Genomic DNA, 56,823 nt, shown 5'->3' with positions numbered 1-56,823 from the left:
CAGTCTGAAAATCACCCGTCACGCCCCTCTCCGCACCCACCCCCTCCACCGCCCCCTCCCGCAGCGCGTCCCTCTCGCCTGGGTGGGTGAGGGGGTGGGTGGGGGAGGTGGGGGGTGGGTTGCTGGGGGTGGGTGGGTGCGGGTTTTGGGGTGGGTCGGTGCGGGGTCAGGGGTGGTTCGCGGTGCGGCGGGTGAGGAGGAAGCCGCCGGTCAGGGCGATGGCGTAGAAGGCCAGGTCGAGCGGGCGCAGGTGGGTGTGCCAGGTGGTCAGGGTGGTGTGCAGGAGGCCGTGGGGGGCGGGGCCGGCGGCGTGGGTCAGGCGGAGGCGTTGGGTGAGCTGGCCGAGGAGGAGGGCGGCGGCGGCGAGGAGGGCGCCGAGTGGGGGGAGTAAGCGGTTGCGGCCGCCGAGGCGGCCGAGGGGGAGGGCGACCAGGCCGGCCTGGGCGATGGTGAGCCAGCCGAGGCTGTCGGCGGCGCGCAGGGGGGCGCAGCCGTAGGCGAGGCCGCCGAGCAGGGTGGCGAGCAGGGCGAGGGTGAGGGCGAGGGCGGTGCGGCTGCGGGGTGGGCGGCGGTGTACGGCGGGGGTGTGGGGCTCGTAGCCGGTGACGGGCACGCCGGGCATGCCGGGGGCGATGTAGCCCTCGGGGGCGTCCAGGACGGGTGCGACCGAGTAGTGCTGGGCGGTGCGGGTGCGGGGCGATGGGCCGTCAGCGCCCGGTGCGGGTGCGGTCATGGGCGTCGAGTCCCCCCGGAAAAGACGATGAGCTGCCGAACGGTAGCAGCGCATCGGGCAGATCTTGGCGAGTTTTCGATCACAGATCGGGCACAGAGCGTCGTACCCGTTCCGGTTCGTCCCGTCTTGGGGCGGGGGGCGGGTGGTCGCCGCCCCCGTGGACAGGGGATGATGGAGGCTTGGCCGTTCGGGCCCGGCCGGGCCGACGCGCCGTCACCACGACCGCCAGCAGCACATGGGGGAACGTTCCGAATGACCCAGGCGCAGGGTTCCACCGGCCGCCTCCTGGCCGGCCGCTACCGGCTGAACGGCGTGCTCGGACGCGGTGGCATGGGTACCGTCTGGCGCGCCGAGGACGAGATGCTGGGCCGGACCGTCGCGGTCAAGGAACTGCGGATGAACGCCAGCGTCGACGAGGAGGAGAAGCACCGGCTGATCGTCCGGACGCTGCGCGAGGCGAAGGCGACCGCGCGGATCCGGCACAGCTCGGCGGTGACCGTCTTCGACGTGGTCGACGAGGACGACCGGCCGTGGATCGTCATGGAGCTGGTGGAGTCCCGTTCGCTGGCCGACGTCGTCCGGGAGGACGGGCCGCTGGCGCCCGGCCGGGCGGCGGAGATCGCGCTCGACGTACTGGGCGTGCTGAGCGCGGCGCACGCGCTGGGCATCCTGCACCGGGACGTCAAGCCGTCCAACGTGCTGATCGGCGACGACGGCCGGGTGGTGCTCACCGACTTCGGCATCGCCAGCGTGGAGGGCGACGCCTCGGTCACCTCCACCGGGATGCTGGTCGGTGCGCCCTCGTACATATCCCCGGAGCGGGCCCGGGGGCAGAAGCCCGGCCCGCCGGCCGACCTGTGGTCGCTGGGCGGCACGCTGTACGCGATGGTCGAGGGGCGGCCGCCGTACGACCGGGGCTCGGCGCTGGCCACCCTGACCGCGGTGATGACCGAGGACCTGACCGCGCCGACGAACGCCGGGCCGCTGCTGCCGGTGATCGAGGGGCTGCTGGAGAAGGATCCGGCGAAGCGGCTGGACGCGACGCAGACCCGGTCGATGCTCAAGCGGGTGGTCGCGGAGGCGACCGTGAAGGCCGAGTCGACCACCGAGCACGCGATGCCGGTCGGGAAGGTCGAGGAGGAGGCGGAGAGCGGGGCGAAGGACGAGGCGGAGAGCGGGGCGAAGGACGGGGCGAAGGACGGGGTGGCGGGGGAGCGGGAGGCTCCCAAGCGGACCATCGGGGGGCTACTGGGGACGGTCCGGGTGGGGAGCCGGGCCCGGGACGAGGAGCCTGCGGTCGAGGGCGGGAAGCCCGACGAGCCGGCGCCGGCCACCGAGCCGATCCGGCCGGTGACCAGTGAGTGGACGATGGGCGCGACCCAGGCGGCCGGGGCCGACCCGCGCAAGGGGCGGCGGCGGCTGGCCATCGCGACCGTGGTGGTCGTGCTGCTGCTGATCGCCGGGATCGTCGCGCTGCTCCAGGCGGTGGGCAGCGGGGACGGCGCTGCGGGGGAGGGTGCCCACAGCGCGGGCGCCAGTGCGCCGGTCGCGGTGACCGAGCCGTCCGAGCCGTCCGAGCCGGCCCAGGGCGCGTCGACGCCGGCCGCCGAGGGGGTCCCGGCGGGGACGCCCACCGAGGCGCCGGCCACCACTGCCGCGGCCCAGCCGCCGGCGTCCACGCCGGCGGGCGAGCCGACCCCGTCGCAGGCCGCGCCCGGTGCCCCGGTGCCGGCCGGGTACCACGCCTACCAGGACCCGAGCGGGTTCTCCGTCGTCCTGCCGGACTGGCTGCAGCCGGCCGGCTCGGACGCCAACCGGCGGATCTTCAAGAACTCTGCCGACGGCAGCCAGCTGCGCATCGAGTGGACCACCACGCCGGGGGCGAGCGCGCTCGCCGACTGGCAGGAGTCGGAGCCCAACGTCCGTGGCCAGGTGACCAACTACCAGCGGCTGAACCTGGCGGCGCTCACCTACCGGCAGTGGAGCAACGCGGCGGACTGGGAGTGGACCAACGGCACGCCCAAGACCCACTCGCTCAACCGCGGCTTCGTGACCGGCAGTCCGGCCAAGTACGGCTACTCGATCTACTGGATCGTCCCGGACGCGCAGTGGGCCGCGCAGGCCCCGGCCCGGGACGTCGTGTTCAGCAGCTTCCAGCCGGCGCCGTAGGGCCGGCCCGGTGCGCGGTCAGCCGAGCAGGCGCTGCTTGGCCCGGGTGAACTCCTCGTCGGTGAGCGCGCCGGACGCCCGCAGGGCGGCCAACCGCTCCAGCTGGCCGAGGAGTTGTTCCCCGGCCGAGAGCTCGGCCGGGGCCGGGGCCGGCGGCGGGGTGGTGCGGGCGGCCCGGGCGGCGGCGCGGATCTGCTCGGCGAACACCTCGGCCTTGACCACCTCCTCGAAGCGGTGCGAGCCGGTCAGTGCGACGACCGTCAGCACCTCGCCGTTGAGCTTGGTGCGGGCCACCGTGGCGTCGGTGACGGCGGTGAGCGGAACCGGTACCGGAGGCTTTCCGTCCTTCAGGAAGAGCAGCCGGTGGGTGGTGAGCACGAGCACCCCCTTGCGGAAGTGGTCGGGGTGGCGTCCGGCCGTGGAGGCGACGGGCTCCTCGCCGTCGATGACGGCCGCTTCGACCGTGCGGACGGCCTCGGCCCGATTGGCTTGGTTACTGTTGCCCGCCACCTTGAAGGCGGTGTCGATCAGGTCGGTCCATTCCATGGGATCGAGCGTAAAGGAGCCGCTCAGTAGGCTGCTCGGCGAGCGAGAGGAACTGGCATGCGAGGCGGCCCGGGCCAGTTGTTGGCGGGGCGGTACCGGCTGACGGACCGTCCCGAACTGCTGCGCGCCATCGCGGTGGACGAGCGGACCGGTGAGACGGTGCTGCTGCGCGCCGTCGAGCTGCCCGCCCTGCTGACCGCGGGCCAGGATCCGGACGAGCCCAACCCCGGGCACGGGGACCGGCTGGTGCGCCGGGTGGCGACGGTCGGCTCGGCCGCGCCGGCCTGGCACCCCAGGCTGCTGCGCGGGGTCGGCGCCTTCGTGGAGGGCGAGTTGCTGTGGACGGTGGAGGAGCGGCCGGCCGGTCGGACGCTGGCCGAGCTGCTCTCCGCCGGACCGCTCCCGCCGTACCGGGCGGCCGAGTTGGCGGCCGACCTGGCCGGTGCGCTGCGGGCGCTGCACGAGGCCGGGCTCGCCCACGGCAATCTGACCGCCGAGTCGGTGCTGGTCTGCGAGGACGGTGCGGCGCTGCTCGGCGGGCTGCTCGACGGGGTGGCCCAGGAGGCGCTGGCCGAGGACCTCGGCGGGCCGGGCGGGCGGCGCCGGTACGAGGTCCGGGCCACCCTGGTCGGCCCGGTGGCCGAGCGCTGGCCGTTGGACGGCGGCCCGGCGGGGGACTGCTGGGCGCTCGGGGTGCTGGTGCAGCGGATGGTCACCGGCCGCGCGCCGTTCCCGGAGGGCGGCGTGCCGGAGTTGGTGACGGCGGTGCGGGACGGACGGCGCGAACCCGCGCTGGTCTGCGGGCCGCTGGCGCCGCTGGCCGAGCGGTTGCTGCAGCCCGATCCGACCCTGCGGCCCACCGCGCAGGTGGCGCGGGAGGAGCTGGCGGCGCTGCTGGCGGGTGCGCCGGAGCCGGCCGACGAGGAGCGGGCGGCGCGCGAGGTGGAGCTGAAGCCGGAGGCGCCGCTGGTGCGGCTGAGACCGCGGCGGCGCGGGCGGGGCCCCGCCCCGGAGCGGGTGGTGCCGGAGACCGCCCCGCCGGGGGCCGGGGGCGGTCGGACCCCGCGGATCCCCCCGGCCCTGCTCGGGCCGGTGCTGGTGGGCGGGGTGTTCGCGCTGCTGGTGCTGGGAATGGTCGCGGTGGTGATGTTCGCAGGCTGACGGCCCCGGCTCCCGCCGATCCGCCGGTCCGGAGGGTGGGCGAGATTACCGGGTGTGGCACGGTGCGCCTAGGGTGTCCGTGGGATGAGTTCGAACAGCGGTCCGCAGCGGGCTTTCGGTCGCGGTGACGGCAGGTGGAATCGAGAGGGGGAGCGGTCGCCGATGGGCGTGCAGGACCGGCCGGAGGCGGCCGAGGCGGAGCGGTTGCTGGCCGGGCGGTACGAGCTCGGTGAGCGGCTCGGCCGGGGCGGTATGGGGACGGTCTGGCGGGCCTGGGACCGGATGCTCGACCGCGAGGTCGCGGTCAAGGAGCTGACGGTCAACCACCTGCCGGAGGAGGACCTGCAGATCCTGCACACCCGGATGAAGCGCGAGGCCAGCGCCGCCGCGAGGATCAAGCACCCCGGTGTGATCACCGTGCACGACGTGCTGGAGCAGGACGGCCGGCCCTGGATCGTGATGGAGCTGGTCGACGGCCGTTCGCTGGCCGACGTGATCAGCCAGGACGGCACCCTGCCGCCGCGGGCCGCCGCGGAGGTCGGCAGCCAGGTGCTCGCCGCGCTGCACCGCGGCCACCAGCTCGGGGTGCTGCACCGGGACGTGAAGCCGGCCAACGTGCTGCTGGAGCGCGGCACCGGGCGGGTGGTGCTGCTGGACTTCGGCATCGCGAAGTACGAGGGGTCGACCGAGCTGACCCGGCCCGGTGACCTGGTCGGTTCGCCGGACTACCTGGCCCCCGAGCGCGCCCAGGGCGAGCGGCCCGGGCCGGCCTCCGACCTGTGGGGCCTCGGGGCGACGCTGTACGCGGCGGTCGAGGGCCAGTCGCCGTTTCGCCGGGACTCGCCGATCAGCACGCTGGCCGCGGTGGTCGACGAGCCGCTGCCGGAGTCGCGTCGGGCCGGGCCGCTCGGGCCGGTGCTGGCCGCGCTGATGGCCAAGGACCCGGCCGACCGGCCGAACGCGGACGAGGCGGCCCGGATGCTGGCCGAGGTGCAGTCCGGGCACACCATGGGGCTGAAGACGGTCGGGCTGCAGGCCGCGCCGGTGCGCACGCCCACCCAGTCGGTGCCGGTGGTGGACCGCAGCGCGGGGCAGGACGGGACCGTCGTGGTGACGCCGGAGGGTTCGGGTGGCCCGGAGGGGTCGGAGGACCTGACCGATCCGCGGCCGGTCGCGACCACGGTGGTGCCCGTGCCGTCCTCCCAGCCCGTTCCGGTCGTCCCGGTGGTCCCGGTCGGGGCCGCCGGGGACACCACCGGGGGCGTGGCCGCGTTCGGCCAGGCGCGCAGCTCCACGTTCGCGCCGGTCGCGCACTCCACCACGCCCGCGCGCGGTCCGGCCAAACGCCGCAGCCGGATGAAGCTGGTCGCCATCGCGGTGGCCGTCGGCGTGCTGGCCGCCGCGGCGACCTTCCTGGCCACCCGGCACATGACCGGCGACGACGGAGCCGACCCGGTGACCACCGGACAGCCGGACACGCCCGATCCCACCGAGACGGGCCCGACCGGCACCCCGACCCCGGGCGCGCCCGCACCGGCCGGCTACCGCTGGGTCGACGACCCGGCCGGCTTCCGCTTCCCGATGCCGGTCGCGACGCCGGTCTGGCAGCGCAGCACCGGGACGGACGCCAACCAGATCTTCTACAGCCCCGACAACCGGGTGCACTACCTGCAGTTCGCGGTCACCGTCGGCCAGTCGGTCAAGCCGCTGGAGCACATGCGGCAGATGGAGGGCAACGTCTCCAAGTCGCTCAAGGACTACAAGCAGCTCCGGATGGCCGGCGCCGTGGTGAACGGCCACGAGGCGGCCACCTGGGAGTTCAGCTACGCGGCCAAGGAGGGCGGCCGCCGGCGGGCGATCGAGACCGAGTTCATCGACGAGGACGGCACCGCCTACGCGATCTACGCGTCCAGCCCCGACAAGGGCGACGAGTGGCAGCAGGCCGAGCAGCGGTTCACCACGGTGCTCAACCACTTCACGCCCACCCGCTGAGCGGGAGCCGCGGCGGGGCGACGGTCCGTACGGGCGGAGCGCCCCGCTTTGGCCCGACTGCGGCAGATTCTTGTTACCGACGGGTATCGCGCCGGGCGCCGAAGGCCTAGGCTGCGCCGTATGTCGGACCTCACAGCAGATGCAGTGGCCACCGAACACCCCGGCGCCGCCCCCGCGGACGGCAACCCGGCCGCTCCCGGCGGCGGGCGGACCGTCGCGACCGCCGTTCCCCGAGCGCTGGTCGACCGGCTGGCCGCCGGGATCACCGCCACCGGTGTGCCCAGCGTGGTGGAGACCGTCGCCCCGCTGACCGGTGAGCGGCTGGCCGGCCTGCCGCAGTCCACCCCGGCCGACGTCGAGGTGGCCTTCCAGCTGGCCCGCCGCGCCCAGTCGGCCTGGGCCGCGCTGCCGGTGCGCCGCCGGGCGGCCGTGCTGCTGCGCTTCCACGACCTGCTGCTCAAGCGGCAGGACGAGGCGCTGGACCTGGTCCAGGCCGAGACCGGCAAGGCCCGGCTGCACGCCTTCGAGGAACTGCTGGCCGTCGCCATGGCCGCCCGGCACTACGGGCGGGCCGCCCAGGGCTACCTGAAGGACCGGCGCCGCGGCGGTGCGCTGCCGGTGCTCACCCACGCCGTGGAGGCCCGCCGTCCCAAGGGCGTGATCGGCCACATCTCGCCGTGGAACTACCCGCTGGAGCTGTGCGTCGGGGACCTGCTGCCCGCCTTCGTGGCCGGCAACGCGGTGGTCAACAAGCCCGACACCCAGACCGCGCTGACCGGGCTGTGGGCCCGCGAGCTGCTGATCGAGGCCGGGCTGCCGGCCGACCTGTGGCAGGTGGTGATCGGCGACGGACCGGTGATCGGCCCCGCCGTGGTCGAGCACGCCGACTACGTCTCCTTCACCGGCTCGACCCGCACCGGCCGCGAGGTCGCCCAGCGCGCCGCCGCCCGGCTGGTCGGCGCCTCGCTCGAACTCGGCGGCAAGAACGCCATGCTGGTGCTCTCCGACGCCGACCTGGAGGCCGCCGCCGCGGGCGCCGTCCGGGCCTGCTTCTCCTCCGCCGGGCAGCTGTGCATCTCGATCGAGCGGCTGCTGGTGCACCGCTCGGTGGCCGACCGCTTCCTGGAGCTCTTCGTCGCCCGCACCCGGGCGCTGCGGCTGGGCGGCGGTCTGGCGTACGGTGCCGACATGGGCTCTCTGGTCTCCGTCCGGCAGCTGGACACCACCACCCGGCACGTGGACGAGGCGGTCAAGGCCGGTGCCACCGTGCTGACCGGCGGCCGGGCCCGGCCCGACCTCGGGCCCTACTTCTACGAGCCGACCGTGCTGGACGGGGTCACCCCGGAGATGGCGGTCTGCGGCGAGGAGACCTTCGGCCCGGTCGTCTCGGTCTACCGCTTCGACACCGAGGACGAGGCGGTGGCCGCCGCCAACTCCACGCCGTACGGCCTGAACTCCAGCGTCTGGACCAGGGACCTGCGGCGCGGCCGGGCGGTCGCGGCCCGGCTGCGCACCGGCACGGTCAACGTCAACGAGGCCTACGCGGCCGCCTACGGCTCGGTCGCCGCGCCGATGGGCGGCATGGGCGACTCCGGACTGGGCCGGCGGCACGGCGCCGAGGGCATCCTGCGCTTCACCGAGGCGCAGACCATCGCGACCCAGCGGATGATGCCGATCGCCCCCTCGTTCGGGCTGGACGACCGGCAGTTCGCGGCCGTGATGACCGGCGGGCTGCGGGTGCTCAAGGCGCTGCGGTTCAAGTAGCGGGACCGAACGGCGTTCCCCCCCCAGGCAGGTTCGACCCCCGAGGAGCGGTGGCAGATGGTGGAGTCCGGTGGTGCGGCGGAGTTCGACTACGACGTGGTCGTGGTCGGCTCCGGCTTCGGCGGTTCGGTCGCGGCGCTGCGGCTGACCGAGAAGGGCTACCGGGTCGCCGTCCTGGAGGCCGGGCGGCGGTTCGAGCGGGACGAACTGCCCCGCACCTCCTGGGACCTGCCGAACTACCTGTGGGCGCCGCAGCTCGGGCTGTACGGCATCCAGCGGATCCACCTGCTGGCCAATGTGCTGATCCTGGCCGGCGCCGGGGTCGGCGGCGGCTCGCTGAACTACGCCAACACCCTCTACGTGCCGCCGAAGGCCTTCTTCGAGGACCGCCAGTGGAGCCACATCACCGACTGGCAGGAGGAGTTGGCGCCGTTCTACGACCAGGCGCAGCGGATGCTCGGGGTCCGGCTGAACCCGACCGTCACGCCGTCCGACGTCCACCTCAAGGCGGCGGCCGAGCGGATGGGCGTCGCGGACACCTTCCACCTGGCGCCGGTCGGGGTGTTCTTCGGGGACGGGGAGGACGCCGCGGGCACCTCCCGGACGGAGTCCGGGGGAGGCGGGGCGAAGGCCGCGCCCGGCGAGGAGGTCCCCGACCCGTACTTCGGCGGGGCCGGCCCGGCCCGCCGGGCCTGCGTGGAGTGCGGCGAGTGCATGACCGGCTGCCGGCACGGCGCCAAGAACATGCTCACCGAGAACTACCTGTACCTGGCCGAGCGGGGCGGCGCGGAGATCCACCCGCTCACCACGGTGGCCCGGATCCGGGAGATCGACGGGGGGTACGCCGTGGACGTGCGGCGCACCGACTCCCGTTCGCGGAGCGACCGGGTCAAGGCGGGGGCCCGGACCGTCACGGCCGCCCGGGTGGTGGTCGCGGCCGGCACCTACGGCACCCAGTCGCTGCTGCACCGGATGCGCGACGCCGGCCACCTGTCCCGGATCTCCGACCGGCTCGGCGAGCTGACCCGCACCAACTCCGAGGCGCTGGTGGGTGCCCAGACCACCGACCGGCGCTACGGCACCAAGGCGGACTTCACCAAGGGCGTGGCGATCACCTCCTCGATCCACCCGGACGCCAACACCCACATCGAGCCGGTCCGCTACGGCAAGGGCTCCAACGCGATGGGCGCGCTGTCGATCGCCCAGGTCAAGGGCGGCGGGGCGGTCCCGCGCTGGCTGCGCTACCTGGGCAACTCGGTGCTCCACCCGGTGACCTTCGGCCGGTCGATGAACCAGCGCGGCTGGTCCGAGAAGACGATCATCGGCCTGGTGATGCAGTCGCTGGACAACTCGATCACCGTCTCGCTGAAGAAGGGCGCGCTCGGCAAGGCCCGGCTCACCTCCCGCCAGGGCCACGGCGAACCCAACCCGACCTGGATACCGGCCGCCGAACGGGGCGCCCAGGCGCTGGCCGACGAGATCAACGGCTTCCCGGGGAGCAGCGTCGGCGAGATCTTCGACATCCCGATGACCGCGCACTTCCTGGGCGGCTGCCCGATCGGGGACGCCCCCGAGACCGGCGTGGTCGACCCGTACCACCGGCTGTACGGGTACCCGGGGATCAGCGTGGTGGACGGCGCGGCCGTCTCCGCCAACCTCGGGGTCAACCCCTCGCTCACCATCACCGCGCAGGCCGAGCGCGCGATGTCGATGTGGCCCAACAAGGGCGAGCCGGACCGGCGTCCGGACCAGGGCGGGGAGTACCGGCGGATCACCCCGGTCGTGCCGGTGCGGCCGGCCGTGCCGGAGGGCGCGTTCGGTGCGCTGCGCCTGCCGCTGCTGGCCGTCCCGGAGGTCCCGAAGAAGCGCGGCTGAACCCGGCCGGGAGGGTCAATTCGACTGGCCCGGGCGCTGGTTGACATCCGTTCGGATCCGATGGGATAAACGGGCTCCCTGGGGGACCAGGAACTCGTCGAGCGGGGGGAATGCGGCCCATGGCCAACTGCGCATCGTGCGGCGCGACTCGGGTGGAGGGGGTGCCCGTCTGCGGCTCGTGCGGGCGGCCGACGGCACCCCCGCCGGCGGTCCCCGGGTACCCGCCGCCGCCCGGTTACCCGCCGCCCGGCTATCCGCCCGCGGTGGGCAGTTGGGGCACCGGCCGACCGTACCGGCCCGCCCCGGCCGCCGGGCGTCTGCTGGCCCGCCAGGACTGGCGCCCGGCGCTGCGGGCGGCCGTCGGCCCGACGGCCGTGCTGCTGCTGGCCGCGCTGATCGCGGCGGTCCCCGGTGACTACAGCTACGACCGGACCTTCCAGGCACCCGACTTCGGCGACCGCTTCCTCTCCACCCTGGCGATGGCGCTGAACGCGCTCGGCGCGCCGTTCCGGCTCGGCTTCCGGAGCCCGGTCAGCCGGACCCGCTCGGAGGGCCTGGACATCACCCTCTGGCTGGTGCCGTTGACGGTGACCGTGCTGTGGGGCGTCGCGCTCTGGCTCGGCCTGCGGGCCGGGCTGCGCCGGCGCAAGGCCGACGGGTCCCAGCTGACCCGGGTGCAGGCGGCCGGCGAGGCGGTGCGCACGGCGGTGGTGCTCGGCCTGGTCACGGTGCTGCTCGGGCTGGTGGCCGGCGCCGACTGGCAGCCGAGGCGCGCCGGGAGCGGTACCGGCTACTACGGCCTGGCCCTCGGGAAGACCTCCTTCAGCACCGACTCCGACTGGTTGTGGGCGGTCGGCTGGACGGTCCTGCTGGCCGGACTGCTGGCCTTCGCCGTCCACGGCACCGACGCGCTGCGCTGGGCCGCCTGGCGCAACCGCTCGGTGCGCGGCTGGGCGGTGGCCGCGCTGACGGCCGGGCAGGCGCTCGCGGCGGTCCTGGGCCTGGCCTCGGTGACGGCCTTCGTGCTGGTCGCGGTCAACAGCGACGATGGCCGGCAGACCGCGCTCTCGCTGGCCTTCCTGCCCAACCTCGGCCTGCTGCTGCTCGGCCTGGGCTCGGGCGCGACGTTCCGGAGCGGCCAGGAGACGGGCGCCGTCGCGGGCTGGAGCGAGTACCGGGACAAGCACCTGGAGTTCTCCTTCTTCGACCTGCACGACCAGAGCGCGGACTGGCGCTGGGCCGGCCTGCTGGCGCTCGCCGCGGTGGGCCTGCTGGGCTGGACGGCCCACCGGCGGCGGCTGGACGGGGCCGACCGGCTGCGGCTGGCGGTCGTGTACGCCGCGCTGCTCACCGGGCTGACCGCGGCCTCCGGCGGGCTGGGGACCACCGCGATGTCCTTCCTGGCGCCGGACTCGGCGGCCTGGGGCGGCTCGGAGGGCACGGTCACCTCCCAGGACACCTCGGCGGGGCTGGTGTTCCCCACCGTGCTGGTGGCGAGTGCGGTCTGGGCGGTGGTCGGCGCGGTCCTGGTGCCCGCGCTGCCGGCGGCGCTCGGCGGCCGGGGCGCCGCGGCCGGGTACGGCGCGGTGCCGCCCGGTGCCGCTCCGTACGGCACCGACCCGTACGGCGGGTACGGCGCGGTGCCGCCACAGGCAACCGGCCCGGCCGGGCCGCCGGTGCCGGGGGTGCCCCCGTACGGCGTCCCGCCGCAGGCCGGGCCGCACGTCCCGCCGGACGGCACCCCGGACGTCACGCCGGAGGGGCCCGGGACCGGGGTGAGCGAGGAGATCGGCTCGCACGGTGCACCGCCGACCGCGGCCGCCGGGACGCCGCCGCGTCCACCGCGTCCGCCGGAGGAGCCGGTCGACCCGACCGTCTGGCGCGACCACCCGTAGGGCGCGGCCGGAGGCGGCCGGGCGTCCCCCGGAAGGGACGACGCGACGGTCAAGGGCGAGCGGAAGGGCGAGCGGAAAGGGCAAAGGGCCCCGCGGGGGAACGGGGCCCTTTGTCGCTCAGCACGCGGCGTCAGGGCTGCGCCGGTGCTGGGGTCGACGGCGCCGGGGGAGGAGCGCCGTCGGGTCGGTCGGTTCGTGGGCGCGTCCCCCGGGGGCCGGCGTGGGTGGCCGGCGGAGCGGGGCGCGCGTCTCCGTGCGGCGGCGGGTCGGCGGGCAGGTCTGCGCCGGACCCACGCTCACGGAGCGTGAAGTGAAAACCGGTGTCGCCGGGTCGTACGGCGGGCGCGGAGACATCGGTCCGGACCTCCGCGGTGCGCCTTCCGGCCGCCGGGAGAACCGTTCACACCGAGCATGGTGGTGGACAGAGGGGTTGCTCTGCAACCGGTTCGGCGCAGTTCAGTACAGTCCGTTTTCCGGCGGACCTGCGTCGAGTGATCACGGTGCGTAGTGGTCCGGGTGGTTGCGGCGCACGGGGACGCGCGTAGCGGTGCGGGACGGTGGGGGGAGTGCGCCCGGGGCGCGCCCGGATCGTAGGGCGGTGCGACGGCCGGTCCCGGGCGTCCCCGGGGAGCCGGCCGTCCCACCTCTCGACCCAGTCGCGGCCGGGGTCGCTGTCCCCTGCTGGCCGGCCGCGGCACCCGCGCACGGTCCCACGGCGCCGAGCTCCCGGCGAGCCGGGGCGGCGGCGCCACATGCGCCGGTGGACTGGGGTGAAGCTCCACGCGTGGTCCTGCAGCCCGTACGGCGGTGCCCCCGGTCGGGGGCGGCGGCGGCGCGTCTGGCGAACGCGGCGCGGCCGTCCGGTCGTCTGAAGCAACGAACCTCGGGCCCGCCCGGTCACGGTCCTTTGGACGTGCAGACGAGTGAAACCGGACAGCCCGGTAGAATCGGTGTCCAGACACCCCACACCCGTCCGCCGCCGCGACCCGCCCGGAACGCGGTTCGGCGCGACACCTCGATACCGCTGCCGGAAGGCCGTCTGTGTCCTCTGCAATTCCCGTCCAGTCCGTGCCGGACAACGACACCGTCCTGGTGGTCGACTTCGGCGCCCAGTACGCCCAGCTCATCGCCCGTCGGGTGCGTGAGGCGCGGGTCTACAGCGAGATCGTGCCGAGCAGCATGCCGGTCGCCGAGATGCTCGCCAAGAACCCGAAGGCGATCATCCTCTCCGGCGGTCCGTCGTCGGTCTACGAAGAGGGCGCGCCGCAGCTCGACCGCGCGATCTTCGAGGCCGGTGTCCCGGTCTTCGGCATGTGCTACGGCTTCCAGCTGATGGCCAAGACGCTGGGCGGCACCGTCGACAACAACGGCGCCCGCGAGTACGGCCGCACCCCGCTGACGGTCTCCCGCACCGGCTCGACCCTGTTCGAGGGCGTCCCGGCGGCGCACTCGGTGTGGATGTCGCACGGTGACGCCTGCTCCGCCGCCCCGGCGGGCTTCACCGTCACCGCCTCCACCGAGCTGGTCCCGGTCGCGGCCTTCGAGAACGACGAGGCCCGGCTGTACGGCGTCCAGTACCACCCCGAGGTGCTGCACTCCGACCACGGCCAGCAGATCCTGGAGCACTTCCTCTACCGCGGCGCGGGCATCGCCCCGACCTGGACCACCGGCAGCGTGGTCGAGGAGCAGATCGCCCTGATCCGCGAGCAGGTCGGCACCAAGCGCGCGATCTGCGGCCTGTCCGGCGGCGTGGACTCCGCGGTCGCCGCGGCCCTGGTCAACAAGGCCATCGGCGACCGGCTGACCTGCGTGTACGTGGACCACGGCCTGATGCGCAAGGGCGAGACCGAGCAGGTCGAGAAGGACTTCGTGGCCGCCACCGGCGTCCAGCTGAAGGTCGTCGACGCCTCCGAGCGCTTCCTGACCGCGCTGAAGGGGGTCACCGACCCCGAGGAGAAGCGCAAGATCATCGGCCGGGAGTTCATCCGGGTCTTCGAGCAGGCCCAGGCCGAGATCGTCGCCGAGGCCGGCGCGCACGGCGAGTCGGTCGACTTCCTGGTCCAGGGCACCCTGTACCCGGACGTGGTGGAGTCCGGCGGCGGCACCGGCACCGCCAACATCAAGTCCCACCACAACGTCGGCGGCCTGCCCGAGGACCTCCAGTTCCAGCTGGTCGAGCCGCTGCGCAAGCTGTTCAAGGACGAGGTCCGGATGGTCGGCCAGGAGCTCGGCCTGCCGGAGGAGATCGTCCAGCGCCAGCCGTTCCCGGGCCCGGGCCTGGGCATCCGGATCGTCGGCGAGGTCACCCAGGAGCGCCTGGACCTGCTCCGCGACGCCGACGCGATCGCCCGCGAGGAGCTGACCGCGGCCGGTCTGGACCGCGAGATCTGGCAGTGCCCGGTCGTGCTGCTCGCCGACGTGCGCAGCGTGGGCGTGCAGGGCGACGGCCGCACCTACGGTCACCCGATCGTGCTGCGCCCGGTCTCCTCCGAGGACGCCATGACCGCCGACTGGTCCCGCCTGCCGTACGACGTGCTGGCGAAGATCTCCACCCGGATCACCAACGAGGTCCGCGACGTCAACCGCGTCGTCGTCGACGTCACCAGCAAGCCGCCGGGCACCATCGAGTGGGAGTGAGCACTCCCCGCGAAGCCTGAACAGCCGCGCCGTCGTTCCCCTCACGGGGGAACGGCGGCGCGGCCGTTGGCGGCCGGCCGGGGGCGGGTCCCGCGGCGGCCTCCCGGACAGGCCCCGGGTGGGACCTCCCACCGAAAACGTTCACGAGCGGGCAGAATGCGGACCGGACCTGTCAGGCAGTGGCGGGCCGAGAGGGAAGGTGAGCGGGATGTCGGAGGCCAGCAACTCCGTACCGGACGACGGGGGAGCGGCCGGCCGGGCCGACCGGGCGGCGCAGCGGCGGGCGTTCGCGTCCCGGTACGCCCTGCTGCCGCTGCGGCTCTTCCTCGGCGTCACCTTCGTCTACGCCGCCCTGGACAAGCTCTCCGACGGGCACTTCCTGGCGGGCGCGGCCGACCCGGCCTCCTTCGTCTCGCAGACCCGGGCCGCCAAGGACGGCGGCAGCCCGATCGGCTTCCTGCTCGGCCCCGCCCTGGACGCGCCCACGCTGTTCGCACTGGCCGTCGCCTTCGGCGAACTGGCCGTCGGCCTGGGCACCCTGCTCGGCCTGTGGGGCCGGGTCGCGGCGCTCGGCGGCGCGCTGATCAACCTGAGCCTGTGGCTGACCGTCAGCTGGAACGTCTCGCCGTACTACCTCGGCAACGACCTCGGCTACCTGATGGCCTGGACCCCGCTGCTGCTGGCCGGCACCCCCTACCTGTCGGTGGACGGCTACCTGGCCCGCAGGGCCGGGCGGGACCGCGAGCGGGGGCTGACCGAGGAGCACGTCCGGCGCCGGTCGCTGATGGACGGCGGGATCGCGGCGGTCGCGATCGGCGGGGCCGGGCTGCTCACCGGCTCGCTCACCCGTACCTTCGGCCGGGACCGGTCGACGGCGCCCAAGCAGTCCGCGGCCCCGGCCCCCGGTGCCACCGCGTCGGCCCCCGCGGTGGCCGCGGCGAGCGTGCCGGTCGGCGGCTCGGCCCAGGTCAAGGACCCGGCCACCGGGGACGCGGTCTACATCGTGCAGCCCAAGGCCGGCCAGTACTGCGCCTTCTCCGCGGTGTGCACCCACTCCGGCTGCGCGGTGGACGCGCCGAAGAACGGCCAGCTGTACTGCCCCTGCCACGGCTCCCGGTTCGACGCCGCGACCGGTGCGGTGGTCAACGGGCCGGCGGTCAAGCCGCTGCCCCGGTACGGCGTCACCAAGGACGGCGACCAGCTCGCCCTGGGCCCGCTGCAGAGCTGACCCGCCGGACGCCCGCTGCCCGGCTACTCGTCGCGGTCGGTCCGGCCCCGGCGGGCCACCGCGGCGACCGCGCCGGCCAGGCCGCCGACGCCGAGCACGATGAAGGTGACCGGGACGACGATCCGGCCGTTCACCGACTGGTCGTTGAGCGCCGCCACCAGGTAGAGCACGGCGATCACGGTGAAGAGCGCGCCCGCGATCAGCGAGAACAGGTCGAGCCGGTGCTTCCTCACTGCTGGACCACCTTGATGTCGCCGATGCCGAGGCTGAGTTGGAGATCGATGGTGCCCTTGGACGGCTGACCGCCGGCCGGGCCGAACTGGTAGGTGTGCCGGCCGGTGCCGTCGTTGCGGCCGCCGGGGGCGGTGACGCTGCCCAGGCCGACCCGGGCCACCACGTTCGCCTCGACGTTCGGCGGCAGGGTGACCAGCAGTTCGCCGGCGCCGAGGTCGACCTTGGTGGAGACGGTGGTCCCGGCCGGGTCGAGCCCGGAGAGGTCCAGTCGGAGGTCGCCCGCGCCGAGGTTGTAGCGGTCCCTCAGCTCGGCGGGTGCGGCGACCGTCCAGGTGCGGTCGCCGATGGCGTCCTGCACGGTGTGCGGCGAGTGGCCGGCGAAGGCCAGTGCCAGGGTGGTCAGCAGTCCCAGCACCGCGAGCTTGCGGGCCTTGCCGAACTTCGCGGCCAGCAGCAGGGTCAGGCCGATCACCAGCAGCCCGGTGGCCAGGACGACGGTGCTCAGCCTGGTGACGTCGGAGTGGCCGGCCGAGGCGGACCAGACCGCGGTGGCCGCACCGACCGCCAGCAGGAAGCCGAAGAAGCCGAGCGGCGAGCGCTCCTTGGGGTGCCGGACGGCGGCCGGCTCGCGGCGGCGCTCCCGGGGCTCCTTGCGCAGCGGGTCGCCCTCCGGCAGGTCGGTGCGCTGCCACCAGGCCTGGGTGGGGCCGCCGGGCGGCGGCAGCTTGGTGCCGTAGGCGGGCGTGGCGGTGCCCGGGTCGGTGCCGCCGTACGGGTTGCGCTCGGGGTGGCGGGGGTCCCAGAGGTAGCCGCTCGGGCCGGGCGGGGGGGAGTCGGCGGGGACGGTGCCGGCGGCCCGGTCGGCGGCGTGCCGGGCCCGGAGGGCGGCCTCGTCCTGCGGCCAGCCGTAGCCGTCCGCCTCGGGGAAGCTGCGGTCGTAGGGGCCGCCGTGCCGACGGCCGCGGCCCCGGCCGCGTCGGCGCTCCGGGTCGTAGCGCACCGCCATGAAGACCAGGCCGCCGAGCAGCAGCAGCGGGAACAACTGGTCGCCGTCGCCCATCGAGGAGAAGAACGCCCCGGTGCCGATCACGGTCAGCAGCACCGCGCCGATCGACTGGCCGTCGACCCGGCCGGTCAGCACCCGCTGGAGCTCGGTGCGCCCGCCGGGGCCCCGGCCCCCGCCGTCGCCCTCGATCGGGACGATCAGCCAGGCCAGGCCGTACAGGAAGAGTCCGAGGCCGCCGGAGAGGCAGAGCACCACGGTGACCACCCGGAAGACCACCGGGTCGATGTCCAGGTGCCGTCCCAGTCCGCCGCAGACGCCGGCCACCACGCGGTGGTGCTCGGCCCTGGTCAGCGGGGGGCGTTCCGGTTCCGGCGGGGCGGTGGGCCCGGCCTCCTGGATGCGGTGGTCCTCGGTCATGGGCACCATCCTCCGGCAGGGGGCGGGCCGGCCCAACCGGGTAGGGCCCTGCCCGTACCCTGACTTGTCCCTGATAAGCCTGGGGGCCACACCCTGATGCGCCCGCGGGCGCCCGCGTGGAACCATCGGTGGCGTGGCAGCACCCGGTACCGATCCCCGCCCCCTCGCCCCCGACGCCGCGGCGCCGGCCGGCGCCGACCCGAACGCGCCCGCCGACGGCCGGCCGCCCTACCGGCGGCTGTACCGCAGCCCGCAGGGGCGGATGCTGGGCGGCGTCGCGCACGGTCTGGCGGTGCACCTCGGGCTGCCGGTCCGCTGGGTCCGGCTGGCCTTCGTGCTGCTGTTCTTCGCGCAGGGCATCGGCGCGCTGCTGTACGCGGCGTTCTGGTTCGTGGTGCCGATCGGCATCGGCGAGCCCTCCCAGCGCGGCGGCACGCACTGGGTGAACGTCAACGGCGTCTACGTCCCGACCTCGCCCTGGCTGCGGCCGGGCACGCCGCTGACCAAGTCCGGCGGCGGTGGCTGGGTCGGCCGGCTGCGCGAACTGCTCCAGCACATGCTCCAGGGCGAGCCGGTGACCGCGCCCGCCGCCGAGGGCGAGGCCGAGGCCGGCGCCCGGCCCGCCGGCAAGAACGGGCAGGGCGGCATCGGCCAGCTCGCCGCCCTGGTCATGGTCGTGATCGGGCTGATCGCCCTGCTGAACGTGCTCGGCTGGCAGACCGCCAAGCCGTACACCTGGCCGCTGCTGGCGATCGGCGTCGGCGTGGCGCTGGTCTGGCGGCAGGCCGACGACTCGCGCTGGCAGCGCTGGTTCGGCATCGAGGAGGGCGAGAAGCGGCGCGGCGCCTACACCCGGGTCGGCGCCGGCGTGCTGCTGGCGGTGGCCGGCACCATCGCGCTGCTCGCCATGCAGGGCAGCGGCTCCACCCTCGGCTCGGTGGTCGAGGCCTCGCTCGCGGTGCTGGCCGGGGTGCTGGTGCTGCTCGGCCCGTACGGCCTGCGGATGTGGCAGGACCTCGGCGCCGAGCGCACCGCGCGCATCCGGGCCCAGGAGCGTGCCGAGATCGCCGCGCACATCCACGACTCGGTGCTGCACACCCTGACCCTGATCCAGCGTCGGGCCGAGGACCCCAAGGAGGTGCTGCGGCTGGCCCGCTCCCAGGAGCGCGAGCTGCGGCTGTGGCTGTACCGCCCGGAGGCCGCCGCCGAGGCCGCGCCGGACACCATGGCGGAGACCCTGCGGGCCGCCGTCGCCGAGGTCGAGGACCGGCACGGGGTCCCGGTCGAGCTGGTCATCGTCGGCGACTGCCCGATGGACGAGAAGATCGCGGCACAGATGCAGGCCGCGAGGGAGGCGACCGTCAACGCGGCCAAGTACGGTGGCGGGGGACCGGTCCAGGTCTACGCCGAGGTGGAGGGGAGGGCGGTGTCGGTGTTCGTCCGCGACCACGGACCAGGCTTCGACCCCGACACGGTGCCCGAGGACCGGATGGGCGTACGGGAGTCGATCATCGGCCGGATGAAGCGCAACGGCGGCACCGCTCGGGTGCGGCCGGCTGCGGGCGGCGGCACCGAGGTCGAGCTGGAGATGGAGAGAACGCATGACTGAGGCAGCGCCGCAGCGCACGGCGAGGGTCGTCCTGGTGGACGACCACCGGATGTTCCGGACCGGGGTCCGGGCCGAGATCGGCCGCACCGACGTGACCGGCATCGACGTGGTGGGGGAGGCCGACGACGTGGACTCGGCGGTCCGGGTGGTCGCCGAGACCCGGCCCGACGTGGTGCTGCTCGACGTCCACCTGCCCGGCGGCGGCGGGGTCGAGGTGCTGCGCCGCTCGGCCGGCGTGATGGGCGAGGGAGGGGCGGCGCGCGGCGCCTCGGACAAGGCGGGCGGCGGGCGGCGGGAGGGCGTGAAGTTCCTGGCGCTGTCCGTCTCGGACGCGGCCGAGGACGTCATCGGCGTGATCCGCGGCGGCGCCCGCGGCTACGTCACCAAGACCATCACCGGCACCGACCTGGTCGACGCGATCTTCCGGATCGCCGACGGCGACGCGGTCTTCTCGCCGCGGCTGGCCGGCTTCGTACTGGACGCCTTCGCCGCCACCGACACCCCGCCGGTGGACGAGGACCTGGACCGCCTCACCCAGCGCGAGCGCGAGGTGCTGCGGCTGATCGCCCGCGGCTACGCCTACAAGGAGATCGCCAAGCAGCTCTTCATCTCGGTGAAGACCGTGGAGAGCCACGTCTCGGCCGTCCTGCGCAAGCTCCAGCTGAGCAACCGGCACGAGCTCACCCGCTGGGCCACCGCCCGCCGCCTGGTCTGAGCCCCCGGGGCCTCCGGCCCCGCGTCGTCGCACCGATGAGCCCGCCCGGCCGGATTCCACCGGCCGGGCGGGCTTGTCGGTGGGTGGCCATAGACTCGGAGTGCCATGAGTAGCCTCTTTGACGACCTCCCGCTCCCCGGTTTCGAGGCACCCGCCGCCGGGTCGAAGCAGCCCGCCGCGCCCGTCGACGCGATCGACGAGGAGCCCCCGCCGTACGAGGAGGAGGCCCCTTACGACGCGTACGAGGAGGCGATCCCGGACGGGCTGTTCCAGACCGACCACGCCGCCGAGAGCGCGCGGGACGCCTGGTACCGCAACGGCGCCGCCCGGACGGTGATCGACCCGGCGCAGCTGCTGGAGGGGATGAACGACCCGCAGCGCGAGGCGGTGCTGCACGCCGGCTCGCCGCTGCTGATCGTGGCCGGCGCCGGCTCCGGCAAGACCCGGGTGCTGACCCACCGGATCGCCTACCTGCTGGGCGCCCGCGGGGTGCAGCCGGGCGAGATCCTGGCGATCACCTTCACCAACAAGGCGGCCGGCGAGATGCGCGAGCGCGTCGAGGCGCTGGTCGGCCCGCGCGCCCGGGCGATGTGGGTGTCGACCTTCCACAGCGCCTGCGTGCGGATCCTGCGCCGCGAGTCCAAGCAGCTGGGCTTCACCTCCAGCTTCTCGATCTACGACTCGGCCGACTCCCAGCGGCTGATGTCGCTGGTCTGCCGCGACCTCGACCTGGACCCGAAGCAGTTCCCGCCGAAGTCCTTCACGGCGAAGGTCAGCAACCTGAAGAACGAGCTGATCGACGAGGAGACCTTCGCCGACCAGGCCGCCAACCCGATGGAGAAGAAGCTCGCCGAGGCGTACGCGCTCTACCAGCGGCGGCTGCGCGAGGCCAACGCCCTCGACTTCGACGACATCATCATGACGACGGTGAACCTGCTGCAGGCCTTCCCGGACGTCGCCGAGCACTACCGCCGCCGGTTCCGGCACATCCTGGTCGACGAGTACCAGGACACCAACCACGCCCAGTACACCCTGGTCCGCGAACTGACCGGCGGCTCCGCGGCCGACGCCCCGAAGCGCACCGTGGACGGGGACCCGGTGAACCCGGCCGCCGCGCGGCTGGCCGAGGTGCCGCCGGCCGAGCTGTGCGTGGTGGGTGACGCGGACCAGTCGATCTACGCCTTCCGCGGCGCGACCATCCGCAACATCCTCGCGTTCGAGGAGGACTACCCGAACGCGACCACGATCCTGCTGGAGCAGAACTACCGCTCCACCCAGACCATCCTGAGCGCCGCCAACGCCGTCATCGAGCGCAACGCCAACCGGCGCGAGAAGAAGCTCTGGACGGCCGGCGAGCACGGCGAGAAGGTCGTCGGCTACGTCGCGGACGACGAGCACGGCGAGGCCCAGTTCATCGCCGACGAGATCGACCGGCTCACCGACGCGGGCGACGCCAAGCCCGGCGACGTCGCGATCTTCTACCGCACCAACGCCCAGTCCCGGGTGTTCGAGGAGGTGTTCATCCGGGTCGGGCTGCCGTACAAGGTGGTCGGCGGGGTGCGCTTCTACGAGCGCAAGGAGGTTCGGGACGTCCTGGCGTACCTGCGGGTGCTCTCCAACCCCGAGGACACCGTGCCGCTGCGCCGGATCCTCAACGTGCCCAAGCGCGGCATCGGCGAGCGGGCCGAGGCGATGGTCGACGCGCTGGCCGCGCGGGAGCGGATCTCCTTCGCCCAGGCGCTGGTGCGGGTGGACGAGGCGTACGGGATGGCCGCGCGCTCGGCCAACGCGGTCAAGAAGTTCAACACCCTGATGGCCGGGCTGCGCCAGGTCGTCGAGTCGGGCGCCGGCCCGGCGGCGGTGCTGGAGGCCGTCCTGGAGGAGACCGGCTACCTGGCCGAACTCCAGGCCTCCACCGACCCGCAGGACGAGACCCGGGTGGAGAACCTCCAGGAACTCGCGTCGGTGGCACTGGAGTACGAGCAGGACCCGGGCGAGCGGCCGGACGCCGGCGAGGACGGCGCGCCGCCGGTCGGCTCGCTGGCCGACTTCCTGGAGCGGGTCGCGCTGGTCGCCGACTCCGACCAGATCCCGGACGACGACGAGGAGGGGCAGGGCGTCATCACGATGATGACCCTGCACACCGCCAAGGGCCTGGAGTTCCCGGTGGTCTTCCTGACCGGCATGGAGGACGGGATCTTCCCGCACATGCGGGCGCTCAACCAGGTCAAGGAGCTGGAGGAGGAGCGCCGGCTCGCGTACGTGGGGCTCACCCGGGCCCGGGAGCGGCTCTACCTGACCCGCTCGGTGCTGCGCAGCGCCTGGGGCCAGCCGGCCTACAACCCGGCCTCGCGGTTCCTGGAGGAGATCCCCGAGACGCTGGTCGAGTGGAAGCGGACGGGGGCGGCGCAGGCGCCGGTCCAGCGCGGCTTCTCCTCGGGTTCGTCCTGGGGCAGGTCCTCGTCCGGGGGCGGGAGTTCGCGCTCCTCGTCGTCCGCCGGGGCGGCCGCGCCGAAGGCGGGCTGGGGGCAGTCGGTGCGGCGCGGCGGCAAGGTGGTGGAGCGCGAGGTGGTCTCGCTCGCGGTCGGCGACCGGGTCACCCACGACACCTTCGGGCTGGGCACGGTGGTGGGTGTGACGGGCCTCGGCGACAACGCCCAGGCCGAGGTCGACTTCGGCTCCACCGGGCGCAAGCGGCTGGTGCTGCGGTACGCGCCGGTGGAGAAGCTGTAGTCAGCGGGGGTCCAGCCCGTTCGCGAGGAACCAGGGCAGCGGGTCGACCGGCCCGCTGTTCTGGGGCCTGATCTCGAAGTGCAGGTGCGGCCCGGTGCTGTTGCCGCTGCTGCCGACGAAGGCGATCACGTCGCCCTGCTTCACCGGGCCCTTGCGGACCTTGTACGCCCGCAGGTGGCACATCCAGGCCTCGGTGCCGTCGGACATCTTCAGTATCGACATGTAGCCGTAGAACGGGTTCCACTGGGTCCGGATCGTGCCGTCCTGGACGGCGTACACCTCCGAGCCGCCGTCCACCGGGAAGTCGATCCCGGTGTGCCGGTTGGCCCAGTGGGTGCCGTTCGCGCCGAACAGTTCGCCGAGACCGTGCCGGGCGACCGGCATGACCACCTTGGGTTTGACCGGCTCCGCGGTCGGCTCGGCGGTCGGAGTGGCGGTGGCGGTCGCGGTGGACTGGCCGTCACCGGACTGGGTGCCGGACAGCGGCCGGCGGGCGTCGCCGCGAGAGGACTGCGCCTGGTCGGTGCGCGCGGCCGCCTGCTGGGCGGTCTGCCGCGCGGCCGTGGTGGCCGGGGCGTCGGCCGCCGAGGCCTGCGCCGGCGCCCGGTCGGCCTGCTCCTGGACCACCGCGACGCCCGCCGCGCCGGCGACTCCGAGCGCGGCCACCGACGGCACCGCGACCCGGAACAGCGCCGCCCGGGTCGCCGCCTTGGCGGCGCCGCGACGCTGGGCGCGGGACTGCTCGCGGGCGGCGAGGCGCAGCTCCGCACGGGTCGGGCGGGCGGCTGCTTCGGGAGCCATCGGGGGCTGCCTCCTCGGTGGGCCTCGGGCGCGTCATCGGGCGAGGTAAACAGCCGAGACTGTAGCCCCACGGTCGACGCCCCGGAAAAACCGCCGGTTGTCAAGGGGGCGCACGGGGGGCTGTGCCCGGGGGCGCCGCGGTCCTGACGACCGGTATACCCACTGGTAGCAAGGCCTGGGGCTGTGACTTTGCCCTCCTCTTGGGAGGTGGCGCGGCCAACCGGGGCGGGTGGCGCTAATCTCCCCTCAGGTCGGTTGGTTATCGAGCGTTAACCGTGTCGACCACAGCCGTGGGCCCACAAGGTCCGGTCGGATGATGGACGACGAGGTCCAGGAGGCAGTGATGAGTGTGTCGGGGCCGATCCGTGTGGTGGTCGCCAAGCCGGGGCTCGACGGTCACGACCGGGGCGCCAAGGTCATCGCGCGCGCCCTGCGCGACGCCGGTATGGAGGTCATCTACACCGGGCTGCACCAGACCCCGGAGCAGGTGGTCGACACCGCGATCCAGGAGGACGCGGACGGCATCGGGCTGTCGATCCTCTCCGGCGCCCACATGACGCTGTGCGCACGGGTGTTGGAACTGCTGAAGGAGCGCGACGCGGAGGACATCAAGGTGTTCTGCGGCGGGATCATCCCGGACGAGGACATCGTCGAGCTCAAGGCGATGGGCGTCGCGGACATCTTCACCCCGGGGACGCCCACCCGTGACGTGGTGGCCTGGGTCGAGGCCAACCTGCGCACGGCCGGCTGAGTTCCGGACACCCGTCGAGCGGGCCGGTCCGGGGCGGACCGGCCCGCTCCGCCGTGTGCGGCCCGCGTCCGCTGCCGTGCGCGGACCCTGCTCAGCCCGCGTCCGCGGTCGGTCGCAGCTCGTCCAGCATCGCGGCCCGGAAGCGCAGCGTCCCGGCCAGCCGGGCGAAGGTCTCCGACCAGGCCGAATCGGGGGCGGCCCCGGCGGCCAGCTCCTCCACCGCGGCCGCCGCCCCGGGTGCCAGCGCGCGTTCCGTCATCCCGAGCACCCCGCTGTGGCTCCACGGGTACGCGCCGGAGGCGGCCGCCCGGGCCAGCGCCGCGACCACGGTGGTGGACAGCGGCGGTGTCCACGGAGTGGCGCAGGCGCCGAGCAGTTGGAAGGAGTCGCCCAGGCCGTGCACCTCGATGAAGGCGGCCGTCCAGGCGGCCCGCTCCGGCGGCGGGAGCACGGCCAGCAGCTTGGCCGGGGCCCCGGTGGCGCGGGCGCCGCGGGCGCGTCCGACGCCCCGGGCCGGCGGGACGGGGGCCGGGCCGAGCAGTGCCCGGGCCCAGTCGGCGTCGTGCTGGCGCACGGCGGCGCGCGCCCAGGCCTCGCGCAGGTCGTCGGCCCAGCTGCTGCTGGTCTCGTCCACGCTGTCGCCGACCCGCAGGGCGAGCAGCTGCTCGGGCGTCAGCCCGGTGCTCTCCGGCCAGAGCGCGAGCGGCGCGGCGGCCACCACCTCGCCGAACCACCAGGCCCGTTCGCCGCGCCCGGTCGGGGACTTGGGGGCGATGCCGTCGCGCTGCATCCGTTCGTCGCACGCGGTGGGCGGGGTGACCAGCAGGTGGGTGCCGCTCCCGGCGAGGGCCACCGCGGCCCGGGCCCGCTCGGCCATCCGCCCGGCGAGCGCCGAGCCGGGCAGGGTGGACAGCAGTTCGGCGGCGGTGGCGCGGACGTTCTTGCTGCGGTCGCCCAGCGCGGCCTCCAGGAACGGCTCGTCGGCGGGGGAGAGGCCGTCCTGGAGGGCGTCCAGGAAGAGCAGGCGGTCCTCGGCGCGCTCGGTCGACCAGGTGCCGCGCAGCAGTTGCAGCCCGGCGGCCGGGTCGCGGCGGCGCAGCAGGGTGAGGTGGGTGACCCGCTCGGCGAACAGGCCCTCGTGCCAGGGCCGGTGGTCGTCCGGGGCGTCCGGCCGCGGGGCCGGTTCGGCGGCGGTGGTGCGCAGCACGAACCGCCAGTCGGGGTTCCGGGCGGCCAGCCAGTGGCCCAGCGGGCCGGCCAACGCGACGGCGTCCGGCCGCAGTTCACTGCGCGCCCGGGCCGCGTCGAGCAGCCCGGGTATCAGCGCGGCGGGTGGCCGCAGGCCCTCGGCCCGGGCGGTGGCGAGCCACTGCGGCAGCAGTTCGGCGAGGTTGGCCAGGGTGCCGCCGGTGCCGCTGCCGCCGGAGCGCCCGGTGAGCAGGACGGCCAGTCGGCGGGCGGCGGCCTCGGGCAGTTCCGGGCGGTGGTCCTCGGGCGCGGGTGGGCCGGGCGGCTCGGTGGCGGGGACGGGCAGGGCGCCGGCCCTGCGGCGGACGGTGGCCAGCGCGGCCAGCTCCAGCAGGGCGGTGGCCGGGTCGGAGCGGTCCACGGCGTCGGCGAGCGGCAGCGCGGTGGCCGGGAGCGGGCGCCGGTCGGTGCCGAGCAGGGCGCTGGTCCGCAGGGTCTCCCACGGGTCCGGGGTGATCGTCATCGTCGCTTCTCCTCAGCGGTAGTGAGGCCGACCGGGCGGTGCCCGGCGGGCCAGGCGGTGACCGGGGCGAAGCCCAGGTGGCCGTACTCGCCGAAGACCGTCAGGGGGCGGCCGGTGGAGACCGCGGCCAGCCGCCACAGCGCCGCCTCCGGGACGGCCGAGGGGCGGACCGGGACGGTGTGGTGGCCGTCCGTCAGGTGCCAGCCGTCGGGGGTGCTCACCGGGACGACCCCGGTGAGCACCGTCGGCCAGGCGTCCAGCCACGGGTCGTCGGCGACCGCGGCGCCGTAGCCGGCCACCGCCTCGGCGACGGTGAGCCCGGCGGGCGGGGCGGCCGGGCCGGGCCCGGGGGCGCCGTAGCGGGTGCCGAGTGCGGCGCGCAGCGGGCGGGCGCCGGGGTGGAAGCCGAGTTCGGCCTCCAGCAGGTGACCGGTGGGCAGGGCGAGGTCCGGGGCCTGGCCCGGGCGGCCGAAGGCGAGCAGCAGGGCGGGGCGGCCGGTCTTGGCGCCGCGCAGCCAGACCCGCCGGGTGGTGAGCCGCTCGTCCGAGCTGTCCCGGCTGCCGAGGACCAGCCAGCGGTCCCGGACCGTCGGCCCGGCGAGCACCTCGGCGGCGTCCACGGTGTAGCCGACCCGGGCGCGGACGGTGGCGGCCAGCTCGGAGGGCAGTTCGTCGATCCGGGTGGCGGCGGTGGCGAGCAGGTGGAGCAGCGCGTACTCGGCGAGCAGCCGCTCCTCCGGCAGCGTGTCCAACTCCCGTACCCGGGTGGCGAGTCCGGGGGCTTGGGCGTCGACCATCCGGGCCGCGACCTCCTCCCAGGGGCCGGCCGTGGACTGGTCGGCGAGGCCGTGCCGGACCCGGTCGGCCAGCCGCAGCCGCAGCTCGGCGGCGCCGGCCGCGACCCGGGCGCCGCGCCGCTCGGACCGGCGGCGGGCGGCCTCCGGGTCGGCCGGGGGCGCCGCGCGCTTCTCGGTGCGCTCCTCCCGGGCCCGGAGCCAGTCGGCGGCCCAGTCGGCGGGCGCGCCGGCCGGCACCGCCGTCGGGGAGCCGCTCCACAGCAGGAGCAGCCCGAGCGCGTGCTTGCACGGGAACTTCCGGCTGGGGCAGCTGCACTGGTAGGCGGGCGTGGCGAGTTCGATCACGGTGCGGTACGGCGTGCGGCCGCTGCCCTGGCACTCGCCCCAGAGCGCGGCGCCGTCGGTGCCCGTCCCGGACCACGGCCCGGGCGCGGACAGCTTGCCCGCGGACTTTCGCGACGCGGCGTCAGGGGCCAGGGACAGGACGTGTTCGGTGCTCCAGCGTTCCTCCATGCGACCGACCGTAGGGGGCGGCACTGACAGTGGCTGACGGCCCGTCCGGCCGTTGTCAGTGCCGCGTTGCAAGGTGGTTCCCACAGGCCGGGACGCCGACCTGGCTCCCTTGGGGCCCTCGCTTCCGGAACGCGCCGGGCGCCCCGATCACCCCGCCGCCGGGCATCCGTGCGCCCGGCGGCCGACCCGAAGGAGCCCCCATGACCGACGTTCTGCGGCAGCACGCCGAGGACGCCTTCGCCGGCGAGCTGGCCGCCCTGGCCGCGCAGGACGACCGTCCGCGCCCGGAGCGCTGGAAGCTCTCGCCGTGGGCCGTGGCGACGTACCTGCTCGGCGGCGAACTGCCCGACGGCACCCGGATCACCCCCAAGTACATCGGCCCGCGCCGGATCGTCGAGGTCGCCGTCACCACCCTGGCGACGGACCGCGCGCTGCTGCTGCTCGGGGTGCCCGGCACCGCGAAGACCTGGGTGTCCGAACACCTGGCCGCCGCGATCAGCGGCGACTCCACACTGCTGGTGCAGGGCACCGCCGGCACCCCCGAGGAGGCCGTCCGGTACGGCTGGAACTACGCCCAACTGCTCGCCCACGGGCCCAGCCGGGACGCCCTGGTGCCCTCGCCGCTGATGCGCGCGATGGCGGACGGCAAGCTCGCCCGGATCGAGGAGCTCACCCGCATCCCGGCCGACGTGCAGGACAGCCTGATCACCATCCTGTCCGAGAAGACGCTGCCGGTACCGGAGTTGGGCGGTGAGACGCAGGCCGTGCGCGGCTTCAACGTGATCGCCACCGCCAACGACCGCGACCGCGGCGTCAACGAGCTGTCCAGCGCGCTGCGCCGCCGCTTCAACACCGTCGTGCTGCCGCTGCCGGGCTCGCTGGACGAGGAGGTCGACATCGTCACCCGCCGGGTCAACCAGCTCGGCCGCTCCCTCGACCTGCCCGAACTGCCCGGCGGCGCCGAGGAGATCAGGCGGGTGGTGACGGTCTTCCGCGAGCTGCGGGCCGGCCTCACCGTGGACGGCCGGACGAAGGTCAAGACCCCGAGCGGCACCCTCTCCACCGCCGAGGCGATCTCGGTGGTGGCCAACGGCCTGGCCCTGGCCGTCCACTTCGGCGACGGCGTGCTGCGCGCCGGGGACGTCACGGCCGGGATCCTCGGCGCGGTCGTCCGCGACCCGGTGGCGGACCGGGCGGTCTGGCGCGAGTACGTCGAAGGGGTGGTGCGCGAGCGCGACGGCTGGAAGGACTTCTACCGCGCGGCCCGCGAGGTGACGGCGTGACCTCGGAGGTCGCCCTGCTGGGCATCCGGCACCACGGGCCCGGTTCGGCCCGGGCGGTGGCCGCCGCGCTGGCGCAGTGGCAGCCGGACGCGGTGCTGATCGAGGGGCCGCCGGAGGCCGACGCGGTCGTCCACCTCGCCGCCGAGAAGGACCTGGTGCCGCCGGTCGCGCTGCTCGCGCACGCGGTGGACGACCCGGCGCGGGCCGCGTTCTGGCCGTACGCCGAGTTCTCCCCGGAGTGGGTGGCGATCCGGTACGCCGTGGACCACGACCTGCCGGTCCACTTCATCGACCTGCCCGCCGCCCACGGCTTCGCGCCCGCCCCCGGGGAGGAGGAGGCCGGGGAGCCCGGCGACGACCTGCCCGCCGACCCGCTGGCACTGCTCGCCGAGGCCGCCGGCCACGACGACCCGGAACGCTGGTGGGAGGACGTGGTCGAGCACCGGGCCCCCGGCGCGGACGCGCTGGCGCCCTTCGCCGCGGTCGCCGAGGCGATGGCCGCGCTGCGCGCCGAGGGCCTCGGCGAGTCCCGCCGGGACCAGCTGCGCGAGGCGCACATGCGCCAGCGGATCCGTGCCGCCCGACGCGCCGGGTACGGCCGGATCGCCGTGGTCTGCGGCGCCTTCCACGTGCCCGCGCTGGCCGCGACGCCGACCGTCGCCCACGACCGGGCGCTGCTCGCCGGGCTGCCGAAGAAGGTGCGGACGGACATCACCTGGATCCCGTGGACGCACCGGCGCCTCTCCCGGGCCGCCGGTTACGGCGCGGGCGTGCAGTCCCCCGGCTGGTACCACCACCTGTTCACCGCCGAGGGCGATCCGGTGCCGCGCTGGCTCACCCGGGCCGCCGAACTGCTGCGCGCCGAGGACCACCCGGTCTCCTCCGCCCACGTCATCGAGGCGGTCCGGCTCGCCGAGACCCTCGCCGTGCTGCGCGGCCGCCCGCTCGCCGGGCTGACGGAGACCCTGGACGCCGTCCGCGCGGTGCTCTGCGAGGGCTCGGACGTCGCCCTGGAACTGGTCCGGGACCGCCTGGTGGTCGGCGACGCGCTCGGCGAGGTGCCGGACGCCGCCCCGGCCGTGCCGCTGCAGCGCGACCTCGCCCGGCTCCAGCGCTCGCTGCGGCTCAAGCCCGAGGCCGCGCCCCGGGACGTGGACCTCGACCTGCGCAAGGACACCGACGCGGCCCGCTCCCGGCTGCTGCACCGGCTGCGGCTGCTGGGCGTCGAGTGGGGCGTGCCGGCCCGCTCCACGGTCCACTCCACCGGCACCTTCCGGGAGAGCTGGCGGGTGTGCTGGCAGCCCGAGTTCGCGGTCCGGATCGCCGAGGCGGCCCAGTGGGGTACCACGGTGGAGGAGGCCGCCGTCAACAAGGCGGTCGGCACCGCCCGGGCCGCCGCCGAACTCGCCGAGCTGACCGGCCTGGTGGAGAGCTGCCTGCTGGCCGGGCTGTCCGGGGCGCTGCCCGCCGTGATGCGGGTGCTGGCCGACTGCGCGGCCCTGGACACCGACGTCGCGCACCTGGCGGGTGCGCTGCCCGCGCTGGTCCGCGCGCTGCGCTACGGCGACGTGCGCGGTACCGACCACGGCGCGCTGGCCGGGGCCGCGGCCGGCCTGGCCGAGCGGGTCTGCGTCGGACTGCCGCCCGCCTGCGTCGGGTTGGACGCGCAGGGCGCCGCCGCGATGCGGGCCCGGATCGACGAGGTGCACGGCGCGATCGCGCTGCTCGCCCCGGACGGCACGGCCGACCCGCACGACGCGGCGGACCCGGAGGGCACGACAGCCCCGGAGGGCACGACAGCCCTGGACGACGCGGCGGACCCGGAGGGCCTGCCCGCCCGGTGGGCCGCCGCCCTCCACTCGCTGGCCCGCCGCGAGCCCGTCGGCGGACCGGCCACCGGAGCCCCCGGCCTGCTCCGCGGCCGCGCCGTCCGACTGCTGCTGGACGACGGCCGGTTGGACTCCGAGGAGGCCGGCCGACGGCTGGGCCTGGTGCTGTCCGCGGCCAGTGCCCCGGCGGACGCGGCCGGTTGGGTCGAGGGCTTCCTCACCGGCGGCGGCGCCCTGCTGCTGCACGACCCGCGGCTGCTCGCCCTGCTGGACGGATGGCTCTGCGGGGTCGGCGAGGAGGCGTTCACCGACGTGCTGCCGCTGTTGCGGCGCACCTTCGCCGGCCTGGAGGCCGGCGTGCGCACCACCATCGGCGGCCGGGTCGCGGCCGGGCCGCCGGGCGCGACCCCGACGGCCGCCGAGCCGGTCGGCGCCCTCGACCGGGAGCGTGCCGACGCCGCCGTCCCGGTGCTGGCCGTGCTGCTCGGCGTCCGCCCGACGATCCCCCGCCAGCCCGCCGGCCGCAACACCTGACCCCGCACCCGCCGCACCAGGAGGACCCGATGGCAGCGACCCCGACCGACGAACGGCTGCGCCGCTGGCGCCTGGTGCTCGGCGGCGAGGCCGACGGCACCGGCTGCACCCTGCGCGGTCGCGACGCCGCGATGGACGGCGCACTCGCCGCGCTGTACCGGGGCGGCCCCGAGGAGGGCGCCCGCCCGGCCCGCGGCGGCCGCCGCGGCGCCGGACTGGGCGGCTCGGCCCCGCAGGTGGCGCGCTGGCTGGGCGACATCCGCAGGTACTTCCCGTCCACCGTCGTCCAGCTGATGCAGCAGGACGCGATCACCCGGCTCGGCCTGGAGCGGCTGCTGCTGGAGCCGGAGATGCTGGAGGCCGTCGAGCCGGACGTGCACCTGGTCGGGACCCTGCTCTCGCTCAAGCACGCGCTGCCCGAGACCACCCGGGAGTCCGCCCGGGCCGTGGTCGGCAGGGTGGTCGCGGACCTGGAGCGCCGGCTCGCCGACCGGACCAGGGCCACCGTGGGCGGCGCCCTCGACCGCAGCGCCCGGGTGAACCGGCCGCGCCACCGGGACATCGACTGGGACCGGACGATCCGGGCCAACCTGAGGAACTACCTGCCCGAGCACGGCACGGTCGTGCCCGAGCGGCTGGTCGGCTACGCCCGCGCCCAGCGCGGGGTGAAGAAGGACGTCATCCTCTGCGTCGACCAGTCCGGCTCGATGGCGCCCTCGGTCGTCCACTCGGCGGTGTTCGGCGCGGTGCTCTCCTCGATGCGCACCCTGGACACCCGGATGGTCGTCTTCGACACCTCGGTGGTCGACCTCACCGAGCAGCTCACCGACCCGGTGGACGTCCTGTTCGCCACCCAGCTCGGCGGCGGCACCGACATCAACCGCGCGCTCGCCTACTGCCAGTCGAAGATCACCCGGCCCTCCGAGACCGTCGTGGTGCTGATCAGCGACCTGTACGAGGGCGGCGTCCGGGACGGCATGCTGCGCCGGGTCGCCGCGATGAAGGCGGCGGGCGTCCAGTTCATCGCGCTGCTCGCGCTCTCCGACGAGGGCGCCCCGGCGTACGACCACGCCCACGCCGCCGCCCTGGCCGCGCTCGGCGCCCCGGCCTTCGCCTGCACCCCGGACGCCTTCCCGGAGATCATGGCGGCGGCGATCGAGAAGCGCCCGATCCCGCGGCACCTGACGGCGGGCGGCACCGCGGAGGGGGCCGGCCCGGGGATGTGACGACCTCACCCGGGCGGGTGAACCCGCCCGATCCGCGGGTGACGTGTCCGGGCCGATCTGTGACGGTTCTCACCCAAGCCGGACAGGGCCCCGGGCGGAACAGGCCCGTCCCACGGGGATAACCTGCCAGACGGACGTGACGCGCGTGTTGATTGACGTGTGCGCCCGTGGCTGTGTGGGCCGCAAGGCCGTACCTCTGCGTACCCGCACCGCCCCGACGACCCGCAGCGAAGATCCTGCCGTGGCACGCTCGTAGAGACACAATCCGCGACCACGAACAAGGACGAACACACGTGGACCTGTTCGAGTACCAGGCGAGGGACCTCTTCGCCAAGCACGGTGTGCCCGTGCTTGACGGTGATGTCATCGAGACCCCCGAAGCCGCTCGCGCCATCGCCGAGCGCTTCGGCGGACGCGCCGTCGTCAAGGCTCAGGTGAAGGTCGGCGGCCGTGGCAAGGCCGGTGGCGTGAAGCTCGCCGCCGACCCGGCCGACGCCGTCGCCAAGGCCGAGGCGATCCTCGGTATGGACATCAAGGGCCACACCGTTCACAAGGTGATGCTGGCCCAGACCGCGGACATCAAGGACGAGTACTACGTCTCGTTCCTGCTGGACCGCACCAACCGCACCTTCCTGGCCATGGCCAGCGTCGAGGGCGGCGTGGAGATCGAGGTCGTCGCCGAGGAGAACCCCGACGCGCTCGCCAAGATCCCGGTCGACGCCAACGAGGGCTGCACCCCGGAGAAGGCCGCCGAGATCGTCGCCGCGGCGAAGTTCCCGGCCGAGGTCGCCGACCAGGTCGCCGAGGTCCTGCAGAAGCTGTGGACCGTCTTCATCAAGGAGGACGCCCTCCTCGTCGAGGTCAACCCGCTGATCAAGTCCGGTGACGGCAAGATCATCGCGCTCGACGGCAAGGTCTCCCTGGACGAGAACGCCGAGTTCCGTCAGCCCGAGCACGAGGCGCTCGAGGACAAGGCCGCGGCCAACCCGCTCGAGGCCGCCGCCAAGGCCAAGGGCCTGAACTACGTCAAGCTCGAGGGCCAGGTCGGCATCATCGGCAACGGCGCGGGCCTCGTCATGAGCACCCTCGACGTGGTCGCCTACGCCGGTGAGAAGCACGGCGGCGTCAAGCCCGCCAACTTCCTGGACATCGGCGGCGGCGCCTCCGCCGAGGTCATGGCGAACGGCCTGGAGATCATCCTCGGCGACCCCGACGTCAAGTCGGTGTTCGTCAACGTCTTCGGCGGCATCACCGCCTGTGACGCGGTCGCCAACGGCATCGTGCAGGCCCTGGAGCTCCTGAAGAGCAAGGGCGAGAACGTCTCCAAGCCGCTGGTCGTCCGCCTGGACGGCAACAACGCGGAGCTGGGTCGCAAGATCCTGGACGACGCCAACCACCCGCTGGTGCAGCGCGTGGACACCATGGACGGTGCGGCCGACCGCGCCGCCGAGCTGGCCAACAAGTAAGGAAGGGGACTTAACACCATGGCTATCTTCCTTACCAAGGACAGCAAGGTCATCGTCCAGGGCATGACCGGCGCCGAGGGCATGAAGCACACCCGCCGCATGCTCGCCTCCGGCACCCAGATCGTCGGTGGCGTCAACCCGCGCAAGGCCGGCACCACCGTCGACGTCGACGGCACCGAGATCCCGGTCTTCGGCTCCGTCGCCGAGGCGATGAAGGAGACCGGCGCCGACGTCTCCGTCCTCTTCGTGCCGCCGGCCTTCACCAAGGCCGCCGTCGTCGAGGCCATCGACGCCGAGATCCCGCTGGCCGTCGTCATCACCGAGGGCGTCCCGGTCCACGACAGCGCCGCGTTCTGGGCGTACGCCGGTTCCAAGGGCAACAAGACCCGGATCATCGGCCCGAACTGCCCCGGCCTGATCAGCCCCGGCCAGTCGAACGCCGGCATCATCCCGGCCGACATCACCACCTCCGGCAAGATCGGTCTGGTGTCGAAGTCGGGCACCCTGACCTACCAGCTCATGTACGAGCTGCGCGACATCGGCTTCTCCTCGGCCGTGGGCATCGGCGGTGACCCGGTCATCGGGACCACCCACATCGACGCCCTCAAGGCCTTCCAGGAGGACCCGGAGACCGAGATCATCGTCATGATCGGTGAGATCGGTGGCGACGCCGAGGAGCGTGCCGCGGCCTACATCGCCGAGCACGTCACCAAGCCGGTCGTCGGCTACGTCGCGGGCTTCACCGCCCCCGAGGGCAAGACCATGGGCCACGCCGGCGCCATCGTCTCCGGCTCCTCGGGCACCGCCCAGGCGAAGAAGGAGGCCCTCGAGGCCGCCGGTGTCAAGGTCGGCAAGACGCCGTCCGAGACCGCCCGCCTGGCTCGCGAGATCATCGCCGGCTGACCCCTGGTCACCCGCGCGTGAGCGCCCCCGCCCTTCGTGGGCGGGGGCGCTCGCCGTTCCGGCGCTCCGTTCCGGTGCCGCCGTCTCAGTGCGCCGGTCCCGTGCCGCAGGGCAGCGGGGACCAGGCCGGGCAGGCCGCCGGATCCTGCTGCGGCGGCGGGGCGGCCCCCCGGGCCGCCACCGGCAGCTCCCAGCGGGCCACCGCCTGCGCCTGGGGATCCGCCACCACCGCCTCCAGGCCCGGCGTCGGGCTGCACCACAGGCTGCTGATGCCGTTCGGCGCCCCGCCCGGCAGCAGCGGCACCCCCGGCTCCGCCACCTCCGCGGTCGGGGCCGGTACGCAGAGCGCGGGGACGGGCGGATCCGGTTCGTGGAACAGCGCTGCCGGGCGCAGCCCCGCCAGCGTCGCCACCGCGGCCCCGCCCACGGCCACCGTCAGCAGCGCCGCCGCGCCCGTCCGGCTCGCCGTCCACAACCGGTGCCGGGCCTGGAGCACCGGCACCGGCGCCCGGTGCGGCTCCGGACAGCCCCGCACCGCCGCCCGGTGCAGCAGCCCGCTCAGCCCGTCCGCGAAGCCCGGTGCCGCCGGATCCGGCCCCACCAGCTCCGGCACCCACTGCGCCAGCGCCTCCCGGGCCGCCCAGACCCGCCCCTCGGCCGCCCGGCGGGTCGACTCCACCTCCACCGCGATCGCGCTGGCCGGCAGACCCAGCCCGTCGTGCAGGACCAGTGCCCGCCGCTGCGGCCGGGACAGCCGCCGCAGCGCCTTCAGCAGCGCCCTGTCCCGGTCGGTCAGCCGGTCGTGGTCCGGCAGCACCGACTGGGCCTCGTCGGCCGGCCGCACCCGGATCCGCCGGTGCGGCAGCGCCCACGCGCCCGCCCGCCGGGGCCCGCCGCGCCGCCACGGCGACAGCGCCAGCTCGCACGCCCGCACCCGGACCCAGCCCTCCGGATCGCCCGACCCGACCACCCCGCCCCAGTCCTGCCGGGCCTCGCCGAACGCCCGCCGCACGCAGTGCACCGCGCGGTGCCGACAGGCCGTCAGCAGGAACACCTGCTGCACCAGCCGGGTGTGCGCGTCCTCGTACAGCTCCTCGAAGTTCTCCGACAGGTCCCGTCCGTGCCCCGCCTCGGTGAGCGCCAGGCTGATCCGCTCCCGGGCGCCGCCGGTGTCGCGCTCGACGGGTGCGGGTGCGGGGGCGGCGTCCCGGTGCTCCGGGCCCGCGGCGGGGGGCTCCGGCGCGGGCCGCCCGCCGCCGCTCCGGCCCCGCTCCGCCCGTCCGCCGGGGCCGAACGCGGCGCCGGGGCCGAACGCGGTGCCGGGCCCGGTGGGCGTCGCGGCCGGTCGGCCGTCGGGCCGGTTCCGCCCGGCGGACCCGTCGGCCGGGGGCCCGGCGGGTGTCGCCGGGCGGGTGCCGCTCCGGCCGTCCGCCGTGCGGTCCCGCGACCGTCCCCGGGCGGGGCCGCCCGGGCCGCCGGTGTCCCGGCTCCGCCGGCCGTCCGTGCTCTGCCGCCGGTCGGTCGGCTGCGGCCCGCGGCGTTCGGCGGCGGGCCGGGCCGGGCCGGTGCCGCGTCGGCCCTCGGCCGGGGCCTTCGCCGGACCGCCTGCGGCGGCGGGCGGCGCCGCGGGGCCGTCGCCCGGTCCCGGCCGGGGGCGCGTCGGGGCGCCGGACGCGCCGTCGGCCGTGGGCCGTCCGGGCGAGGGCAAGGGCGAGGGGGAGGGGGAGGGGGAGCGGTGGCGGTCGCCGCTGGTGCCGGGGTCTCCGGTGGTCGGGGTGGTCTGTGTCATGCCGCTGCGTTCTCCCGGGGCGGTGGGGGCCGTGCGCGTCCGGTGGGTGTCGGTGGGCGTGGCCGGGGAGCGCCTGCCCGGGCCGGTGGGGGGTGCGGTGGTGAGCAGGGCGATGGCGGCGGCTTCGGTGGGGCAGCCGAGTTTCCGCATGGCCCGGTGGAGATAACTGCGGGCGGTGGTGGCGGTGACGCCGAGTGCGGCGGCGGTGTGGTCGAGGTCGTGGCCGGCGGCCAGGTGGGCGAGGGCCTGGGCCTCACGGGGGGTCAGTTTCCGCAGCGGGTCGGGGGTGCGGGTGGGGGGCGTGGTCATCAGACGCTCCGGGCCGGGGCGGCGGCGGCTTGGGGGCAGGGTCTGAAAAGGCGCATAAGCCAATAATCTGGGACACGGCGGCGGTTTGCCGGTTCACGGAGCATGGCGAGTCGCCTTGGCACCATGAGGCGCATGACGCAGCTGATGGGCCGTCCGATCCTGGAAGTGCCGGGCGAACTGGGTGGACGGCCCGTGCTGGCCGACCTGTTGGCGGGGGTGCGCACGGCGTTGGTCGGCCTGGCAGCCGTCGGGGTGCCGGTGCTGGGGCTCTGGGTGGCGACGCCGTACGCGGACTCGGACGCCGCCGGAGCCACCCGGTTGGCGGGCGCTCTCTGGCTGCTCGGGCACGGCGCGCCGGTGCTGCGCGGGGCGGCGGAGGCCCCGCTGACGGTCACTCCGCTGCTGCTCGGCGTCCTGCTGGTGGTGCGGCTCTACCGGGCCGGGGCCGGCGTCGCGGCCCGGCGCGGGCTGCGGTCGCGCTGGGGCGGTCCGACGGCGCTGTGGGCGGGGTACTGCGCGGTCGCGGCCGCGGTGGCGCTGCACTGCGCGGGGGCCGGGCTGTTCCGCAGCCGGGTGCTGCCGGACCTGCTGGTGGTGGGACTGCTCGCGGGGCTGTCGACGGCCGCGGGGGTCCGTTCGGCCGAACCGGTGGGGGACGGCGTCGAACGGCTGGTGGAGCGGATCCCGGCCGGCTGGCGGCCGGCCGGCGGGGGCTCCGTGGTGGGCCGGGCGGCCGGGGCGGCGGGCGCGGGGCTGGTCGCGGCGGGCGGGCTGCTGGTGGCTGCGGCGGCGGTGCTGGACGCGCTGGCCGGCGGCGGGCGCGGGATGGCGCTGCTCGGCGGCGGTCCCGTCGCGCTGGTCGGGCTGCTGCTGCTCACCGTCGCGCTGCTGCCGAACGCCGTGCTGTGGGGTGCGGCGTACGCGCTGGGCCCGGGATTCGAGGTCGGTGCCGGGGCGGTGGTGTCGCCGGGCGGGGCGAGGCTCGGCCCGGTGCCGGAGTTCCCGCTGTTCGCCCTGCTGCCGCAGGACGGACCGGGCGGCTGGCGGCTGGCGGCGCTGCTGCTGCCGCTGCTGGCGGGGCTGGTGCCGGCGGTCCTGCTCGGCCGTGCGGCGGCGGGCCGGCGGGGGGACGCGGACGGCGCGCAGCCCTGGCCGCCCGCGGCGACGGCCGTGGCGGCGGTGGCGGCGGCGTTGTTGTTGGGGGCCGGGGCGGCGGTGCTGGGCTGGCTGTCGGGCGGTGCGCTGGCGGCCGAGCGGATGGCGCGGCTGGGGCCGGTGCCGTGGTGGACGGGGCCGGCGGCGGCGGGCTGGCTGGCCCTGGTGGCGGTGCCCGGGGCCCTGCTGGTCCGGTACCGGGTGCTCGGCCCGACGCCGGTCGGGAGCGCGGACGAGGTGGAGGGCCCGGAGGCCGGGCCGACGACCCCGGCGGTCGGCCCGGGCACCCCCGCCCGGCTCGCGCTCCGGGCGCGCCGGAGCGCGCTGGAGCTGCGCGCCCGGACGTACGCCCTGGTCCTGTGGTGGTCCGGTCAGCGCTCCGCCGGCTGAGCGGGCCGACTCACTCCGAGTTGCCGGTGAAGTCCACGTACCACTGCGGTGCGTACCGGTCGCAGTTCTCGGCGCCGACGTTGGTCAGCGAGTCCCGTACGCAGGTCATGTAGTCCTGGTAGTAGACGCTGAGCCCGATCACCGAGGTGGCGACCACGACGGTCATCGCACCGGTGAGGATCCCGGCGAGCGCGGCCGGGGTGAGCGGGTTGGGCGCCGGGGCGCCGGCCGGGCCGCCCGCGAGGGTGGTGCCGGTGCCGGTGCCGGTGCCGGTGGCGGCTGCGGCTGCGGCGGGCCGCTTGGCGCGCAGCGCGCCGATGCCCCAGACGATGCCGAGCGCCCCGACCAGCAGGGCGATCCACTGGAGGCCCACGAACAGGCAGACCAGGGCGAACGGCCCGGCCAGCGCGGCGTTGCGGGCCTTGCGGTGGGCCGGGTCGGTCGGGTCGAGCCGGGGCGGCGGCGGAGTCTGCGGCCGTCGGCCGGGACCGCCGTCGCCGGGGCCCGGGCCCCACGGCGGCGGGAACGGCGGGCGGTCGCCGCCCTGGCCGTCGCCCTGGCCACCGGGCCCGCGGTCGCCCTCGGAGCCCTGGCCGGGCCAGGGGCTGCGCGGCCGCCAGGGCTGGTCCGGGGCGTCCGCGGGCGGCGGCGCGAAGGGGTTGCGCTCGTCGGTGTCGTCGCCGCTGCTCATGGGTTCAGCCGTTCCTTCTCGGTCGGGGCTCGTGCCGGAGGTCGCGCGTCGGGGCACTCTCCTCCGCCCCCAATGATCCCGCAAGCGTTCGAGGGACCGGCGGGGGCCTGCCCGCAGCCGTGCCGCGCGCGGGCAACTCCGGTGCGGCGGGCCCGAGGAGATCCCCGTCTCAACTACGCGCGTAGCGGCACCGGCGGGGTGCGGGGGGCCTCCGACCAGCCGTTATCGTGGTGACGGTCAGCAGCTCAGATCGGTTCCCGGGGGCCCGCGTCGCGGCGGGTTCTCCTGGTGTCCCCCTTCGCTCGACCTGCCGTTCGTAGTGGCCCCACCGCCGGTGGACGTACCAGCGGGCGGCGCCCGACCTACGGAGAATCGCGCAGTGGCCGCCGCCCCCGCCCAGCTCTTCCCGCCCCGTACGCCCGGACCGGCCCGCCTGGTGGTGCTGGTCTCCGGCTCCGGTACCAACCTCCAGGCGCTGATCGACACCGTCGCCGACCCGGCGTACGGCGCCGAGATCGTCGCGGTGGGCGCGGACCGGGACGGGATCGCCGGCCTGGAGCGGGCGGAGCGGGCGGGCCTGCCGAGCTTCGTGCACCGGGTGAAGGACTTCCCGGACCGCGCCGACTGGGACCGCGCGCTGACCGCCTCCGTCGCCGCCCACCGGCCGGACCTGGTGGTCACGGCCGGCTTCATGAAGCTCCTCGGCCCCGCGTTCATCGAGGCCTTCGCCGGGCGGATCGTCAACACCCACCCCGCACTGCTGCCCGCCTTCCCCGGCGCCCACGGCGTCACCGACGCGCTCGCGTACGGCGTGAAGGTCACCGGCTGCACCGTCCACCTGGTCGACGCCGGCGTGGACACCGGGCCGATCATCGCGCAGGGCGTCGTCGAGGTCGTCGACGCCGACCACGCCGATGGCGGCGAAGCGCTGCACGAGCGCATCAAGACTGTCGAGCGCAAGCTGCTCGTCGACGTCGTGGGCCGGCTGGCCCGCGAAGGTCACCGCATCGAGGACCGAAAGGTATGGATCCCGGCATGAGTGCCAGCTCCACCACCCCCCCTGTCTCCGAGAACATCCGTCCGATCCGTCGTGCGCTGATCAGCGTGTACGACAAGACCGGTCTGGAGGAGCTGGCCCAGGGCCTGCACGCCGCCGGGGTCGCCATCGTCTCCACCGGCTCCACCGCCGGCCGGATCGCCGCCGCCGGGGTCCCGGTGACGGAGGTCTCCGAGCTGACCGGCTTCCCGGAGTGCCTGGACGGGCGCGTGAAGACGCTGCACCCGCGGGTGCACGCCGGTGTGCTCGCCGACCTGCGGCTGGAGTCGCACCGCGCCCAGCTGGCCGAGCTCGGCGTCGAGCCCTTCGACCTGGTCGTGGTGAACCTCTACCCGTTCAAGGCCACCGTCGCCTCGGGCGCCACCCCGGACGAGTGCGTCGAGCAGATCGACATCGGCGGCCCGAGCATGGTCCGCGCCGCCGCGAAGAACCACCCGTCGGTGGCCGTGGTGGTCGACCCGGCCCGCTACGACGACGTGCTGACGGCCGTCCGCGGGGGCGGCTTCGACCTGGCCACCCGCAAGCGCCTGGCCGGTGCCGCGTTCGCCCACACCGCCGCCTACGACGTGGCCGTCGCCTCCTGGTTCGAGGCCGGCTACGCCCCGAGCGACGAGCGGTTCCCCGCGTTCCTCGGCGCCACCTGGGAGCGGCAGGACGTGCTGCGCTACGGCGAGAACCCGCACCAGGGCGCCGCGCTGTACAGCGACGGCACCGGCGGTCTGGCCGGCGCCGAGCAGCTGCACGGCAAGGAGATGTCGTACAACAACTACGTCGACACCGACGCCGCCCGCCGCGCCGCGTACGACCACGCCGAGCCGGCCGTCGCGATCATCAAGCACGCCAACCCGTGCGGCATCGCGACCGGCGCCGACGTCGTCGAGGCGCACCGCAAGGCCCACGAGTGCGACCCGGTCTCCGCGTACGGCGGCGTGATCGCGGTCAACCGCCCGGTCACCGTCGAGCTGGCCGAGCAGATCGCCCCGATCTTCACCGAGGTCGTCGTGGCCCCCGGTTACGAGGACGGCGCGGTCGAGGTGCTGGCCCGGAAGAAGAACCTGCGGGTGCTGGTCGCCCCCGGGGCCCCGGCCAACCGCCAGGAGGTCCGCCCGATCTCCGGCGGTGTGCTGCTCCAGGACGCCGACCGGGTGCAGGCCGAGGGCGACGACCCGGCGAACTGGACGCTGGCCACCGGCGAGGCGCTCCCCGCGGCCGAGCTGGCCGAGCTGGCCTTCGCCTGGCGGGCCTGCCGGGCCGTCAAGTCCAACGCGATCCTGCTGGCCAAGGACGGCGCCTCGGTCGGCGTCGGCATGGGCCAGGTCAACCGGGTCGACTCCTGCAAGCTCGCGGTCGAGCGGGCCGGTGAGCGGGCCAAGGGCTCCTACGCCGCCTCGGACGCGTTCTTCCCGTTCCCGGACGGCCCGGAGATCCTGATCGCGGCCGGTGTCCGGGCGATCGTCCAGCCGGGCGGCTCGATCCGTGACGAGCAGGTCGTCGAGGCGGCGCAGAAGGCCGGCGTGACGATGTACTTCACCGGCGCGCGGCACTTCTTCCACTGAGCGCACGAAGCGGCCCGGCCCCTCGGCGGAGGGGGCCGGGCCGCTTCGTCGTGGGTCCGTGCCGTGCGGTCAGTAGCGCGGCCGGTTGAACCAGTTGACGCCGTCCTGGGTGCACATCGCGGTGATCCAGATGACGCATATCGCGACCCAGAGCAGGCCGAAGATGATGCTCACCGTGATGCCCTGGGAGACGCCGCTGGCCAGGTCGAGCAGGCCGAACAGCGCGGCGATCGAGCCGTAGACGATGGTGGTGATCCGGGTGGCGTTGCCGCCCTTGCCGTACTTCGCGCCCAGCGTGATGGACAGCGCGGCGGCCAGCGCGAACACGATGCCGACCACGACCAGGATGCCGGCGGCGGCGTCGCCGATCGAGGAGATGAAGTCGCTGCTGCTCGCCCCGCTCTTGTTGACGGCGTCCTTGGTGGCCGCCGCCCCGATCAGGCAGCCGAGCGCGATCAGCACCTGGGTGCCGCCCACGATGAACAGCAGCACCCGCGCGGTGGTCACCAGGCCCGGCATGGTCTGCGGCACGGCCGGCGGGTAGCCGTAGCCCGGCATCGGCGGCGGGGCCTGCTGCGGGTAGCCGTAGCCCGGCACGGGCGGCGGGGCCTGCTGGGGGTAGCCGTAGCCGGCGGCGGGCGGCTGCTGGCCGTACGGGTTGTTCGGGTCGGGCGGGTAACTCATCGGTGCCTCCGGGCAGTTGCGGGAACGTGGGGACGGGACGGCGGAGGGCCCGGTTGCGGTCGGCGAGTCGGCTCGTCGACGGAACGGGACGTTGTCGGGGTGCGGTGACGGCCCGGCGGCGGTGACGGGCGCGGCCGGCTCAGCGCCGTGACGAGCGGGTGATCGGACACCGGGACGGACACGGCGCGGTGAGGTCGGCGCCGGGCCGGTCGGGCGGCACGGTGTGCTGTGGTCGGATCACTGGCTCTTTCCCCCTGGTACGCCCCACCGCGGTGTCCGTCGGCCCGTCACCGGGCCCGGTCGCGGCAGGAGGTGCGGGCATATCGTCATCTGGACGGCAGCGCCCTGTCCAGCCGGTTCCCGCGCGGGGGCCAAGACTGTGGCGCAACCGCAACGTGGTGCGGACCTTCCGTACCCGTCCGGTCGCGGGGAAGACCCCGGTACGGAGGGCCGCCGGGATCCGGGAGAATGGGGTCATGACTGCCCAGATTCTCGATGGCAAGGCCACCGCCGCCGCGATCAAGTCCGAACTCGCCGCCCGCGTGGCGGTCCTCAAGGCGAAGGGCGTCACGCCCGGCCTCGGCACCGTCCTGGTCGGCGACGACCCGGGCAGCCGCTGGTACGTCAACGGGAAGCACAAGGACTGCGCCGAGGTCGGCATCGCCTCGATCCAGCGCGAGCTCCCCGCGACCGCCACCCAGGAGGACGTCGAGAACGTCGTCCGCGAGCTCAACGCCGACCCGACCTGCACCGGCTACATCGTCCAGCTGCCGCTGCCCAAGGGCCTGGACCAGAACCCGGTCCTGGAGCTGATGGACCCGGACAAGGACGCCGACGGCCTGCACCCGACCTCGCTCGGCCGCCTCGCCCTGGGCATCGAGGGCCCGCTGCCGTGCACCCCGCTGGGCATCGTCGAGCTGCTGCGCCGGCACGACGTCGAGATCGACGGCGCCGAGGTCGTCGTGGTCGGCCGCGGCATCACCGTCGGCCGCTCGATCGGCCTGCTGCTGACCCGCCGCAGCGAGAACGCCACCGTCACCCTGTGCCACACCGGCACCCGGGACCTCGGCGCCCACCTGCGCAAGGCCGACATCATCGTGGCCGCCGCGGGCGTGCCGCACCTGGTCAAGCCGGAGGACGTGAAGCCGGGCGCCGCGGTGCTGGACGTCGGCGTCAGCCGCAGCGAGGGCAAGATCGTCGGCGACGTCCACCCGGGTGTGGCCGAGGTGGCCGGCTGGATCTCCCCGAACCCCGGCGGCGTCGGCCCGATGACCCGCGCGATGCTGCTCAACAACATCGTCGAGGCGGCCGAGCGCCGCGCCGGCGTCTGACCCCCGAGGGACGGCGAGCATGACTGACCCGCGACCGGCGCGGTCCCGGCAAAGGCCGGTCAAGACCACCGGCACCCTGCCGCCCGAGGGGGCGGCCCCGGCCCTCGGGCGAGACCACGCCCTGCCGGTCCGGCAGTGGCCGATAACGCTGGTCCTGTCGGTGGTCGGCGCCGGCCTCGCGGTCACCTGGTTCGCCGACTTCAAGGACGGCTTCAAGTACGGCCTGCTGATCCTCGGCGCCGGGGTGCTGCTCGGCGCGGTGCTGCGGCTGGTGCTGCCCGAGGTCGGGATGCTGGCGGTGCGCAGCCGGTTCACCGACGTGATCGTGCTGGCGTTCCTGGGGGCCTCGATCGTGCTGCTGACCCTGGTCGCGCAGCCGCACCCGTGGCTGGAGTTCCCGTTGCTGGACAACATCGGCCAGCTGATCGGCCGGCCCAAGCACTGAGCCTGCCCGAGCGCTGGAGTCGGCCCGAGCACTGAGCCGGCGCACCCGTTCGACCGCGGCCCCGTCCGGATTCCCGGGCGGGGCCGCGGTGCGCCTGTGACGCATCAGCCATGCCCGCACACGCGGCGTACGCTTCCCTTTGCGATAACCTGACGCCGGTCTCTCGACGTCGAGAGATCATCCTGGCTCCAGTGCCGGTGTGCCTGGGGCGCCTGGCGATTTGCTGGAGAAGGTAGAAATGACCCGCACCCCCGTCAACGTCACCATCACCGGAGCGGCCGGCCAGATCGGCTACGCGCTGCTCTTCCGCATCGCCTCGGGCCACCTGCTCGGTGCCGACGTCCCGGTGAACCTGCGCCTCCTGGAGATCCCGCAGGGCCTCAAGGCCGCCGAGGGCACCGCGATGGAGCTCGTCGACTGCGCCTTCCCGCTGCTGCGGGACATCACCATCACCGATGACCCGAACAAGGCCTTCGACGGCGCCAACGTCGGCCTGCTGGTCGGCGCCCGTCCGCGCACCGCGGGCATGGAGCGCGGCGACCTGCTGCAGGCCAACGGCGGCATCTTCGGCCCGCAGGGCAAGGCCATCAACGACAACGCCGCGGACGACGTCAAGATCCTGGTCGTCGGCAACCCGGCCAACACCAACGCCCTGATCGCCCAGCGCAACGCCCCGGACGTCCCGGCCGAGCGCTTCACCGCGATGACCCGCCTGGACCACAACCGCGCCGTCGGCCAGCTGTCCGCCAAGACCGGCGCCCTGGTCTCGGACATCAAGCGCGTCACCATCTGGGGCAACCACTCCGCGACCCAGTACCCGGACATCTTCCAGGCCGAGGTCGCCGGCAAGCCGGCCTTCGAGGCCGTCGGCAGCGACCAGGCCTGGCTGGAGAACGACTTCATCCCGACCGTCGCCAAGCGCGGCGCGGCCATCATCGACGCCCGCGGCGCCTCCTCGGCCGCCTCGGCCGCCAACGCCGCCATCGACCACGTCTTCACCTGGGTCAACGGCACCGCCGAGGGCGACTGGACCTCCATGGGTGTCGTCTCCGACGGCTCCTACGGCGTCCCGGCCGGCCTGATCTCCTCCTTCCCGGTCACCACCAAGGACGGCAAGTTCGAGATCGTCCAGGGCCTGGAGATCTCCGACTTCTCCCGCGGCCGCATCGACGCCTCGGTCAAGGAGCTGACCGAGGAGCGCGACGCGGTGCAGGAGCTGGGCCTCATCTGAGCCCCGCCGCACGGCCTTCCGACGGCCCGTCCCCTCCCTCCCCGGGAGGCGGCGGGCCGCCGCCGTTCCCGGTCCGTACGCCTCCGGCCCGGCGCGGGCCCGGCCCCCGGGGGCGTCCGCCGCCGTCCGGGTCCGGTCCGCCGTGACGTCCGGCGCCTACACTGACCCGCTGTGAACGAAACCCTCGGGGACGCCGCGCTCGTCCTCGTCTTCATCCTGCTGGGCGGGCTGTTCAACGTCGCCGAGATCTCGCTGATCTCGCTGCGCGAGGGCCAGATCCGGACGCTGGAGGCGCGCGGCACCCGGCGCTCGGCCCGGGCGGCGCACCTGGCCGCCGACCCCAACCGCTTCCTGGCCGCCGTCCAGGTCGGCGTGACCTGCATGGGCTTCCTGTCCGCCGCGTTCGGCGCGGACACCCTGGCCGGCAAGGTCGCCCCGCTGTTCGTCGAGGCCGGGCTCTCCCAGGGGGTGGCGGACGCCGGCGCCCTGGTCGGCCTGACCCTGGTGATCAGCTACGTCTCGCTGGTGCTCGGCGAGCTCACCCCCAAGCGGATCGGCCTCCAGCGCGCCGAGTCCATCGCGGTGGTCGCCGCCCCCGTGGTGGACGTGATGTCGGTCGCGCTGCGCCCGGTGATCTGGCTGCTCGGCCACTCGACCAATCTGATGGTCCGGCTGTTCGGCGGCGATCCGGCCGCCGGGCGCGGCTCGATGAGCTCCGAGGAGCTGCGCGGCCTGGTCGCCTCCAACACCGAACTGGGAAGCGACGAACGGGCGTTGATCGCGGACGTGTTCGCCGCCGGGGAGCGCCAGCTGCGCGAGGTGATGGTCCCGCGCACCGAGGTGACCTTCCTGGACGCCGAGCGCCCGCTGGCCGCGGTCCGGCACCAGGCCGAGACCTCGCCGCACTCCCGCTACCCGGTGGTCGAGGGCAGCGCGGACGCCGTGGTCGGCTTCGTCCACGTCCGGGACCTCTACGGCGCCCGCGGCGAGCAGGCCGCCAAGGTCCGCGACCTGGCCCGCCCGGTCAAGCTGCTGCCCGGCACCAAGCGGGTGCTGGAGGCGATGGGCGAGATGCGGCGGGAGGGCCACCACCTGGCCATCGTGGTGGACGAGTACGGCGGCACCGCCGGCATCGTCACCCTGGAGGACCTGGTCGAGGAGGTGGTCGGCGAGATCCGGGACGAGTACGACCGCCCGGAGTCCGCCCCGACCCGCCGACTGGCCGGCGGCGGGGTGGAGCTGGACGGCCTGCTCAACCTCGGCGACTTCGAGGAGGAGACCGGCGTCGCCCTGCCCGAGGGCCCGTACGAGACGGTGGCCGGCTGTCTGGTCGCCGCGCTCGGCCGGCTGCCCCGGGACGGCGACCAGGCCAGGGTCCCGGTCGAGGGCGGCGCGGAGGTGCTGCTGACGGTGGCCAAGGTGGAGGGCCGGCGGATCGCCCGGGTGAGGGTGAGTGCGGTCACACCGGAGGAGCCCGCTGGGGCGGAGGTTTCCTGAGCGACCGGGGGAACTGGAAGAATGGCCCGCATGGTCAACGCAGCGGTCACCGGTCCGGTCAAGGACCGCCCCCGGGTTCTCTCCGGGATCCAGCCCACCTCCGGCTCGTTCCACCTCGGCAACTACCTGGGCGCGGTGCGCCAGTGGGTGGACCTGCAGAAGGAGAACGACGCCTTCTACATGGTCGTCGACCTGCACGCGATCACCGTGCCGCAGGACCCGGTGACCCTGCGCCAGAACACCCGGGTCTCCGCCGCCCAGCTGCTCGGGGCCGGCCTGGACCCGGAGCACTGCACCCTGTTCGTCCAGTCGCACGTGCCCGAGCACGCGCAGCTGGCCTGGGTGATGAACTGCCTCACCGGCTTCGGCGAGGCCTCCCGGATGACCCAGTTCAAGGACAAGTCCTCCCGGTACGGTGCCGACAGCACCACCGTCGGCCTGTTCACCTACCCGATCCTGCAGATCGCGGACATCCTGCTCTACCAGGCGGACGCCGTCCCGGTCGGCGAGGACCAGCGCCAGCACGTCGAGATCACCCGGGACATCGCCGAGCGCTTCAACTCGCGCTACGCGCCGACCTTCACGATCCCCAAGCCGTACATCCTCAAGGAGACGGCGAAGATCATGGACCTCCAGGATCCGGGCATCAAGATGAGCAAGTCGGCCTCCTCGCCCAAGGGCCTGGTCAGCCTGCTGGACGAGTCGAAGGTCAGCGCCAAGAAGTTCAAGAGCGCCGTCACCGACACCGGCACCGTGGTCTCCTACGACGAGGAGCAGAAGCCGGGCGTCTCCAACCTGCTGCGGATCCACTCCGCGCTCAGCGGTCAGTCGGTCGAGCAGCTGGTCGAGCACTTCGAGGGCAAGATGTACGGCGCCCTGAAGACCGAGCTGGCCGAGCTGTTCACCGAGTGGGTGACCCCCTTCCAGGAGCGCACCAGCAGCTTCCTGGACGACCCGGCCGAGCTGGACCGGGTGCTGGCGATCGGTGCCGAGAAGGCCCGCGCGGTCGCCTCCGAGACGCTGGCGACGGTGTACGACCGGATCGGCTTCCTCCCGGCCGCCAAGCGGTGACTCCGCTCACGCGCCTGCCCGATGGTGAGGACCTCCCGGAGGTCCTCACCATCGGCGTGTCCGTGAGCGTCCCGGACCCGTACGGCGCGCGGATCCAGGACGCCCGGGCCGGCCACGGCGACCCGCAGGCCCGTTCGATACCGACGCACGTGACCCTGCTGCCGCCGACCGAGGTGCCCGCCGAGGTGCTGCCGAAGATCGAGGAGCACCTGGCGGCGGTGGCCGCCGCGCACCGGCCGTTCCGGATGGTGCTGCGCGGCGGCGGCAGCTTCCGCCCGGTCTCCCCGGTGGTGTTCGTCCGGGTCGAGGAGGGCGCGCAGGAGTGCCGGCTGCTGGAGGCGGACGTCCGCTCCGGCCCGCTGGCCCGCGAACTGGCCTTCCCGTACCACCCGCACGTCACGGTCGCCCACGGCCTGCCGGAGGACGTGCTGGACCAGGCGTACGAGCAGGCGCGCGGGTTCCGGGCGGCCTTCCCGGTGCCGGGCTTCTCGCTCTCCCGGTTCGACGCGGACGAGGTCTGGCGGCCCTGGCGGGACTACCGCTTCTCCTGAGCCCGGGCGCGGCCGAGTTCGAGCATCCGGTCGACCACCCGGCGGGCCGCGCCGCCGTCGTCCAGCGCGCAGTGCCCGGCCCGGAAGCGCCGTCGGCGCTCGGCGTACCCGGGCGGCGACGGGGTGCCGCTGTCGGCGAGTTCGCGCAGCGCGGCCAGCAGCCCGGCGGAGTCCGGCACCAGCGGGCCGGGGGCGTCCCGCTCGAAGTCGAAGTAGAAGCCGCGCAGGGTGTCGCGGTAGTGCTCCAGGTCGTAGGTGAAGAAGTACATCGGGCGGCCGGTGATCGCGAAGTCGAACATGATCGAGGAGTAGTCGGTCACCAGTACGTCCGCGATCAGCAGCAGTTCCTGCGGGTCGGGGTAGTCCCCGCAGTCGAACAGGAAGCCGTCGCGGGCGCCCGGCAGCGGCTCGCGCACATGGGCGTGCGGGCGGACCAGCAGCACGTGGTCGGGGCCGAGCAGCCGGCGGGCGTGGTCGAGGTCCAGCCGCAGGTCGAGCCGGAAGCCCTCGCCGTCGCCGCGCTGCTGGTCCTCCCGCCAGGTCGGCGCGTACAGCACGACCCGGCGGCCGGCGGGGACGCCGAGCCGGCGGCGGACGGCCGCGGCCAGCCGCGGGTCGGGCCGGGCCAGTGTGTCGCCGCGCGGGTAGCCGGACTCCAGCACCTCGCCGTCGTAGCGGAAGGCGCGCCGCAGGATCGGGGTGGCGAACGGGCTGGGGGAGAGCAGCAGGCTCCACTGCGGGGTCTCCCGGTCGAGCGCCGTCAGGTAGCCGCGGTCGGCCAGCCAGCGGTTGTCGACGTCGTGGGCGATCCGCTTCAGCGGTGCGCCGTGCCAGGTCTGCACGACGACCTGGCCGGGGCGGCGCTCCAGGAAGTCCGGGAAGTGGGTGTTGCCGACCAGGTACCGGCAGGTGGCCAGCGCGCGGTACCACTCCGGGCTCCAGACCCGCACCGGGCGGACCCCGGCCGGCAGCGCGGCCTGGGCGTCGTCGACCACCCAGAGGTGCTCCAACGGGGCTTCGCGGCGGGCGAGTTCGGCGTGCACCGCGCGCGGTGAGTCGGCGTAGCCGCGACCGCCGAACACGTCGTACAGCACCGCCTCGCGCAGCGGTTCGCGGCGGGCGGCCGGGTAGCGCTCGGTGCGCAGCCGGGCCTGGGCCCAGGCGCTGCGCTCGGTGGCGTCGAGCACCGGGGTGGAGTCCACCAGCAGGGTGTCGTGCCAGCGGCGTTCCAGCAGCACCCGCTTGCCGCCGGTCCTGGTGGCGGCGGGCAGCGCGGGGAGCACGGCGGGGGCGGCGAGCAGCGGCCGGGCCGGGCCGGTGCCGCCCGCCGACTCCAGGGCGGCCGCCCAGACGCCCTTGCGCAGCGGCAGCGGGGCGCCGTCCGAGCCGGTCCGGACGGCGGGCACCCGGGCCCGGAAGCGACCGCCGGGACCGGCCTCGACGGGGGTGCGGACCTCCTCGGCGGTGCCGCTGTGCCGCAGGACCAGCTCCAGCCGGTCGGCGGCCGGATCGGGGCAGTGGCCGGACAGTTCGAAGCCGTCGGCCCGGAGGAGGATCCGGTCGACCAGCCCGGCCGCGGGCTGGACGCAGAACTGCAGCCGTCCGTCGGCGAGGTGCTTGAGGTAGAGCACCCGGCCCGGGGCGTCCGGCAGCGGGTGCTGGCGGGCCACCGGGCCGTCCCGCTCGTCCAGGCAGAGCGGTTCGGCGGTGCCGCCGGGGCGCAGCAACTCGGCGTCCCAGTGCTCCAGTTCGCCGCGGCCGCGGCCCGCGGCGGTGAACGGTCGGTACGGCAGGTCGACGGCGAAGGTGTTGCCGCCGCGGGTGAGCGGCCGCTCGACCACCGCGTCGCTCTGCCGGTGCCGCAGCCGCAGGACGGTCCCGGCCGGGCAGTGGTCGGCGACGCCGCCCAGCCGGATGCCGTCGGGGGTGGGCTGGGCGCGGTCGAGCCGGACGCCGGGGCGTTCCAGCCGCAGCCGCAGCCGGCCGTCCGCGAAGTACGGCTGGAGCCGCACGTCCCGGTCCACCCAGTGGGCCGGCGGGTACTCGCCGGAGCCGCACCAGTGCGGGGCGAGGGTGCCGTACCGGCGGCGCAGCCGGGTGGCGCGGGGGCGGGTGAAGAGGGTGGCCTCGATCTGCCAGTCGCCGAGCAGCCACCGGCCGCCGCGGCGCAGCCGGGCGGGCCTGATCAGCGCGCTGAAGCCGGACCAGTCGTGGTTGAACTCGGGCTGGGCGCTGTCGTCGGTGACCTCGGGCGTGCGGCGGGGGCGGGAGCGCAGGTGCAGCGGCGGCCGGGCGGGCTCCTGGTGACGCAGGGTCAGCCAGGTCCAGGCCGAGCCGGGGCGGCCGGTGTCCTGGTCCAGCGGGCGGGCGAAGCCGGTGAGTTCCAGGCCGCGGCGCTGCCAGCGGGCGCTCAGCAGCCCGAACCGCACGTCCTCGTCGACGGCGGGACGGTCGGTGGCCGCGCGGGGGGCGGCGTGCGGCAGGACGAACCGGGTCAGCGCGGGCAAGGCGGGGCCCTTTCGGTGACGGGATCCCGGCCGCGGCGGTGGACGCGGTGGACGGGGGCGGACGCCGTAACCGATAACGACGGGCGCGGCGCCGTCCGGCCGTCCGACACCCGAATGACAGCAGAGGTCACCTGTGCTGTTCGTGGGAAATTCCTCAGGAATTCGTTAGTCGATCGAGGGTTCGACCGCCGCGGCCCGCGCGCCCGCCCGGAAACGCCGCGCCGCCTCCCGGAAACGCCGCGCCGCCTCCCGGACGACGCCGCGCGCCCGCCCGGAAAACGCCGGGGCGCCCGACGCGGATCGCGTCGGGCGCCCCGGTACGGGCCGGCGCCTACTCCTTGCGGAGCATCGCGTCGACCACCCGGGCGGCGGCCTTGCCGTCGTCCAGGTCGCAGTACGCCTCGCGGAACGCCGCCGCCCTGTCCGCGTGTTCGGCCGCCAGCTCGTCCACCCGGCCGAGCGCGTCGACCAGTTCCTCGGAGGTGGCCAGCAGCGGGCCCGGGGCCTCGGCCTCGAAGTTCAGGCTGAAGCCGCGCAGGTTGTCGCGGTAGTGCTCCAGGTCGTGGGTGAAGAACAGCATCGGCTTGCCGGTGCCGGCGAAGTCGAAGACGCTCGACGAGTAGTCGGTGACCAGCACGTCCGCGATCAGCAGCAGCTCCGCCATGTCGGGGTAGCTGCCGACGTCCCAGATGTAGCCGTTGCCGGCGCCCGGGATCTGGCCGCACATCAGGGTGTGCCGGCGCACCAGCAGCACCTGGTCGTCGCCGAGCGCCTCCTTGGCCGCCGCGAGGTCGATCCGCAGGTCGATCTGGTAGCCGCCGTTGGGCCGGCGCCGGTCCTCGCGCCAGGTCGGGGCGTAGAGCACGACCTTCTTGCCCTCGGGCAGGCCGAGCCGCTCGCGGACCTGCTCGGCGGTCTTCTCCCGGTCGGCCGCGAACAGCAGGTCGTTGCGGGGCGAACCGCTCTCCAGGATCTCGCCCTGGAAGTCGAAGGCGCGCCGCAGCACCGGGGCCGACCAGCTGTTGCCCGCCACCAGCAGGCTCCAGTTCGGGACCTCGCGGGCCAGGCTCTTGAGGTACCGGGAGTCGGTGAACCAGACCTTCTCGAAGTCGAAGCCGATCTGCTTCAGCGGGCTGCCCTGCCAGGTCTGCACGACCACCTGGCCGGGGCGGCGGACGAAGAAGTCGGGCAGGTGGGTGCTGGTGACGATGTACTTGGCGGTCGCCAGCGCCTCGAACCACTCCGGGCTCCAGAGCCGGAGCGACTGCGCGGTGCGCGGCAGTTCGGCCTGGAGGTCGTCGCTGCCCCAGAGGTGCTCCAGCGGCAGGCCGCGGCGGACCAGCTCCTCGTGGATCGCCTTCGGGGAGCCGGCGTACACGCTGCCCTGCCCGGCGTTGTACAGCACCGTGTCGCGCACCGGCAGCCGGCGGGCGGCCGGGTAGTGGTCGGTGCGCAGCAGGCGCTGGCGGTAACCGGCCCGCTCCTCGGGGAGCAGCGCCGAGTGCGACTCCAGCGACAGCCCGTCGTGGTGGCGGCGCTCCAGCACGATCCGCTTGCCGCGGGACTCCACCTCCAGCGGGAGGGCGCCGAAGCAGTCCGGGGTGACCAGCACCGAGGAGTCCGGCAGGGCCCCGGCCGGGGTGCCGACCGGTCGGAAGGAGACGTTCCAGGTGCCGGCGACCAGCGGAACGGCGCCCGCGAAGGAGGCGGTGGGCACGGTGGGCAGGGCTGCGCGGAAGCGGCCGTCCGAGATCTCCACCGGGTAGACGTGCTCCTCCTCGCGCCAGTTGTGCCGGACCACCAGCTCCCAGCGGTGCGTGCCCGGCAGCGGGAAGGTGCCGGCGAGCAGGAAGCCGTCGGCGCCGCGCGCGGACACCTCGTCCACCAGCGGCTGCAGCAGCTGGTCGCAGAACTGCAGGTGACCGCCGGTGGAGGGCTTGGAGTAGAGCGCCCGGCGCGGTTCGTCCGCGGCCTGCGGGTCGAGCGGCAGGTGCAGTTGCTCGGGGGCGTTGCGGTCGTCCCAGACCAGCTTGACGACGCTGCCGTCGGCCAGCACCAGCGCGCTGTTCCAGCGGTCGCGGCTGCGGTCGGCGGCCACCGGGTCCAGCTCGGCCCAGGCCTCGCGGACGGCGGTCAGCTCGGCCACCGGGAAGGACGCCGTGAACGGCTGCAGCGTGCCGACCGGCGCGCCCAGCTCGACCGGGTAGGTCAGCTCGCGGTCCGACTCGATGTGGGTCAGCCGCAGCTTCGCCCCGGCGAAGCTCACCCCGGAACGGGCCGCACCGGAGACCTCCACCCGGCCGCCGTGCGCGGCCAGGCCGGTCACCCTGGCCTTGACCAGCTCCACGTGCAGGTACAGGAACCTGTCCCGGATCCAGGGCACGATCCGGACGTCCGGCTCGACCCAGTGCGCCGGGACGTACTCGGCGGTGTCGCTCCAGCCCGCCGAGATCCGGCCCTTGTAGATCCCGCCCTTGCCCGCGCCGGCCACCAGGACGCGCCAGTGGCCGTCCTTCCACTGGCCGCGGTGCTTGAGCTTCTTCGGGTCCAGGGCGACGTTGAAGCCGGACCAGTCGCAGTTGTACAGGTCGTGGTTGCAGCTCGCGGTGGCCTCGGGGCTGTACTGGGTCTTCATCGGCACCGCGATCACCCGGCGGCCCTTGGCCTCGCGCAGCACCAGGGTGCGGACCATGTCGTGCTTGTTGCCCGCACCGAGCTGCTCCGGGTACGCGTGCCCGGTCAGCTCCAGCTTCCCGCCCACCCAGGCGCTCTCGTACAGCCGGCTGCGCATGACCAGCGAGTTGTCCAGCTTGAGCACGCCGGACGGCACGCTCTTGCGCCCGCCGCGCAGGAACGGGTAGTCCGCGTACGGCCGCAGCAGGCCGCGGGCCTGCACGCCGCCGCCGCTCTCGCCCTCGTACTTGATCTGCTCGACCAGCTCGTCGACCCGGTTCTGCAGGGTCAGGTGGTACTTCAGCCGCAGCGGCGCGCGCAGCTTGCGGACCTGCTCCTGGCCGATCGACCGGAGCAGTCGGCTGACGCTCTGGACGTAGGCGTCCCGGTACTCCTTGTCGCCGTCCACGACGGACCAGAAGAACATCGGGATCTCCTCGACGAGGGTGTTCTCGTCGTAGGAGCGCAGGTACTCGGCGAAGCGCGGCTCGGTCTGCTTCTTCAGCCAGCCGCGGACCAGCTCGACCGAGGTGACCCGGTCGACCAGGCCCTTCGGGTTGGTGCGCATCTGGGTGATCGACATCTCGCCGACCTCGCGCTCGCGCCAGTGGTAGATCGGCTCGGAGAGCACGTCCACGCTCTTGGCGAGGTAGTGGTGCGGCACGCTGACCGGCGCGTCCTCGTACAGGATGCCCTCGGGGTAGAGCAGGTCGGCGGCGTCGAAGAAGGACCGGCGGTACACCTTGTTCCACGCGGTGCGGTCGGTGACCAGCGCCGGGAGCTCGGTGATGTGGGTCTTGAGGCGGGTCTCCTTGAACGGCTTCACGTGCCCGCCGGACTGGTAGTAGCCCACCGCGCGGAACCGCAGCACGTTGCCGGTGCAGAAGTCCGAACCGGTCTCGTCCAGCGTGTTGATCATCAGCTCGTACGCGCTCGGCGGCATCGAGTCGTCGCTGTCCACGAAGCACAGGAACTCGGAGTCCGGGTCGATGTGCCGGATGCCGGTGTTGCGGGCGGCGCCGAGGCCCTTGTTCACCTGGCGGACCAGCCGGAACCGCCCGTCCTTGGCCGCGTACGCCTCGGCGAGCGCCGCGCTGCCGTCCTTCGAACCGTCGTCGACCATGACGCACTCGAAGTCCGTGAAGGTCTGGGCGGCGATGGAGTCCAGGCATTCGACGAGATAGCGCTCGACGTTGTAGATCGGAACGACGATGGAGAGGCGGGGAGCCATCGGCTACGCAGGCCTTTCTCGGGAGGAGCGTGGCAGCCCGCAGGGGGTCTGACCGCACTTGGATCGGTGCGTACGTGCGCCCCCGATCCTACCTTCCGGGGCTTCGTCCCCCGGGGGCCCACTACGCTGGGGCCCGTGCCCCGCTTCAGCGTCATCGTTCCCGTGTACCAGGTCCAGGACTACCTCGCCGAGTGCCTCGAATCGGTCCTCGCCCAGGACGGACCGGACTTCGAACTGATCGCGGTGGACGACCGCTCGCCGGACGGCTGCGGCGCCCTGCTGGACGCGGCGGCCGCCGCCGACCCCCGGATCCGGGTGCTCCACCTGCCCGAGAACGTCGGCCTCGGCCGGGCCCGCAACGCCGGCCTGGAGGTCGCCACCGGTGAGTACGTGGTCTTCCTGGACAGCGACGACACCCTCACCCCCGGCCTGCTCGAGGCCGTCGACGACCGCCTCGCCGCCACCGGCGACCCGGACGTCCTGGTCTACGACTACGCCCGCACCTACGCCGACGGCCGGATCACCCGGGCCGCCGCCGGCCACGTCTTCGGCGCCGCCTCCCCGGACGTCTTCGCCCTCGCCGACCGCCCCGACCTGCTCGACCTGCTCCAGGTCGTCTGGAACAAGGCCTACCGCCGCGGGTTCATCACCGAGCAGCGGCTGGAGTTCCCGGCCGGCTACTACGAGGACACCCCCTGGACGTACCCGGCGCTGCTCGCCGCCGCCGGCATCACCCTGCTCGACCGGGTCGGCGTGCACTACCGCCAGCGCCAGGAGGGCGGCAACATCCTGGCCACCGCCAGCCGCAAGCACTTCGACGTGTTCGCCCAGTACGACCTGGTCTTCGCCTTCCTCGACCGCCGCCCCGACCTCGACCCGTGGCGCCCGGTGGTCTACGGCAAGATGCTCAACCACCTCAACACCGTGGTCGCCAAGCCCGGCCGCGTCCCGGCCGGCGACCGCCGCGAGTACTTCCGCCGCGCCGCCGCCCACTGCGCCCGGCTGCGCCCGGCCGGCTACCGCCCGCCGCCCGGGGTGGACGGCGTGCGCACCGAACTGCTCGGCCACGGCCGCTACGCCGCGTACCAGGCCGTCCGCGCGCTGGCGAGGGCCCGCCGACTCGCCAACCTCCGCCGCGCCGCCTGACGGCCGTTCGGGGGACGGACCGGTATAACCGGTCGGGTGGACTTCCTGACCCGCCTTCCGGTCCTCGGCCCGCTCGTGGCCCGGGTGCTGCGCAGCCGCCCGTACCTGGTGTACGAGTACCTCTCCGCCGCCCGCGGCAACCGGCTGGCCGGCGCCGTCACGTTCTTCGGCTTCCTGGCCCTGTTCCCGCTGCTGACGGTGGGACTGGCGATCGCCGCCGCGACGCTGAGCAGCAGTCAGGTGGACGACCTCCAGCACCACATCTCGGACCAGCTGCCGGGCCTGTCGGACGCGCTCAACCTGCCGTCCCTGGTGGCCAACGCGGGCACCGTCGGGCTGGTCAGCGGCGCCCTGCTGCTGGTCTCCGGCCTCGGCTGGGTGGACACCATGCGCACCTCGATCCGGGACCTCTGGCAGCTGCCCGTGGAGGACGGCAACCCGGTGCTGCGCAAGGCCTGGGACATCGCGGTGCTGGCCGGGCTCGGCCTGGTGTCGCTCTTCTCGGTGGGCGCCTCCGCCGCCGGCACCACGCTCGCCGGGCGGATCGCCGACGCGATCGGCCTGGGCAGCGGCTACCTGCTGACCGGGGTCGGGGTGCTGATCGCCATAGCGTGCGACATGCTGCTCTTCGCCTACCTGCTGGCGCCCTTCCCCGGGATCACCGACCAGCGCCGCGGCGACCTCGTGCGCGGTGCGCTGATCGGTTCGGTCGGCTTCGAGGTGCTCAAGCTGGCGCTCGCCTCCTACCTCGGCTCGGTCGCCGGGCGGAGCCTGTACGGCGCCTTCGCGACCCCGGTGGCGCTGCTGCTGTGGATCAACTTCGTCAGCCGGCTGCTGATGTACTGCGTGGCCTGGACGGCGACGGCCGACCCGGAGGCCGCCCGGGAGCGGACCAGGGCGCACGGCCGGGCACTGATCGAGCAGGTAGTCGGGCAGGATGCCCTTCTCCAGGTTCTTGGCGTGCCACATCGGGTTCGACCC

Annotated in this window: 39 protein-coding genes and 2 pseudogenes; 29 read left to right on the top strand and 12 right to left on the bottom strand. The window is 74.6% G+C overall.

Annotation, left to right across the window (positions count from 1 at the left end; all coding sequences use genetic code 11):
* Window positions 1-166 precede the first annotated feature (166 nt).
* Complete coding sequence (locus AB0O91_RS35620) at window positions 167-733, bottom strand: hypothetical protein (protein ID WP_363442125.1); 567 nt, start codon at window positions 731-733, stop codon at window positions 167-169.
* A gap of 252 nt (window positions 734-985) precedes the next feature.
* Between AB0O91_RS35620 and AB0O91_RS35615 the strand changes: the two genes are divergently transcribed.
* Window positions 986-2,902, top strand: coding sequence for a protein kinase (locus AB0O91_RS35615; protein WP_363442124.1), 1,917 nt, complete (start codon window positions 986-988; stop codon window positions 2,900-2,902).
* Window positions 2,903-2,920: 18 nt separating this feature from the next.
* On the opposite strand, the gene AB0O91_RS35610 is transcribed toward AB0O91_RS35615, so the two are convergent.
* Window positions 2,921-3,448, bottom strand: coding sequence for an SHOCT domain-containing protein (locus AB0O91_RS35610; protein ID WP_363442122.1), 528 nt, complete (start codon window positions 3,446-3,448; stop codon window positions 2,921-2,923).
* Between the two features lie 57 nt (window positions 3,449-3,505).
* On the opposite strand from AB0O91_RS35610, the gene AB0O91_RS35605 reads away from it, so the two are divergent.
* The 8 genes and pseudogenes from AB0O91_RS35605 to AB0O91_RS35570 all read left to right on the top strand — a co-directional run bounded on the left by AB0O91_RS35605 (window position 3,506) and on the right by AB0O91_RS35570 (window position 16,000).
* Window positions 3,506-4,609 (top strand): protein kinase, encoded by a 1,104-nt coding sequence (locus AB0O91_RS35605; protein WP_363442120.1) that lies wholly within the window; start codon window positions 3,506-3,508, stop codon window positions 4,607-4,609.
* A 162-nt stretch (window positions 4,610-4,771) separates the two neighbouring features.
* A complete protein-coding gene (locus tag AB0O91_RS35600; protein ID WP_363442119.1) occupies window positions 4,772-6,601 on the top strand; it encodes a serine/threonine-protein kinase in 1,830 nt (609 codons plus the stop codon).
* A 120-nt stretch (window positions 6,602-6,721) separates the two neighbouring features.
* On the top strand, window positions 6,722-8,365 hold the full coding sequence (locus AB0O91_RS35595; protein WP_363442117.1) for a succinic semialdehyde dehydrogenase: 1,644 nt from the start codon (window positions 6,722-6,724) through the stop codon (window positions 8,363-8,365).
* A 57-nt stretch (window positions 8,366-8,422) separates the two neighbouring features.
* Entirely contained in the window at window positions 8,423-10,240 is a 1,818-nt protein-coding gene (locus AB0O91_RS35590; protein WP_363442115.1) for a GMC family oxidoreductase, read from the top strand.
* A gap of 263 nt (window positions 10,241-10,503) precedes the next feature.
* Window positions 10,504-12,135: a hypothetical protein gene (locus AB0O91_RS35585; RefSeq protein WP_363442113.1), complete on the top strand. Its 1,632-nt coding sequence runs from the start codon at window positions 10,504-10,506 to the stop codon at window positions 12,133-12,135.
* Between the two features lie 1,041 nt (window positions 12,136-13,176).
* Window positions 13,177-14,772, top strand: a complete 1,596-nt coding sequence (gene guaA / locus AB0O91_RS35580; protein WP_363442111.1) for a glutamine-hydrolyzing GMP synthase — start codon at window positions 13,177-13,179, stop codon at window positions 14,770-14,772.
* 208 nt (window positions 14,773-14,980) lie between these two features.
* A pseudogene (locus AB0O91_RS35575) lies at window positions 14,981-15,499 on the top strand (DoxX family membrane protein); the annotation flags it as partial.
* Window positions 15,500-15,556: 57 nt separating this feature from the next.
* Complete coding sequence (locus AB0O91_RS35570; RefSeq protein WP_363442129.1) at window positions 15,557-16,000, top strand: Rieske (2Fe-2S) protein; 444 nt, start codon at window positions 15,557-15,559, stop codon at window positions 15,998-16,000.
* Window positions 16,001-16,023: 23 nt separating this feature from the next.
* On the opposite strand, the gene AB0O91_RS35565 is transcribed toward AB0O91_RS35570, so the two are convergent.
* Together AB0O91_RS35565 and AB0O91_RS35560 are read right to left on the bottom strand one after the other, a co-directional pair.
* Window positions 16,024-16,233 carry a hypothetical protein gene (locus tag AB0O91_RS35565; protein WP_363442109.1) on the bottom strand — a complete coding sequence of 70 codons (210 nt, stop codon included), beginning with the start codon at window positions 16,231-16,233 and terminating at the stop codon, window positions 16,024-16,026.
* Complete coding sequence (locus AB0O91_RS35560) at window positions 16,230-17,657, bottom strand: PspC domain-containing protein (protein WP_363442107.1); 1,428 nt, start codon at window positions 17,655-17,657, stop codon at window positions 16,230-16,232. The genes AB0O91_RS35565 and AB0O91_RS35560 overlap by 4 nt, the downstream gene beginning before the upstream one ends.
* Before the next feature lie 262 nt (window positions 17,658-17,919).
* Here AB0O91_RS35560 and AB0O91_RS35555 point away from each other — a divergent pair, with 262 nt between their 5' ends.
* The 3 genes from AB0O91_RS35555 (at window position 17,920) to pcrA (ending at window position 22,714) form a co-directional block, all read left to right on the top strand.
* Window positions 17,920-19,266: a PspC domain-containing protein gene (locus AB0O91_RS35555; RefSeq protein WP_363442127.1), complete on the top strand. Its 1,347-nt coding sequence runs from the start codon at window positions 17,920-17,922 to the stop codon at window positions 19,264-19,266.
* A complete protein-coding gene (locus AB0O91_RS35550) occupies window positions 19,259-19,981 on the top strand; it encodes a response regulator transcription factor (protein WP_363442105.1) in 723 nt (240 codons plus the stop codon). Before AB0O91_RS35555 ends, AB0O91_RS35550 begins: the two co-directional genes overlap by 8 nt.
* A gap of 105 nt (window positions 19,982-20,086) precedes the next feature.
* Window positions 20,087-22,714: a DNA helicase PcrA gene (pcrA, locus tag AB0O91_RS35545; RefSeq protein ID WP_363442104.1), complete on the top strand. Its 2,628-nt coding sequence runs from the start codon at window positions 20,087-20,089 to the stop codon at window positions 22,712-22,714.
* On the opposite strand, the gene AB0O91_RS35540 is transcribed toward pcrA, so the two are convergent.
* The gene (locus AB0O91_RS35540) at window positions 22,715-23,515 is read right to left on the bottom strand and encodes a M23 family metallopeptidase (protein ID WP_363442102.1); all 801 of its coding nucleotides are present in this window, start codon (window positions 23,513-23,515) and stop codon (window positions 22,715-22,717) included.
* 343 nt (window positions 23,516-23,858) lie between these two features.
* Between AB0O91_RS35540 and AB0O91_RS35535 the strand changes: the two genes are divergently transcribed.
* Window positions 23,859-24,266 carry a cobalamin B12-binding domain-containing protein gene (locus tag AB0O91_RS35535; protein ID WP_363442100.1) on the top strand — a complete coding sequence of 136 codons (408 nt, stop codon included), beginning with the start codon at window positions 23,859-23,861 and terminating at the stop codon, window positions 24,264-24,266.
* Window positions 24,267-24,357: 91 nt separating this feature from the next.
* Here AB0O91_RS35535 and AB0O91_RS35530 read toward each other — a convergent pair whose 3' ends face one another.
* Together AB0O91_RS35530 and AB0O91_RS35525 are read right to left on the bottom strand one after the other, a co-directional pair.
* Complete coding sequence (locus AB0O91_RS35530) at window positions 24,358-25,977, bottom strand: DUF5691 domain-containing protein (protein WP_363442098.1); 1,620 nt, start codon at window positions 25,975-25,977, stop codon at window positions 24,358-24,360.
* Window positions 25,974-27,287 carry an SWIM zinc finger family protein gene (locus tag AB0O91_RS35525; RefSeq protein WP_363442096.1) on the bottom strand — a complete coding sequence of 438 codons (1,314 nt, stop codon included), beginning with the start codon at window positions 27,285-27,287 and terminating at the stop codon, window positions 25,974-25,976. Before AB0O91_RS35525 ends, AB0O91_RS35530 begins: the two co-directional genes overlap by 4 nt.
* A 200-nt stretch (window positions 27,288-27,487) precedes the next feature.
* On the opposite strand from AB0O91_RS35525, the gene AB0O91_RS35520 reads away from it, so the two are divergent.
* From AB0O91_RS35520 to sucD, 5 genes are all read left to right on the top strand, one after another.
* A complete protein-coding gene (locus AB0O91_RS35520) occupies window positions 27,488-28,570 on the top strand; it encodes an AAA family ATPase (RefSeq protein ID WP_363442094.1) in 1,083 nt (360 codons plus the stop codon).
* On the top strand, window positions 28,567-30,933 hold the full coding sequence (locus AB0O91_RS35515) for a DUF5682 family protein (RefSeq protein ID WP_363442092.1): 2,367 nt from the start codon (window positions 28,567-28,569) through the stop codon (window positions 30,931-30,933). The genes AB0O91_RS35520 and AB0O91_RS35515 overlap by 4 nt, the downstream gene beginning before the upstream one ends.
* A gap of 29 nt (window positions 30,934-30,962) precedes the next feature.
* Entirely contained in the window at window positions 30,963-32,159 is a 1,197-nt protein-coding gene (locus AB0O91_RS35510; protein ID WP_363442090.1) for a VWA domain-containing protein, read from the top strand.
* A 293-nt stretch (window positions 32,160-32,452) separates the two neighbouring features.
* Window positions 32,453-33,625, top strand: coding sequence for an ADP-forming succinate--CoA ligase subunit beta (sucC, locus tag AB0O91_RS35505; RefSeq protein ID WP_363442088.1), 1,173 nt, complete (start codon window positions 32,453-32,455; stop codon window positions 33,623-33,625).
* An 18-nt stretch (window positions 33,626-33,643) separates the two neighbouring features.
* Window positions 33,644-34,528, top strand: coding sequence for a succinate--CoA ligase subunit alpha (gene sucD / locus AB0O91_RS35500; RefSeq protein ID WP_363442086.1), 885 nt, complete (start codon window positions 33,644-33,646; stop codon window positions 34,526-34,528).
* Window positions 34,529-34,613: 85 nt separating this feature from the next.
* On the opposite strand, the gene AB0O91_RS35495 is transcribed toward sucD, so the two are convergent.
* Window positions 34,614-36,626, bottom strand: coding sequence for a LuxR C-terminal-related transcriptional regulator (locus AB0O91_RS35495; RefSeq protein ID WP_363442084.1), 2,013 nt, complete (start codon window positions 36,624-36,626; stop codon window positions 34,614-34,616).
* A 132-nt stretch (window positions 36,627-36,758) separates the two neighbouring features.
* Here AB0O91_RS35495 and AB0O91_RS35490 point away from each other — a divergent pair, with 132 nt between their 5' ends.
* On the top strand, window positions 36,759-38,171 hold the full coding sequence (locus tag AB0O91_RS35490) for a DUF6350 family protein (RefSeq protein ID WP_363442082.1): 1,413 nt from the start codon (window positions 36,759-36,761) through the stop codon (window positions 38,169-38,171).
* Window positions 38,172-38,181: 10 nt separating this feature from the next.
* Here AB0O91_RS35490 and AB0O91_RS35485 read toward each other — a convergent pair whose 3' ends face one another.
* Complete coding sequence (locus AB0O91_RS35485) at window positions 38,182-38,862, bottom strand: hypothetical protein (protein ID WP_363442080.1); 681 nt, start codon at window positions 38,860-38,862, stop codon at window positions 38,182-38,184.
* Between the two features lie 379 nt (window positions 38,863-39,241).
* Between AB0O91_RS35485 and purN the strand changes: the two genes are divergently transcribed.
* Both purN and purH read left to right on the top strand, forming a co-directional pair.
* Window positions 39,242-39,901, top strand: coding sequence for a phosphoribosylglycinamide formyltransferase (purN, locus tag AB0O91_RS35480; RefSeq protein ID WP_363442078.1), 660 nt, complete (start codon window positions 39,242-39,244; stop codon window positions 39,899-39,901).
* Window positions 39,898-41,475, top strand: a complete 1,578-nt coding sequence (gene purH, locus AB0O91_RS35475) for a bifunctional phosphoribosylaminoimidazolecarboxamide formyltransferase/IMP cyclohydrolase (protein WP_363442076.1) — start codon at window positions 39,898-39,900, stop codon at window positions 41,473-41,475. The genes purN and purH overlap by 4 nt, the downstream gene beginning before the upstream one ends.
* 69 nt (window positions 41,476-41,544) lie before the next feature.
* Here purH and AB0O91_RS35470 read toward each other — a convergent pair whose 3' ends face one another.
* A complete protein-coding gene (locus AB0O91_RS35470) occupies window positions 41,545-42,159 on the bottom strand; it encodes a hypothetical protein (RefSeq protein WP_363442074.1) in 615 nt (204 codons plus the stop codon).
* A gap of 476 nt (window positions 42,160-42,635) precedes the next feature.
* On the opposite strand from AB0O91_RS35470, the gene AB0O91_RS35465 reads away from it, so the two are divergent.
* The 6 genes from AB0O91_RS35465 (at window position 42,636) to AB0O91_RS35440 (ending at window position 48,285) form a co-directional block, all read left to right on the top strand.
* Window positions 42,636-43,490 carry a bifunctional methylenetetrahydrofolate dehydrogenase/methenyltetrahydrofolate cyclohydrolase gene (locus AB0O91_RS35465; protein WP_363442072.1) on the top strand — a complete coding sequence of 285 codons (855 nt, stop codon included), beginning with the start codon at window positions 42,636-42,638 and terminating at the stop codon, window positions 43,488-43,490.
* A gap of 19 nt (window positions 43,491-43,509) precedes the next feature.
* Window positions 43,510-43,935 (top strand): DUF3017 domain-containing protein, encoded by a 426-nt coding sequence (locus AB0O91_RS35460; protein ID WP_363442070.1) that lies wholly within the window; start codon window positions 43,510-43,512, stop codon window positions 43,933-43,935.
* A gap of 238 nt (window positions 43,936-44,173) precedes the next feature.
* A complete protein-coding gene (locus AB0O91_RS35455; RefSeq protein ID WP_363442068.1) occupies window positions 44,174-45,166 on the top strand; it encodes a malate dehydrogenase in 993 nt (330 codons plus the stop codon).
* A gap of 171 nt (window positions 45,167-45,337) precedes the next feature.
* Window positions 45,338-46,663, top strand: coding sequence for a hemolysin family protein (locus AB0O91_RS35450; RefSeq protein WP_363442066.1), 1,326 nt, complete (start codon window positions 45,338-45,340; stop codon window positions 46,661-46,663).
* A 30-nt stretch (window positions 46,664-46,693) separates the two neighbouring features.
* The gene (gene trpS / locus AB0O91_RS35445; RefSeq protein ID WP_363442064.1) at window positions 46,694-47,734 is read left to right on the top strand and encodes a tryptophan--tRNA ligase; all 1,041 of its coding nucleotides are present in this window, start codon (window positions 46,694-46,696) and stop codon (window positions 47,732-47,734) included.
* A 62-nt stretch (window positions 47,735-47,796) separates the two neighbouring features.
* Window positions 47,797-48,285 carry a 2'-5' RNA ligase family protein gene (locus AB0O91_RS35440; protein WP_363442062.1) on the top strand — a complete coding sequence of 163 codons (489 nt, stop codon included), beginning with the start codon at window positions 47,797-47,799 and terminating at the stop codon, window positions 48,283-48,285.
* On the opposite strand, the gene AB0O91_RS35435 is transcribed toward AB0O91_RS35440, so the two are convergent.
* A complete protein-coding gene (locus tag AB0O91_RS35435) occupies window positions 48,270-50,792 on the bottom strand; it encodes a CDP-glycerol glycerophosphotransferase family protein (RefSeq protein WP_363442060.1) in 2,523 nt (840 codons plus the stop codon). The genes AB0O91_RS35440 and AB0O91_RS35435 overlap by 16 nt on opposite strands.
* A gap of 331 nt (window positions 50,793-51,123) precedes the next feature.
* Entirely contained in the window at window positions 51,124-54,696 is a 3,573-nt protein-coding gene (locus AB0O91_RS35430; protein WP_363442058.1) for a CDP-glycerol glycerophosphotransferase family protein, read from the bottom strand.
* A 135-nt stretch (window positions 54,697-54,831) separates the two neighbouring features.
* Between AB0O91_RS35430 and AB0O91_RS35425 the strand changes: the two are divergent.
* Together AB0O91_RS35425 and AB0O91_RS35420 are read left to right on the top strand one after the other, a co-directional pair.
* Window positions 54,832-55,686 (top strand): annotated as a pseudogene (locus AB0O91_RS35425) (glycosyltransferase); the annotation flags it as partial.
* Window positions 55,687-55,878: 192 nt separating this feature from the next.
* Window positions 55,879-56,823: YihY/virulence factor BrkB family protein (locus AB0O91_RS35420; RefSeq protein WP_363442056.1), on the top strand; the 945-nt coding region annotated here is incomplete at its 3' end.

Source organism: Kitasatospora sp. NPDC089797 (assembly GCF_040684795.1).
In the GTDB taxonomy this organism is placed as follows: Bacteria; Actinomycetota; Actinomycetes; order Streptomycetales; family Streptomycetaceae; genus Kitasatospora.
This window is presented reverse-complemented; position numbering and strand designations above follow the sequence as displayed.

Coding starts and splice junctions, on each gene's coding strand:
- AB0O91_RS35620 (WP_363442125.1), bottom strand. CDS start 733: ATGACCGCACCCGCACCGGGCGCTGACGGCCCATCGCCCCGCACCCGC.
- AB0O91_RS35465 (WP_363442072.1), top strand. CDS start 42,636: ATGACTGCCCAGATTCTCGATGGCAAGGCCACCGCCGCCGCGATCAAG.
- purH (WP_363442076.1), top strand. CDS start 39,898: ATGAGTGCCAGCTCCACCACCCCCCCTGTCTCCGAGAACATCCGTCCG.
- sucD (WP_363442086.1), top strand. CDS start 33,644: ATGGCTATCTTCCTTACCAAGGACAGCAAGGTCATCGTCCAGGGCATG.
- AB0O91_RS35595 (WP_363442117.1), top strand. CDS start 6,722: ATGTCGGACCTCACAGCAGATGCAGTGGCCACCGAACACCCCGGCGCC.
- AB0O91_RS35570 (WP_363442129.1), top strand. CDS start 15,557: ATGGACGGCGGGATCGCGGCGGTCGCGATCGGCGGGGCCGGGCTGCTC.
- AB0O91_RS35540 (WP_363442102.1), bottom strand. CDS start 23,515: ATGGCTCCCGAAGCAGCCGCCCGCCCGACCCGTGCGGAGCTGCGCCTC.
- AB0O91_RS35530 (WP_363442098.1), bottom strand. CDS start 25,977: ATGACGATCACCCCGGACCCGTGGGAGACCCTGCGGACCAGCGCCCTG.
- AB0O91_RS35460 (WP_363442070.1), top strand. CDS start 43,510: ATGACTGACCCGCGACCGGCGCGGTCCCGGCAAAGGCCGGTCAAGACC.
- AB0O91_RS35535 (WP_363442100.1), top strand. CDS start 23,859: ATGAGTGTGTCGGGGCCGATCCGTGTGGTGGTCGCCAAGCCGGGGCTC.
- AB0O91_RS35555 (WP_363442127.1), top strand. CDS start 17,920: ATGCTGGGCGGCGTCGCGCACGGTCTGGCGGTGCACCTCGGGCTGCCG.
- AB0O91_RS35550 (WP_363442105.1), top strand. CDS start 19,259: ATGACTGAGGCAGCGCCGCAGCGCACGGCGAGGGTCGTCCTGGTGGAC.
- AB0O91_RS35560 (WP_363442107.1), bottom strand. CDS start 17,657: ATGACCGAGGACCACCGCATCCAGGAGGCCGGGCCCACCGCCCCGCCG.
- AB0O91_RS35430 (WP_363442058.1), bottom strand. CDS start 54,696: ATGGCTCCCCGCCTCTCCATCGTCGTTCCGATCTACAACGTCGAGCGC.
- AB0O91_RS35510 (WP_363442090.1), top strand. CDS start 30,963: ATGGCAGCGACCCCGACCGACGAACGGCTGCGCCGCTGGCGCCTGGTG.
- AB0O91_RS35525 (WP_363442096.1), bottom strand. CDS start 27,287: ATGGAGGAACGCTGGAGCACCGAACACGTCCTGTCCCTGGCCCCTGAC.
- AB0O91_RS35590 (WP_363442115.1), top strand. CDS start 8,423: ATGGTGGAGTCCGGTGGTGCGGCGGAGTTCGACTACGACGTGGTCGTG.
- AB0O91_RS35520 (WP_363442094.1), top strand. CDS start 27,488: ATGACCGACGTTCTGCGGCAGCACGCCGAGGACGCCTTCGCCGGCGAG.
- AB0O91_RS35495 (WP_363442084.1), bottom strand. CDS start 36,626: ATGACCACGCCCCCCACCCGCACCCCCGACCCGCTGCGGAAACTGACC.
- AB0O91_RS35470 (WP_363442074.1), bottom strand. CDS start 42,159: ATGAGTTACCCGCCCGACCCGAACAACCCGTACGGCCAGCAGCCGCCC.
- AB0O91_RS35455 (WP_363442068.1), top strand. CDS start 44,174: ATGACCCGCACCCCCGTCAACGTCACCATCACCGGAGCGGCCGGCCAG.
- trpS (WP_363442064.1), top strand. CDS start 46,694: ATGGTCAACGCAGCGGTCACCGGTCCGGTCAAGGACCGCCCCCGGGTT.
- AB0O91_RS35605 (WP_363442120.1), top strand. CDS start 3,506: ATGCGAGGCGGCCCGGGCCAGTTGTTGGCGGGGCGGTACCGGCTGACG.
- AB0O91_RS35600 (WP_363442119.1), top strand. CDS start 4,772: ATGGGCGTGCAGGACCGGCCGGAGGCGGCCGAGGCGGAGCGGTTGCTG.
- AB0O91_RS35615 (WP_363442124.1), top strand. CDS start 986: ATGACCCAGGCGCAGGGTTCCACCGGCCGCCTCCTGGCCGGCCGCTAC.
- AB0O91_RS35490 (WP_363442082.1), top strand. CDS start 36,759: ATGACGCAGCTGATGGGCCGTCCGATCCTGGAAGTGCCGGGCGAACTG.
- pcrA (WP_363442104.1), top strand. CDS start 20,087: ATGAGTAGCCTCTTTGACGACCTCCCGCTCCCCGGTTTCGAGGCACCC.
- AB0O91_RS35610 (WP_363442122.1), bottom strand. CDS start 3,448: ATGGAATGGACCGACCTGATCGACACCGCCTTCAAGGTGGCGGGCAAC.
- AB0O91_RS35485 (WP_363442080.1), bottom strand. CDS start 38,862: ATGAGCAGCGGCGACGACACCGACGAGCGCAACCCCTTCGCGCCGCCG.